The organism is Streptomyces sp. NPDC045022 (assembly GCF_056432605.1).
Genome location: NZ_JBWKIR010000002.1, coordinates 55810 through 113358 on the forward strand (window position 1 = coordinate 55810; position 57549 = coordinate 113358).

Below are 57549 nucleotides of genomic sequence, written 5' to 3' on the forward strand. Positions count from 1 at the left end.
AGCAGGACCAGGTAGAGCCGGCAGAAGAGGTCCCGGTCCCGCAGGAAGAGGAAGATCAGGCAGAGCACGCCGTAGTCCACGGGCAGCAGTGCCATGCCGCGCACGGGGTCATTTCCCGAACCCAGACGGCCGGCTCCCGCGCCACCGGATGCGACAAGCGGGTACGCCACCGGATCCATCCGAATGGCATCCCGCGTGGTCACGAGCGCGAGCCGCTCTCCGCCCGCCGCGCCGTCCGCTCCCGACGCCGCGAAGCGAGGACGCGACACACCGGGAGCCTTCAGGTTCTCGGCGGTTCTCCGAACATGTCGACCGCGTCCCGTACCTCCGACAGTGCTCGCGCCAGCGCGCTCACCGAGCCGATCGCCCCCGCGATCAATAACAGGGAGCGGCGCAGGCGCGGTATCTCCGGGATGCCGCCCGTGGCCATCGCGGCCAGGGCCGCCAGTTCGTCCTCGGCTATGGCCCGGTCGGGGAACTCCGCCGGGAGGGCGGCGAGTTCGCGGCGCAACCGGGAGACCGCGGTCCGCAGTTCCGCCACTCTCGGGTCCTCGTCGCTGCCGGCCACTGGCCTCTGCCCCAAGCTCCGCAACACAGCCCTCCCCCAGACACGCCGTCGTGCGCGGGTCAGTAAACGCCACCCCGCGCGGGAGCGCCACAGGGCGGACCGAAATTCAGCCCAACGGAACCGGCGCCGGAAACCCTGACGCTTCCGCCGCCGTCGGGTATGCAGGAGCCATGACGGACAGCCAGGATCAGCGGGGGGATGTCGCCGGGCTGCTGCTCGCCGCCGGCGGGGGCAGACGGCTCGGCGGGCGGCCCAAGGCGCTGCTGGAACACCGGGGGCGGCCCCTGGTGGAGCACGCGGTCGGGGTGCTCCGTGCGGCCGGGTGCGAGCGGATCCATGTCGTGCTGGGCGCCCGCGCCGACGAGGTGAGAGAGCGCGCCGAACTGAGCGGCTGCGTGCTCGTGGACAACCCGGACTGGGCCGAGGGGATGGGGTCGTCCCTGCGCGCGGGACTGGCGTCGCTCGCCGGTACGGACGCGCGCGCGGCCCTGGTGAGTCTCGTCGATCAGCCCGGTATCGGCCCCGCGGCGGTGGCGCGGGTGCTCGCCGCCTACGAGGGCGGGAACGCGCTGGTGTCCGCCGCCTACGACGGCACGCGCGGGCATCCGGTACTCCTCGGCGCGGCTCACTGGGCGGGCATCGCGGCGACTGCCTCCGGAGACCGCGGGGCGCGCGCCTACCTGAAGGAGCACGCGGCGGCGCTCCGGCTCGTGGAGTGCGCGGACGTGGCCGAGCCGTACGACATCGACACGGAGGCCGATCTGAGCCACCTTGAGTGAACGAGGTGGCACTGGGCGCCACCTTGCCTCGACTCAGAGAATCTCGACATCAACAAACCATTGAAGTTCCACAATGAGGAAACTAGTATCCACTGTTCAGAAGCGCCTGCCCGCACAGTCGGCGCTGATTGTCCTGTTCGTGCCACTTGGCACCCGGTGCCACCGCTGAAGGAAGTGACAGCTCATGTCCGCACCAGCGCCGTCCCCGCTGGCCATCGTCGACGCCGAGCCCCTGCCCCGGCAGGAAGAGGTCCTCACGGACGCGGCGCTCGCCTTCGTGGCGGAGCTGCACCGGCGGTTCACCCCGCGCCGTGACGAACTCCTCGCCCGCCGGGCCGAGCGCCGCGCCGAGATCGCCCGCACCTCCACGCTCGACTTCCTCCCGGAGACGGCCGCCATCCGCGCGGACGACTCCTGGAAGGTCGCCCCGGCCCCGGCCGCGCTGAACGACCGGCGCGTCGAGATCACCGGCCCCACCGACCGCAAGATGACCATCAACGCGCTCAACTCGGGCGCGAAGGTCTGGCTCGCCGACTTCGAGGATGCCTCCGCGCCCACCTGGGAGAACGTGATCCTCGGCCAGGCCAACCTGATCGACGCCTACACCCGCGCCATCGACTTCACGGACGAGCGCACCGGCAAGTCGTACGCCCTGCGTCCGGCCGAGGAGCTGGCGACCGTCGTCATGCGCCCGCGCGGCTGGCACCTGAACGAGCGGCACCTCGTCGACGCCGACGGCCGCCAAGTGCCCGGCGCCTTCGTCGACTTCGGCCTGTACTTCTTCCACAACGCCCAGCGTCTGCTCGACCTCGGCAAGGGCCCGTACTTCTACCTGCCGAAGACCGAGTCGCACCTCGAGGCCCGCCTGTGGAACGACGTGTTCGTCTTCGCGCAGGACTACGTCGGCGTCCCGCAGGGCACCGTCCGCGCCACCGTGCTGATCGAGACCATCACGGCCGCGTACGAGATGGAGGAGATCCTCTACGAACTGCGCGACCACGCATCGGGCCTGAACGCCGGCCGCTGGGACTACCTGTTCTCCATCGTGAAGAACTTCCGTGACGGCGGGGCGAAGTTCGTTCTCCCGGACCGCAACGCGGTGACGATGACCGCCCCGTTCATGCGGGCGTACACCGAACTCCTCGTCCGCACCTGCCACAAGCGCGGTGCGCACGCGATCGGCGGCATGGCGGCCTTCATCCCCTCCCGCAAGGACGCCGAGGTCAACAAGGTGGCCTTCGAGAAGGTCCGTGCCGACAAGGACCGTGAGGCGAACGACGGTTTCGACGGTTCCTGGGTCGCCCATCCCGACCTGGTGCCGATCGCCATGGAGTCCTTCGACAAGGTCCTCGGCGACAAGCCGAACCAGAAGGACCGGCTGCGCGAGGACGTGCACGTCGAGGCCGCCGATCTGGTCGCCGTCGACTCGCTGGACGCCAAGCCGACCTACAACGGCCTCGTCAACGCCGTCCAGGTCGGCATCCGTTACATCGAGGCCTGGCTGCGCGGGCTCGGCGCGGTCGCCATCTTCAACCTGATGGAGGACGCGGCCACCGCCGAGATCTCCCGCTCGCAGATCTGGCAGTGGATCAACGCCGGCGTCGAGTTCGAGAACGGCGACAAGGCCACGCCCGAGCTGGCCCGCAAGGTCGCCGCCGAGGAACTGGACAGCATCCGCAAGGAGATCGGCGAGGAGGCCTTCGCGGCCGGGCACTGGCAGGAGGCGCACGACCTGCTGCTGAGGGTGTCCCTCGACGAGGACTACGCCGACTTCCTCACCCTGCCGGCGTACGAGCAACTGGCCGGCTGACCCTCACGACGAGCGTTCCGAGTGGCCCAGGGGCTTCCCCGGGGCCACTCGGTCGCGCACCAGCCGCTTGACCGCCGTGGGCTCCGGGAATCCCTGCTCCCGGCGGTCCCACACCACCTCGTCGTTCACCCGGACGACGAAGACGCCACCGGTGCCGGGCTTGAGCGACAGCTCGGTCAGCTCGGCCTCGAACGTGGTGAGCAGCTCCTGTGCCAGCCAGGCCGCGCGGGGCAGCCAGCGGCACTGGGTGCAGTACTCGATCTGGACCCGCTGTCCATCCGTCATCCCAGGTGCACCGCCCCATCGTGTTCCGCCGCCGGCTTGCCGTGCAGGTCGGGGACCGTCTTCAGCCAGTCCGGGCGGCCCGCTCGCGTCTTGGCCGCGCGGGTGGCCTCCTCGGCCGCGAGTTCCTCGCGGCTCGGGAAGTCGGTGGGCAGCCACTCGGGCGAGAGGCGGACACGGGCCAGGAGGTAGTCCACGTACGCGTCCCGGACGTCCTCGGGGCCGGCGAACCCGGCGTCCTCGGCCAGCCAGGCGTCCGGCACCTCGGCGACGATCCCGCGCAGCAGCTCCTCCGTCACCCGGGGCGCCAGTTCCGCGTCGGCGGCCCGTACGTCGGGGCCGTAGTGGCCGAGGGCGTGGTGCCGGAAGTCGTACTTCCTGCCGGGGGTCGTGGTGTCCCAGCGGTGGTGGAAGACCAGGGCCGCGCCGTGGTCGATGAGCCACAGGCGCGGCGGTACGGTGCCCAGCGTGGGCCAGACCATCAGGTTGGAGCTGTGGACCGTGCGGTCCACGTTGACGGTCAGCGCGTCCAGCCAGACGACCCGGCCGGCCTCCAGCGGGTCCACCTCGAAGATCTTCGCGAGGTCCGGGGTGAAGTCCCGTGCGCCCGGCAGGTAGTCCATGCCGAGGTTCACGCCGGAGCTCGCGGTGTGCAGGTCCCGCACCTCCTGGTGCGGCTCCCCGGCGGCGATGGCCGGGTCGAAGCGGACCAGGACCAGCTCGGGGAAGCGCAGGCCGAGCGCGCGGGCGAGTTCACCGACGATCACCTCGGCGACCAGCGCCTTGTGCCCCTGCGCCGAACCGGTGAACTTCACGACGTAGGTGCCCAGGTCGTCGGCCTCCACGACGCCGGGGACGGACCCACCGGACCTCAGGGGCTCGATGTAGCGGGTTGCGGTAACCTCTCTTAGCATCTTCCAAGGCCCAACAGCTTGTTTGCCTTACATTCCACGGTCATCTCCCACATGCTGCAATCCGGGGCGGGGTCCCCGATCAGCCCTGGGAGTGTGGGGAGTTTCCACTGGCATGCCCGTCTCCCTGTCTCCCGGCAGTCCGTCAACCGCGGTGCGGCCCTTGCTTCCGGCCTTCGGCATGAAGTGAACATAGTAACCAAGCGTGACAGCCGGGAACGAGTGCCCGAGCCATCGTGCCGGCGTCACCACGGATTCCCCCGCCTCCAGCATGATGTCGCCGACTTCCACCAGGTCCCGGCCGACCCCTCCCGTTACCGGGGCGAACGCGACCTTCGGGCGCGGCACACTCCGAGCGGTCAGCGGGTGGCGGCTGTGAGGATCCTGGCCAGGCACACCACTCGTTCCGCCTGGACGCGGGCCGCATCGCGGGTGACGTCGCCGACCAGGACGGTGCCACCCGCATCGTGGTGGGCGGTGCCGTAGGGGTTGCCGTCGACGAACTTGCCCGGGTGGGTGAACCCGACCGTCGCCGAACTCGCCGTCGACACCGGCTCTGGCTCGGGTGGTCGCCGAGCGCAGGAGGTTCCTGGGATTCCGGCCATGTCAACCGGCCGGAGGGTGAAACGGTGGCCGTGGTCGAACGACACGCGGGAACCGATCGGTTACCGGTACGGCGGAGCTGCTGCGATGTAATCCTGTGGCGCTTTGCCGCTCACATACGGAGGTGGATATGAGCCGGACCGTAGTGATTTTTGCCGCAGGGTCCCGGGGAGACGTCCAACCGTGTCTGGCGCTGGGCCGAGGACTGAAACGTCAGGGCGATTCCGTACGGGTGATCGCCAGCCACCGGTATCACGGCCTGATCACACAGGCAGGCCTGGAATTCCACCCGCTCTCGCTGGATCCCGCCGAGATCGTCGCCTCACCCGAGGGCCAGGAACTACTGGCCGGTGGACGCAGCGCGGTCAAATTCATTCGCGGTATGCACCGGATTGTGGGGCCGCTGATCGCCCGCATGCTCTCGGAGGTGCAGGCGGGCACCAAGGGAGCCGATCTCGTCCTGACTCCCAGTCTGAGTTTTCTCGGCCTCCATTTGAGTCAGTATCTGAAGGTCCCGTATGCGGTCATCCACTTCCAGCCGAGCCAGCCCTCCGGTGCATTCCCGCATCCCTTCCTTCCCGCCGCGCGCTTCCTGGGCGCATTCGGTAACCGTCTGAGCTTCTACGCGGTCGATCTGGCCTTCTGGCTGGCATCACGTCCAGCGGTCAACACGTGGCGGCGCGAGAAGCTCGGTCTTCCTGCCATGTCCCCTCTCGGCCCTTTTCGCCACGCCCGTGGCACCCCCGTGCTGTGTGCGTTCAGCCCCGTTGTGGTGCCCCGCCCGAACGACTGGGGATCGAATGTCCACCTGACCGGTTACTGGTTCCACGAGGAGCCGTCCTGGACCCCGTCGCCAGACCTCCTCGCCTTCCTGGAGAGCGGGCCGCCGCCCGTCTACGTGGGCTTCGGCAGCATGAGCACCAGTGACGGCGGGGCGACCGGCCGCGTCGTACGGGAGGCGCTCCGGCGCGCCGGTCTGCGCGGTGTGCTGACGGGGGACCCCGCGACGAGCGTCGACGATGTCCTCGTGGTCGACGACGTCCCCCACAGCTGGCTGTTCCCGCGCATGGCGGCGGTTGTTCATCACGGCGGCGCGGGCACCACTGCCGCGGCGCTGCGGGCCGGAATGCCCTCCCTGGTCTGCCCCTTCTTCGGAGACCAGCCCTACTGGGCGGAGCGGGTACACCGTCTGGGCGCGGGCCCGAAGCCGCTGACGGCCCGGCATCTGACGGTCCCGGTCCTCGCTGATCGACTGAGGGCCGTCACCGGGAACAGCGAGTACACGGAGGCTGCTCGACGACTGGGCCGGGAGCTGAACGCCGAGGACGGTGTGGCAGAGGCCTGCCGAGTTCTGGACCGGCTTGCCCGCTCTAGCGTTCGAGTTCGTTCAACACCGTGGGCCAGATGAGGTGCAGCTCGCGTTTCCAGTAGGGCCAGGAGTGCGTACCGGGCTTGTAGATGTGCGTCGTGACGTCCACACCTGCGGCGCGCAGCGAAGCGGCGAACCGCTTCTGGCTCGGCGTGAAGATGCTTTCTGACGTCGACGCGGCGGCCGAGACGACGTCTCGGCCCGCGTCCAGAGGACCGAGATCACCGGTCCCGGCGCTCAGGTGGACCCTCATGCCGCGGTAGGCGGTCACCATGGCGGACGGGTTGTGCGACCGCCAGATGTCCGGATGTTTTGCCGGGTCACCCCAGATGCTGGTCAGCTTGTTGCCGTGGAAACTGTCGTAGAGCCAGAGGAAGTTGCGGATCGCTGGGTCGTCGAGGTCGACGATGCCGCTGAAGCTGGCCGCGTAGCGGAACATGCCCGGGTGCCGGCCCGCATAGTTGAGCGCACCCAGTCCGCCCACGGAGAGGCCGGCGACTGCCCGCGCGGTGTTCGCTCGGAACTCCCTTTGCATGAGAGGGGGCAGTTCGCGGGTGTGAAAGGTCTCCCAGCGCGGCCGGCCGACGTACCAGTCGGAATACTGACCGTCCTTGCCGCCGTCAGGCATCACGATCAGCGCTTCGGCATTCTTCGCCAGGGCCTCGATGTCCGTCTCGCGGGTCCACGAGGTGTAGTCGTCCTCCCCGCCGTGGAGCATGTAGAGCGTGGGGTAGCGACCTCTTGGCTCGTTGCTCCAGCTCCTGGGAAGGATGACACGCACAGGCACCGTGCGACGCATGGCCGGTGACCACACGGTGAGATCCAGCATCCGGGCATCAAGTCTCTTCACGGCCGTGACCCGGGCGTCGCTGCCCTGCGGGTTATGACCGGAGGCGGACGCGGCCGGCCCGGCAACGAACGGCACCGTGACGAGGATCAGTGATCCGAGGACCGAATAGCTGATCAGCTTCGCACGGCCGAGGCTCGTCTTGAAGTCATATGGCATGCGCTGAGGACCACCTTGGAAAGTTGGACGGTTTCTCCCTTTACTGCGGAGACTCAGAGACAGCGTCATATGACCTGGTGTCAGGTTCGGTAGGTAACGGCGCCGGCCATCATAAAATTGACTCGTTCGGCGGCCGTTTCTGCGGTACTTGAGGCGGGCCGTCCGCATGGGGGCGGCGCAGGGCCCATACGGCGACCGGGGCTCCCACGCCGACGAGTGCCGCCGCGATGCACAGTCCGACTTGATACCCGGCCAGCGAGGCTTCGGCGCGGGAGAACTGCCGGGATACGCACAGGCGCTGCACGAACGTCGCCACGGCGCCCACGAGCACGATGCCGAACACGCCGGACAACTCGCGTGTGGCGCTGAAGAGGCCGGCCGCGAAGCCGGAGAGGTGGCCGGGGGAGGACGCCAGCGCCCGCGTGGTCAGCGGGATGGCAAGGGAAGAGCCCGCGCCGACAGCTGCCAAGCCGGGAATCAGATCGGCCAGCCCGCCGTGCCCACCACTGCCCAGCGCAACCAGGAGCAGACCCAGGGCGACCAGGAGGAGACCCGTCGCGCAGACGCGGGCCTCCCCCCACCGCCTGGCCATGGCGGTGACGAACGGGGCTGTGAGGAAGAGCGCCGTGAACACGGGAGTGAAGGCCAGGCCCGCCTGTGCGGGGCTCAGCCGTAAACCGCTCTGCAGGAACTGGCAGGTGTAGAAATAGACACCGCTCACTCCCAGACCCCACAGAAGCTGGGTGACAAGCCCGCCACTGTAGGGGCGCTGGCGCAGGAGCTGTCCCAGAGCCGGATGGCGGCCGAGTTTACCGCGGCACAATGCGACCACGCTCACCGTCGCCGCCACCCCGCACAGGACCACGGGCGGCCTGGTGAATCCGTAAGTGGGTCCCTGAATCAGGCAGTACACGAAGCAAGTCAGAGAAATGCAGGCCAAGGCGATCTGGCGGTTCGGTAGGGGGGCCGCGGTCCCGCCACCCGGACGGTTCCGGCGGCCGGACGGTCCGGGAACGGCCATGGCTCCGACAATGAAAGCGGACACCCCCAGCGGGGCGTTCATGAGGAAAAGCCATTGCCACCCCAGGTGTTGTGTCACGACACCGGAGAGCACCGGCCCGAAAGCCAGCGCACAGGCCGCAGCGGTGGTCGTCGCGCTGAACGCGGCGGTGCGCACCCTGGGCGGCAGGTCCTGCGCCGTCAGCGCCAAGGACGCCGGCAGGACGAAGGCCGCCCCGGTGCCCTGCAGACCTCGGAAGAGGACGAGCGTCACCCCGGTGGCCGACAGCGCACAGCACACCGACGACACGGTGAACACCGCCACTCCGGTGAGCAGGGCCCAGCGCCGCCCTCTTGCGTCCGTCAACTGACCGGCCCCCAGCAGAGAGCCGGCCAGCGCCAGCGGGTACGCCGTCCCCACCCATTTCACATCGGCCTCCGTCAGGCCCAGCTGGGCACTGATCTGAGGCAGAGCGATATTCACCACGGTGTTGTCCAGAGCCGTGAGGAAAGTGCAGCAGATGACGGCCGTAATGACGCTCCACAGACGCAGCCGACTCAGCACGAAGCCAGCACCGCCCTCCCGTCCTGGTCCACGGCATTCACCGATATCCGTATGCCGTGAACCCTAAGCCCTTCCATGTCCACCAGGCGCGAGCGCGGGCGCCCGGTATCAGCGTGTCGACATTAGCGGACGACTGCCGCGTGTTTTGCTGGACATTGCCGACGGATCCGCTTCTGCACGCTGAAAAGAAGGTTCGGTGAGCCAGTGCCATCATCGGTGACGGATACACTCAGCCACCATCTCGCCCACTTCGCCGCTCTCACACCGGACGACACCGCCTTCACGTTCGTCGACTACAGCGCACACGCCGAGGGAGCGATGTCCTCGCTGACCTGGCGGCAGCTTCAGGAGCGGGTCGGCACCGTTGCGGCCGGAATGCGCCGGCTGGTCGCGGAGGGCGAGAGAGTGGCCATCGTCGCGCCGCAGAGTCTCGAATACGTCGTGGGCTTTCTCGGCGCCGCTTGTTCCGGAGCGATCGCGGTCCCTCTGTTCCCCCCTTCCCTGCCCGGCCACGAGAAGAAGCTGACCGCGGTCCTCCGGGACGCCGCACCCACGATGCTGCTCACCGTCGAAGCCCAGAGCCGGCCGCTCGCGGACTTCCTTGCGCAGCACGGTCTCCCCTCCGGTCGCCGCATCGTCACCGAGCGGGAGCTGGGCCAGGAGGCGGCGCACGCGCAAGCCGGGTTCAGCCCGCCGCAGCCCGACGACGTGGCGTACCTGCAGTACACCTCGGGCTCCACCCGCACTCCGTCCGGTGTGGAGATCACGCATGCCAACGTGTGCGCCAACGCCCGCCAGGCGCTCGAGGCCTACGACATCCGCCGAGGCCGCAACTGCACCGTCGGGTGGCTGCCGCTCTACCACGACATGGGTCTCGTGCTGGCGATCGCGCTGCCGGTCATCGGCAACATCGCCTCGGTCCTGATGGACCCGTTGGCCTTCATCCAGCAACCGGTGCGCTGGCTGCGCCTGCTCAGCCGGCACACCGGGGCCCTGACCGCCGCACCCAACTTCGCCTACGACTACTGCGCCCGGCAGGTGGACGCCGACGAGCGTGCCGGGCTGTCGCTGGGCTCGGTCGCCGCCATGGTCAACGGCAGCGAACCCATCACACCAGCCACCCTCGAACGGTTCCAGAGCGCCTTCGCCTCGGCAGGCATGCTGCGCACGATCATGCGCCCCTCCTACGGGCTGGCCGAGGCGACCGTGTTCGTGTCCGCCTCACCCACGGGCGAGGAACCGACCGTCATCGCCGTGGAACGCGAGTCGCTCGGCCAGGGCATGGCCCGCCCCGTGGACATGGGCGACCAGGCAGCGGCGGTGGAACTGGTGGCATGCGGCCGGCCGACCGGCCAGGAGGTCGCGATCGTCGACCCGGCGACGTCCCGGCGCAGAGAAGACGGTCACATCGGTGAGATCTGGCTGCGCGGCCCCAACACGGGGCGGGGCTACTTCGGCCGCCCCGAACAGAGCGAGGCCACGTTCCGCGCGGTCCTCCACGGCGAGGAGCAGGGCGGGCCCTGGCTGCGTACCGGAGACCTCGGGGTGTGGCACGACAAGCAGCTGTATGTGACCGGCCGGTTGAAGGACCTGGTGATCATCGACGGGGCCAACCACTATCCGCACGACATCGAGGAGACGGTCCAGGGCGCCCATCCGGTCATCCGCCCGCACCACATCGCCGCCTTCGCCGTGGCCACCGGCGACGGCGAACATCTCGTCGTCGTGGCCGAGCACCGCCGCGACGCGAGCCCCGGCGACATCACCCGGCAGGAGGTGACGGGCGCGGTGCGAGCGGCGGTCGCCGGCCTGCACGGCGTCGCCGTGCACGACTTCGTACTGGTGCCGCCCGGCAGCGTGCCGCACACCACCAGCGGCAAGGTCGCCCGCAGCGCGTGCCGCGAGCAGTACCTGTCCGGCGCCTGGCCCACGGACGCCAGGACCTGAAAGGCCGCCGGAAGGGCACCATCCCAGAGTGCAGGCAGGGAGAGGCAGATGGAACCAGACAGGGAATCGACCGGGCAGACCCCGGCCGGCGCTGACGAACTTCGGGCAACCCTGCGCACGCTCATCACCGAGACCTGCGGCATCCCGGAGGATCAACTCGACGACACCCGCCCCCTGGTGGAGCACGGTCTCAGCTCGCGTGCCGCCGTCGGCCTGACCGGACGTCTGGAGCGCGCACTCGGCCGGCCCCTGCCGGCCACCCTGCTGTGGGAGCAGCCGACCGTCGAACGACTCGTGCGGCACCTGAGCGCGACCCGGCAGCTCGCGCCGGAGGCCCGGCCGGAACGCCGGGAGCACGCCGCGCCCCGCGACTCGCGCGAGACCGCTGCCTCCACCACCGGCGCAGACAGCGACGGACCGGCCCCGGGTGTCTGCCCCATCGCCGTGATCGGCATCGGCTGCCGCCTTCCCGGTGGTGTCAACGGACCCGAGGAGTTCTTCAAGCGTCTCCTGTCGGGCAGCGACCTCGTCGGCCACGTACCCGGCAGACGCCGGCGGGACTTCGCCACCGCCCCCGGCGCGCCGGCCGAACGGGCCACCCGCCACGGGGCCTTCCTCGACGACATCGAGGCCTTCGACGCCGGCCACTTCGGCATCACCCCGCGCGAAGCCGACGTCATGGACCCCCAGCAACGCCTGCTGCTGGAAGTCGCCTCCGAAGCACTGGACCATGCCGGACGCCCCGCCTACAGCCTCGAAGGCAGCGACACCGGAGTGTTCGTCGGCATCAGCGCGGTGGAATACGGCCAGCTGACCACCGCGGACCCCGCACGCCTGACCCCGTGGACCAGTACCGGGGCCGCCGGCAGCATCATCGCCAACCGGCTGTCCTACGTGTTCGACCTGCACGGTCCGAGCCTGACCATCGACACGGCCTGCTCCTCGTCCCTCGTGGCGGTGCACCAGGCATGCCGGAGCCTGGGCAGCGGTGAATGCGACACCGCGCTGGCGGCGGGCGTCAACGTCCTGCTCTCACCGGTGGTCACGGCGTCGATGGGGCAGATGGGGGCGCTCGCCGCGGACGGACGCTGCAAGCCGTTCGACGCGTTGGCGAACGGTATCGTCCGGGGCGAGGGCTGTGGCGTCGTCGTACTGAAACGACTGGCCGACGCCCAGTGCGACGGCGACCGGATCCTGGCCGTCATCAAAGGCACAGCCGTCAACTCCGACGGCCGTTCGGCGGGGCTGATGGCCCCCAACCCCGCCGCTCAGGAGCGCCTGTTGCGCAGTGCGCTCGGCAACGCGCAGGTCGACGCCGCCGACATCGACTACGTCGAGGCACACGGCACCGGGACACTGCTGGGAGACCCCATGGAGGCAGCCTCCCTGGGAGCCGTCCTCGGCCGTGGCAGACCGGCCGACCAGCCACTGCTGATCGGCTCCGTGAAGAGCAACCTGGGCCACCTGGAAGGCGCCGCGGGCATCATCGGACTGATCAAGACGGTCCTGGCACTGCACCATCGGCGCATCCCGCAAAGCCTGCACTTCCACAGGCCCAACCCGCACATCGACTTCCGCGCACTGTGCCTGCGCGTCGTCACGGAGCCCACTGCCTGGCCCCGGCGAGACCACCCGCCGCGGGCCGGCGTATCGGCGTTCGGCTTCGGTGGCACCAACGCGCACGTCCTCCTCGAACACGCGCCCGCGAGCCCACCCGGCGGCCTCTCCGCAAGCGGCGACGCCCGGGCGGAACGCCCGCACGCACTGGTCGTCTCGGCCCGCTCCCCGCAGCGCATCGGCGACGTCGCGGCCGGCCTGGCCCGGCAGACGGCGCTCGAGGACGCGCCGGCGCTGAAAGACCTCGCGCACACCCTGGCCCGGCACCGCAGGGGCCCGGCGTGCGCCGCCGTCGTCGCACGCACCCACCAGGAGGCGGCCGCCCAGCTTGCCGCCCTGGCCAGGGGCGAGGAGGCCCCCGGCCTCCTGCCGCCCTGCACCGACAACCCCGCCGGCCGGTCGTCCAGCACCCGCCGCCCCGTATTCGTCTTCTCCGGCCACGGCTCGCAGTGGCCGGGCATGGGTCTGCGCCTGCTACAGGACGACCCCTTCTTCGCCGCCGCAGTGGACGAACTGGACTGCGCCTACCGGGAACAGACCGGCGTCCCGCTGCGGGACATGTTCAGCCGGCTCGACGCCGGCAGCGGCTTCGAGAGCCTCCAGCCCACGCTGTTCGGGATGCACATCGCCCTGGCCCGCACCCTGCAGGCCTACGGCGTGCACCCTGCCGCCGTCATCGGCCACTCGATGGGAGAAGTCAGCGCCGCCGTCATCGCGGGAGCCCTCGACCCGGCCGACGGCCTGCAGGTCATCCTCAGCCGGTCGGCGGGACTGGCCACCCTGGACACCGAAGGCGCCGGCGCGATGGCCGCCGTGGAGCTGGCCGACGAGGACCGCGCGGAGGTTCTGTCGCGCTTTCCCGGTGTGGAGATCGCCGTGGACTCCTCCCCGCGCCGGTGCACGGTCGCCGGACCCGCACACACCGTGCGGCAACTGGTCGACGCACTCGTCGCCGACGGCCGTTTCGCGCGGCTTCTGGACATCGGGGCAGCGGGACACACCCCCGCGGTCGACCACCTCCTGCCCCAGGTGCGGCAGACCCTGGGCGGACTGAGCCCTCGTCCGGCCGACATCGCCTGGTACAGCACCGTGCTCGACGACCCACGAGCCGACGTGGCCGCGGACGCCGCGTACTGGTGCGCCAATCTGCGCCGTCCCGTACGCCTGCACCAGGCGGTCGCCGCCGCCGCGGCCGACGGCCACGAAATCTTCCTGGAGGTCTCACCCCGCCCCATCGCCCTCATTGCCCTCGGCGAAACCCTGCAGACGGCGGCGAACGCCTCCGCGACCCTCGCCATGCCCACGCTGCGCAAGCGCGGTGACGAAGCAGTCGACCTGCGCACGGCACTGACCCGGCTGCACTTCGCCGGGGCGCCGGTGGACGAGAACCGCCTGTGGCCCCGGGGCACGCGGATCTCGCTGCCCAGCCCCGTCTGGCGCCACGAGCGCCACTGGTTCGGCCGCCGCGGCCCGGCAACCGGTGGCGGTGCGTCCCGCACCGCGTTGGGCCGTCGGATCGACGACCCACGCTCGGGCGCCGTGCTGTGGCAGACGGACCTCGGCACCGGCGAGGCGCGGGCCGCCGGACGCCACCTCCACGGCCGGCCCGTCCTGGACCTGCCCGCAGCCGCCGCGCTCATGATCACGGCGGCCCAGGACATCCACGGGCGGGACTGCGCCGACGGCCTGCGCATGGAGGAGCTCGCCGTCCACCGGTGGCTGCCGCTCGCCAGCAGTACACCCGTCACCCTCACCTGGGAGCCCATGGACTCCCACGCGGCCGTCGCCGTCAACGCCCGGTCCGCGGACGGCACCTGGCACTGCTACGCATCGGCACGGATGCACATCGGCCTCGCCCCGTTCAAGGACGAGACAGCCGACACCCCGCCCACCGTCGTGACTCACTGGAGCCCCGCCACACCGGAGGAACCACGCCCGCGCTCGTACGAGGAACTCCTCACCGCCCTCCTGTACGCGCCGGCCGAGAACGGCGCGGCCATCTCGGCGAGCGAGGCCACCTCCGACGACTCCCGCACCGAGAACGTCCCCGCCCTCGTGCGGAGCCTGCGGATCGAAAGCCTCACCGAAATCGGCACGTCCTACACGGTCCAGGCCTTTTCTCAAAGCGGTGATCACGGCCTGAGCTGGACAGTCGTGGCCGGCGCGGCACCATCGAGGATCACCGCGACAGGCCTGCAGTTCGGTCCGGCCTCGCGTTACGACGTCCCCAAACCCCTGGAAGCGTTCACCTACGAGATCGAGTGGCAGAAGTCACCCGTTCCGCTCCCCGGTCGGCTCGGCAGCGCCCTGCTCCTGGTCGACGAGTCGGCAGCCGGCCCGGACAGCACCCTTGCCACCGCCCTCGGCACGGCGCTGGAGGCGCGGAACGTGTCCGCCACCACCGAGGCCGCCGCGGCGGCCGGCGCCGGGCAGCTGGTCGACCACTGGCTGCGAAAGACCGCGCCGGAGGAGCCCAGGGCGGTCGTGCTGCTGCTCACCCGCCCGGCCGGGACCCATGACCTGACGGCTCTGCACACCGCCGCACAGATCGCCCGTCACCTCGCCTCCCGCCCCGGCGGAGTGCAGCCGCCCCGGCTGTGGCTGGTGACCGAGCGTGCCCGCTGCGCGGCGCCCGGCGAATCCGGCCGGCCGGACCTGGCCTGCCTGCGTGGCCTGGTGCGTACCCTCGCCATCGAGGAGCCCTCCCTGCGAGTCTGCCTGCTCGACATCGACACCCACCCGGAAGCCGTCGACAACCTCGTGCAGGAACTGCTCGGCAACAGCACCGAGGACGAGGTCGTCTGGAGGGCCGGAACCCGCCTCGTCGCCCGTCTGACCGCCGCCGACCTGTCGGGACAGCAGTACGAGGCACCGTTCGTCCGCGGCAACGGCGCCTACGTCGTCACCGGCGGCCTCGCCGGTCTCGGCCTCGAAACGGCCCGCCGCCTCGCCGAACAGGGGGCCGGCCGCCTCGTACTCAACGGCAGGCGGCCCCCCACCCCTGAAGCCGAGGCGGTCATCACCCGGCTCGGCGCCTGCGGAACCTCCGTCGCCGTGGTGCGAGGAGACATCGCCGACCCCGACGTCGCCGAGCGCCTGGTGCAGGCCGCGCTCAGCGAGGGACACACCTTGCGTGGAGTCGCCCACTGCGCGGGCGTGCTGCACGACCGCATGATCACCGACCTGGAGAGCACCGATCTCGACACCGTGCTGCGGCCCAAGGTCATCGGCACGCTCAACCTCGAGGCCGCCCTGGCCGACCACGACATCGACTGGTGGGTGTTCTACAGTTCGGCGGCAGCCCTGCTCGGCTCGCCCGGGCAGGCCGCACACGCGTCCGCCAACGCCTGGCTGGACGCGATGGCGCAACGCCGCAGGGCGGAAGGCAAGCCCGCCACGTCCATCGCCTGGGGCCCCTGGCGTGACGTCGGTGCCGTCGCCGACGATCGCGTTCTGGCCCTGGACTCCCTCACCGTGGAGGAGGGACTGGATGCCCTGCAGACACTCGTCGCCCACAACCGCACGCACACCGGCGTCCTCCATCTGGATGCCCCGCGCCTCCTGGAGGCCTTCCCCGGTTTTTCGGACATTCCCTTCTTCTCCCACAGCCTCCGAACCGCCGACCTGTCCCCGGAGGACTGGAAGGGCCCCGCCGACATCGGCTCCCTCGGTGCCGAAGCGGCGAACAAGGTGCTCCAGCGCCTGGCCAAACGCACCGCCGTCATCATGGGCTTCAGCGCGTCGGGCCTCGACGCGGCCGTGCCGCTGCCACAGCTCGGCCTGGACTCGCTGATGGCGGTCCGCATCCGGAACGCCGTCCAGCAGGACTTCGCCGTCGACCTGCCCCCGGACCTCATGCTGCGCGGCGCCACCCTCCGCGAGGTCGGCGACACCGTCCTGCAAGCGCTCGGACTCCGACGGGACACGGCGGACACAGCCGCACCACCGGCACGGCTCGACGCAGCGGACACAGCCGAAGCCCACACACCCCACGCGGCCGGAGCCGACGCGGCCGGCGACACCACGCCACCCAACCCGCCCTCCGTCACGCTGCCGTCCACCATCCAGCCGCGCGACGCCGCCGAACGCCTGGTGGCCGGCGCCTGGGCGGAGGTCCTGCGGCAGCCCCCCATCGACGTCCGCGCCGACTTCGTCGAGGCCGGTGGCGACCAGCGCGCGGCCGAAGAGCTCGTCGCCATCGTCCGCCGCCGCCTGGGCGGCGCCCAGCTGGACCTCACCGCCCCGGCCGTCCTGGAGCAGCGCACCGTCGCCGCCATCGCGGAGCTGATCCGCCCGGCCGTCAACCCGGCCGGCGACCGGGTGGTCAACGTCCTGCGTCCGCCCCGAACAGGCTCATCCGGGCCTGCGCTGTTCGCCTTCCATCCAGGCGGCGGTCCCACGTCCGTCTACCTGCCCCTGATCCAACTCCTGCCGTCGGACCAGGCCGTGTACGGAATGGAACGGCTGGACGCGCTGGGCACCGTGGAGGAGAAGGCCGCCCACTACATCACTCTGATCAGGGAACTCCAGCCGCAAGGCCCCTATCGGCTCCTGGGCTGGTCCTTCGGCGGCTGCCTCGCCTACGAGACGGCGCAGCAGCTGACGGACGCCGGGGAAGCCATCGACTTCCTCGGTCTCATCGACACCATCCTCCCCGCGTCCGTGCCGGACCAGAGCTCGTCTCAGGTGCTGCTCGAACGCTTCGGCCGCTTCGTCGAGTACATCGCGAAGACCTACGGCCACCGCGTGGAGCTGCCCTACGAGGAACTGGCGGTCACCCCCGAGGAGGAGCAGATCGATGTCGTCATGCGCCTGGTGGCCGAGTCCGGTCTCGACATGAGCCCGGGGATCATGGCGCACCAGCGGACGTCCTACATCGACGCCCGGGCCGGCGAGCGCTACCGGCCCCGCCCCTACCACGGCCACGCGGTGCTCTACCGTGCCCGGCAGGCCCACCAGCTCATCACCGCGCTCGACCCGCGCTATCTGAGGACGGACGCCGACCTCGGCTGGGCGTCGCTGTGTCCGAGCCTCGAAGTGGTTCCCGTCGACGGCGACCACCTTTCCCTCATCGACCCGCCCCACGTCACCACGATCGCCGACCACCTCCGGGAGTCCTTCGGAGCGTGACCGCGAAGCAGGTATCGAACAGCGGTCACGCCGCGCAACACACCGGCCGGCGTATGCGCTCCGCCGGGTGCGCCGCTCAGTGCCGCCGGGTGCCCCCGCTCGTCTGCGGCGCCGTCGTGGCCGGTCGCGCGGTTCCCCGCAGCCCTTCGGGGCGCTTGAGCAACGGGTTCGGCAGGGGCAGATAGCGAGCCGCCGCACCGTCCGCCCCGGTCCAGCGCAGGAGCAGGTTCGTCTTGCCGGGCAGCGTGGGCGCGGTGAGCAGGGAGCGGATCTCCGGCAGGTCGTGCCGGGCGAGTTCGCGGCGGGCGGCGGGCCACGGGTCGAGGCCGGGATGGTGTTCGGCGAGGGCACCGGCGATCTCGCCGAGGTGGTTGACGACCAGGCAGTACACCAGCCGCTCCCAGCCGGCGGCACGGGAGACGTCCGGCAGCAGCTTGGCGCCCTCGGCGTCCCGGAACAGCGCCTGGACGGGCGTACCGTCCGCGTCCACGGCGACGAGGGTGTTCTGCAGGTGGGCCTCCAGGACGACCCCGTGGTCGTCGAAGGCGGTCAGGGCCGGTGGGACCACGTGCCGCAGGTAGGCCTCCCACCAGGCCGCCGGATCCGCCGCTGCGGCCAGCGGGCTGCCGTCGAAGCCCTCGGCGAGGCCAGCGGCGAGCAGCGGGGTGGCGCCCGGGAGCAGATGGCCGCGCAGGCCGTCGCGGACGAGGACGGCCAGTTCCTCGAAGGCGAAGACGGCGGTGCGGTAGCCGCGATCGCTCAGCCAGGCCGCGGGCGGGCCCATCGCCGCGAACGCGTACCCGGCGGCCTGGTCGGTGCGGCGCAGCCGGTGCAGGTCGTGGCGCCACAGGCGGCGGATGTCGTTGGTGATGCGCACGTCCAGGCTGAACTTCAGGAACAGGTCGCGCCGGGGCTCGTACACCGTGCGCACCGCCGCCGTCGGCCAGGTGTCGAAGGCGGTCGTGCCGAGCCGGAGCAGGCGGCCGTCGGCGAAGGCCGGGGCCAGGTCGCGGGCGACGAGGTCGAGCTGCCAGGGATGGGCGGGCAGCAGCCGGTACCCGGGCGGGGCGGCGCCGAGGGCGTCCAGGGCGCGGGTGTCGCCCTCCTCGGCCACCTGGTCCTCGCGGACCCCGAGCAGCACGAGTGGGAAGCGGGCATGGGCCTCGGGGGCGTACGGCAGCCAGGACGCGACCGGGCCGCCGCCGCGCGCCTTGGGCGCCGGGTGGTAGGGGTGGCCGGTGAGCAGGGACTGCTCGGAGCGCAGGTACGGGTCCGCGGGCGCCGCCGCCTGCTCGCGCGCGGTGAGCAGGGCGGCGACGGCGTCCCGGCTGTCGATCATCTCGGCGGGCAGGTCTCCGCCCGGCAGCCCGGTGTGCCGGCGCAGCTCGTCGGCGACCAGTTTGACCAGTTCGGTGTGGCCGACCGGGTGCCAGGCCCCGGCCCGGCGTACCTCGGGGCCGGCGGGGCGCCGCCCGGCGCGCACGCGCAGCAGCCGGCCGCTGGGCAGCCGGTGCACACGGCGTTCCCCGCCGTCCGGGAGGGGTTCGGCCACCTCGCGCAGCAGGCAGTTGAGCAGGGGCGCGGCCGCGTACGCGTCGGCACGGCGGCCGACGGCGCCGGTCGGGAGTGTGAGGTCCACGCGATCCATTCGTTCTTCGTCCAGGGGTCCGAACGCTTCGTCCAGGGCCGGGCAGGGCATCCCGTACGTCCGTGCGGCACGTCGTCCGTCGCGCACGCCGTCCCGCACGTCGTCCATGTCGCACGCCGTCGGTCCCGCACGTCGTCCGGGTGCCGGTCGTGATCAGTATGTCTGTCGTCCGTGACAATCGTGCCCTGTGTCCTGGGCACCCGTGCGCTGTGCCCCCGTGCCCCATGCCCCGTGCCCCGCGTTTCCGAGGAGCCGACCGTGTACCGACCCCCCACCGCCGAGGCCGAGGTCGCCGAGGAGCTGGCCGCGGTCCGGCCCGCCCTGCTGCCCCGGTACGCGGCTCAGCTACCGGGCGCGCGCGCCGCCGTGCTGACCCGGCTGTGGCGAGCGCTCGCCCACGAGCCGCTGCCGTGGATCACCAGCCGGGCGCGGGGCGCGGACAGCCTCGCCCTGCGGCTGGCCAACGGGCGGACGCTGCACGGACCGCACGCGGACCCGTACGCCACGAGCGCGTACGTCACCGGGGTCCGTCTCGACCGGGAGCGGTACGACGATCCGGCGCGCCTCATGACCGACCTCGCGGTGCCGAACGCGTCCGGTTTCGCGACCGAACTGGGGCACAGCGTGGCCTCGTTGGCGCTGTCGCGGGCCGGCGCGGATCACCCGAAGGAGTGGCCGGAGCACGACTGGGAGTGGGAGCAGCGGGTGGTGGACGGGCATCCGTTCCACCCCAACTGCCGCTCTCGGCCGGGGTTCTCGGTGGCGGAGCAACTGGCGTACGGCCCGGAGCACCGGCCGGTGGTGGAGCTGGTGACTGTGCCGGTGCCGGCTGCCGAGTGCCTGGTGGCCGGTGACTGGCCGGAGGAACTCGTGGACGGTGAGCGGCTGTTGCTGCCGGTGCATCCGTGGCAGGCGGCGCACGTCCTCGAGCGGCCGTACACCCCGTGGCGTCCGGCCCATCCGCTGATGTCCCTGCGGACCCTCGCGCTGCCCGGCGGTCCGCAGGTGAAGACCGCGCTGAGCGCCCGGCTGACCTCATCGGTGCGGAACATCTCCGGGTACTCGGTGCGGGCCGCCGCGCCGCTGTCCTCGCTCGCCGAGGAGCTGGCGGCGCGCACCGACGGTCTGCTGCACATCACCCGCACGCTGGGCGCGGTGACGGCCCACTCCCCCGACCTGGCCGCACTGTTGCGGGAGTCGCCCGAGGTGTACGCGGCGGCGGGCGAACGTGTCCTCCCGGTGGCCGCCCTCGCCACCACGGCCCTGCCCGACTCCCCCGCCTGGCTGGCCGCGTTCACCCGCCTGGCGCTCACGGTGGGTCTGCGCCTGCTCGACCTCGGCGTGGCCCTGGAGGCCCACGGCCAGAACCTGCTGGTCGTCCTGTCCGGCGACGGCACGCCCCGGCGCCTGGTCTACCGTGACCTGGCCGACATCCGGATCAGCCCCGCCCGCCTGACCCGTCACGGCATCACCCGGCCCGCCCTGGCGGGCCGCCTCGTCACCGACGACGAGACCACCCTGCGCCGCAAGCTGTTCGGCTCGCTGGTGGCAGGAGCGCTGGCGGGCACGGCAGGCTCGGGGCCGGCCCTCGGCGCGGCTCTCGAGGCGGCGGAACGGGATCTGCCGCACACGCCAGACCTGGTCGCGCTGTACGAGGAGCCGCTACCCGCCAAGGCCCTGACGCTGATGCGGATGTCACCCGGGCACACCGGGGACCTCTGGACGGCCCTGCCCCATCCCTGCTCGACCCGGTTTCCGCTACGGAGCTGATTTCGCGTCATTTTGGGTGGCCGAAAACAGCGTTGGCCGCACCGTGACCGTCCGGCGGTGTACCCCTGAGGAGTCAGCCCGGACACCAGAGCCTCGAGAGCAGCAGATGACTGACGTCGACCACAGTGACAGCCTGATGTCGCCGATCCAGCCCGAACAGCTGGAACCGGGCGCCGTGATCGCACAGTCACTGGACAACCAGTGGGTCCCCGCACAGCTCACCAAGGACATGATCGAGCGCGGTCGCTCCTTGGACCAGGTCGGCCGCCAACGCGTCCGGGAGGTGCGGGCCGAGTACTTCCGCAGCCTCATCAACGCCAGCCAAGTCGTGATCAATCGCGCTTACTTCTACAACAACGACGCGATCAGCCGCGACCTCATGGAGGAGGGGGAGGCGCGGACGGCGCACCGCAAGCTCCTCGCCTCGGGAGCGATCGTGCCCTTCCTCCTGGGTGAGCGGCACCCGGCGGAGGAACCGCCCGCCCACCTCCATCTGCGCCGCGACGGGTTCACCGCCTGGCAGGAGACGCTGGCGGGCATGCCCGCAGGCGACCGGGTGCGCTGTGTGCGCATGTCGTGGGACGACTCTCCGGGCGACCAGGAGAACCGGGACCGCGCCATGATCCGGCTCTACCAGCCGTTCACCGAGAAGGTCCAGGGGCTCACCGCCAAGGACATCGACGTGCTCGCCGCCCAGGTGGGAGTGGCCCGCGAGGACGCGGACCGGTTCGGCGAACGGCTCGGCGAGGTGGTCGGTTTCAGCAACGGCCTCCGCGTGCGCAGGCAACCGGTCGTCCGCAACACCCTGTACGAGGAGTTCGTGTCCGTTCCGGGGACGAACGTGGCGGAGGGCAGGTACGACCGCGACAAGCCCTTCGCGGCGGAGATCAAGCAGCTGCTGGACCTGATCTACAACGTCAACCTGGCCGACGCCCTGGGGCGTTACCCGCTCACTCCGGTCGGCAGCCTGCGGCGGGTGGTGCTGCAGGAGGCCCGCGAGGCCAGGGCCACCACCGCCGGCGTCGTCGAGGATCCGGAGCGGCTGCTGACGTTCCTGCGGCAGCAGACCTTCGCGGCCGTACAGGACCATCTGACGCCCGATGCGGTGAGCGCCCTGAGCCTGCACGACATCTGGCGGCTGCGGCAGACCCCCGCCTGGAACGCCTACATCCAGGCGTTCGGCGCGCTGACCGCCGCTCCGGAGGCGTTCCACGACGGTGTCGGGCGGGTCTTCGACTGCTATGTGCGGCTCAACTCGGAGATCCTCGAGCTGGCGCGGGAGCGCCGGCAGGCCCGGCCGACCGCCTGGCGCCCGGTGGTCGAGGTCGTCGTCACCGTGGGCGCGGCCGTGTTCACGGCGGTGAGCGGTAACGACATCTGGGAAGTGGCCGGTTCCGTGCTGCCGCTCACGGTGAGCGGCTCGCTGACCGGTTCGGTGCAGTTGGTGCTGCGCAACCGCATGGCCGGACGGCAGGAACAGAGATTCGCCCGCGAGATAGCCACCGTACGGCTGGCGAGTGAACGAGAATGGTCACAGTTCCACGACCTGGTGCGACGGCTGCCCGGTTACCGGGACACGGTGGGCCCGGCCCCGACGGGCAGAGCCTCGGCGACCACTCAGGACAACGAAGACCTGCCCGAATACTGAACCGCCCGGAGAACCCCTTGCACAGCCTGCCGAGCGCCCGATGAATCGGTACGACGCCCTGCGCCGGGACGCCCCGGAGTGGTTCCGCGACGATCCCGAGGGGATCCGGATCCTCACGGATCCGGCGCTGATCCGCGATGCCCGGCGTCAGGCGACCACGGCTCGCTACAGCGGCCACCGCGGTGTGTTCGGGGCCCTGCGGGCACGGTTGCGGGCCGCGCTGCGGCCGGTGCCGGCGGGTGTGCTGTCGGCCGGCCGCTACCTGTGGCACCTGCGTGATCCGGTGCGCTTCCCCGACGGCCGCCTCGGTCTGTACGACCGTATCCTGCCGCCCCCGGGCTCCTCTCCCGGCGTGGTCGTCCTGCCACTGGTCGGCCCCGAGGGAAGGGTGGTGCTGATCGAGCACTACCGGCACGCCACCCGGAGCCGGCACTGGGAGGTGGTCCGGGGCTTCGGGGAGCCGGGGGCCACGCCTGCGGAGAACGTCGGCCGGGAGCTGCGGGAGGAGATCGCCGCCACGCCGACGGCGGTGATCCCCCTCGGCGAGCTGCACCCCGACACCGGTCTGCTCGCCCACAAGGTCGCCCTTTACGCGGCGCGCGTGGACGGCATCGGTGAGGTCGAGAAGGGCGAGGCGATCCGCCGGGCGATCACGGTGACGCCGGCCGAGGCGGAGGAGATGGTGGCCGACGGGCGGATCACCGACGGTTTCTCCATCGCCGCGCTGTACCGGGCCCGTCTGGTGGGCATGTTCGGGGCGGGGGCGTCGGGCTGCGGAGCGTGACCGCGGCAGCCCACCCCATGGCGGCGGCCGCCCGGCGTTTTGGAGTACGGCGCGTCTGATCAATAGGATCCGCCGATGATCAGAAGACAACGGCTGGCGGCGGGCGTCTGTGCTCTGCTCGCCGCCCTGACGGCCGGGATCGCGTTCCCCGCCGGAGCGGCCGCCGACGAGACCGGGCAGGCCGCTCCCAAGGTCGAACTGGTGCTGGACGTCAGCGGTTCCATGCGCACCCGGGACATCGACGGCGGCTCCCGGATGGCCGCGGCGAAGCAGGCGTTCAACGAGGTGCTCGACGCGACCCCGGAGGAGGTCCGGCTCGGCATCCGCACCCTGGGCGCCAACTACCGCGGCGACGACCGCAAGGAGGGCTGCAAGGACACGGAGCAGCTCTACCCGGTCGGCCCGCTGAACCGGACCGAGGCGAAGACGGCGGTGGCCACGCTGGCGCCGACCGGCTGGACGCCGATCGGGCCCGCGCTGCTGAAGGCGGCGGACGACCTGAACGGCGGTGCCGGCACCCGCCGCATCGTCCTGATCAGCGACGGCGAGGACACCTGCCAGCCGCTCGACCCGTGCGAGGTGGCGCGGGAGATAGCGGCCAAGGGCATCGGGCTGACCATCGACACCCTCGGCCTGGTGCCGGACGCCAAGACCCGCGACCAGCTCAGCTGCATCGCCGACGCGACCGGCGGCACCTACACCTCCGTGCAGCACAAGGAGGAACTGAGCGACCGGGTCGGGCAGTTGGTCGACCGGGCGGCGGATCCGGTGGTCACCCCGGTGGTGACCGAGGGCGCGGCCCAGTGCGAGAAGGCGCCGGTGCTCAAGTCCGGGCTCTACACCGACCGCGCGGCGTTCGGGCAGCAGCGCTGGTACAAGGTGGACGTCAACCCCGGCCAGGAGCTGCGCGCTTCGGTGAGCGTGGCGGACGACCGGGCCGTCGACCCCGACTACGGGGTGCTGCTGCGGGCGGTCACCCTGCACGGGCGGGAGATCGTACGCGGTGAGGCCGCGGGCACCGGCCGTACGGATGTGATCTCCACCGGGCTGCGGTATCCGAAGCAGGAGAGCGACGACGACACCGCGACCGCGGAGACGGTGTGTCTGCAGGTCACCCAGTCGTTCTCGGCGGCCGCGGGCGTGAAGACCACGCCGGGTCTGCCGCTGGAGCTGACCGTCGACGTCGTGGACGGGCCGTCGGGGCACCACGACGTGGCCTCCTTCGGGCTCGGCCGCGGCTGGTGGCTGCTGGGCGCCCTGGTACTGATCGGCTTCGTGGCGGGTCTGCTGTGGGGCTGGCTGTCACGCTGGCGGGTCGCGGTCTGGAGGACGAACTGATGCGGATCACACATATGTTGGGCGCCGCGCTGCTGGCGCTGGGGGTGGCCGCCGGACCGGCCGCCGCCGACGCCTCGCCCTCCCCGAGCGCCTCCGGTGACGGCAAGACGCCCACCCGGGCGGGCACCTCCTTCCGTACGGCCACGGAGATCGAGCAGGGGCAGCAGGCCACCGCGTCCGGTTCCACCGGCGACTACCTGTACTGGTCGTTCCCGGCGGACACCGGGCAGCGGCCCACCGTCAGGGCGACGGTGAAGCTTCCCGGCACGCACGGCTCGCAGACCTGGCAGCTCGATGTCTACGACGGACTGCGGCGCCGCCAGGCCTGCCAGTACGGCGCCCAGACCCGCACCGCCACGCAGGACACCTCGTCGGTCGAACTGGCCTGTGTGCTGCGCACGGTGCGCGGCTGGTCGGAGCCGTGGGCCGACGATCCGCTGCCGGGCACGTACTACATCCGGCTGACCGTGGTGAACCTCGGCGCCTCCGACCTCGGTCTGCCGGTGGGCGCCGAGGTCCGGGTCGACTCCAGGGACATCGGCGGCGCGGCGGCGGTGGACGGCTCGCTGGGCAAGCCGCTCGTCCCCGGAATCTCCGTCAAGTCCGGCGACGAGCAGGACGGTTCGAAGGCGGCGGTGCTGTCCAGCTTCGGCTCGGACGACGGCTGGTCCTCCGGCTGGTGGTCCGACCGCTGGGTGTGGACCGGGATCGGCGGCGTGCTGGCCGCGCTCGCCGGCATCGGCGGGTACGCGCTGACGCGGGGCTCGGGACGGCCGTCCCGGGTACCGCCGAACGTCTGAGCCGACCTGGTCGAAGGCCCGCCCTCGGCGGGCCTTCGCCTTGTCCGCCCGACCGGGCCGGACTCGGTGGGCCGGGAAGCCGGAGTGCGGGGCGGCGGCCCGATGTCACGCCTCCCGCAATCCCTTGGCGAGCGTGCCGTCGCCGGTCACGGTGACCCGTCCGGCCCGGACGGCGTCGGCCAGGGCCACCTCCCCGCGGGCCACGGACGCACAGGTCGCGGCGTCCAGCTCGAGCCGCGCGTCGGCCTCGCCGGGCGCGGGCCCGTCGCCGTACACGGGCCCCTCCTCGGCGCCGACCCGCAGATGGAAGTTCCCCTCGTCCAGAGCGACTTCGACCAGCCCCTGGCCTTCCAGGGCCCGCAGCAGGGGCAGCGCGAACCAGTGCGCGCGTACCGCGTCGGTGGGCCGCCGTTCTCCGAGTTCGCTTTCGCCCCACTCGCTCAGCGCCTGCAGCACGGGCAGCAACTCGCGCCCGCGGCCGGTCAGTTCGTACACGTACGCGGCGCCCGGCGGGGGAAGCCGGCGGCGGGTGGTGAGCCGGTCGCGTTCCATGTCCTTCAGCCGGGAGGCGAGTACGTCCGTGCTCACGCCGGGCAGGTCCGCGTGCAGGTCCGTGTAGCGGCGGGGACCGGCGAGCAGCTCCCGGACGATCAGCAGGGTCCAGCGGTCGCCGACGAGGTCGAGGGCACGGGCTGCGGAGCAGTACTGGTCGTAGCTTCGGCGAGGTGACATGCCCCGCAGTCTAGACATGTCGTTGGACTTTCCAAGCTGGAACTTGGTAAAACCAAGCAACACACGAAACCGGAGGGGCGAGCGCGCATGGAGTTCCGGCAGTCGAACAAGCTCAGCGAGGTCTGCTACGAGATCCGCGGCCCGGTGATCGAGCAGGCCAACGCGCTGGAGGAGGCGGGGCACAGTGTGCTGCGCCTGAACACCGGCAATCCCGCGGCCTTCGGTTTCGAGGCTCCGGAGGAGATTCTCCAGGACATGATCCGGATGCTGCCGCGGGCGCACGGCTACACGGACTCGCGCGGCGTCCTCTCCGCCCGCCGCGCGGTCGCCCAGCGGTACCAGAGCCTGGGTCTCGAAGTCGGCGTCGACGACGTCTACCTGGGCAACGGTGTCTCGGAGCTGGTCTCCATGGCCGTACAGGCCCTGATCGAGGACGGCGACGAGATCCTCATCCCGGCGCCGGACTTCCCCCTCTGGACCGCCGTGACCACGCTCGCCGGCGGCAAGGCGGTCCACTACCTGTGCGACGAACAGGCGGACTGGAACCCGGACCTGGCCGACATGGCATCGAAGATCACGGACCGGACGAAGGCCGTCGTCATCATCAACCCCAACAACCCGACGGGCGCGGTGTACCCGAAGGAGGTCGTCGAGGGCATCCTGGATCTCGCCCGCCGGCACGGCCTGATGGTGTTCGCCGACGAGATCTACGACCAGATCCTGTACGACGACGCCGTCCACCACTCGGCCGCCGCGCTCGCCCCCGACCTGGTGGTCCTCACCTTCTGCGGCCTGTCGAAGACCTACCGGGTGGCGGGCTTCCGCTCCGGGTGGCTGGTCGTGACGGGCCCGAAGCAGCACGCGAAGGACTACCTGGAGGGCCTGACCATGCTGGCCTCCATGCGCCTGTGCGCCAACGCGCCCGCCCAGTACGCCATCCAGGCCGCGCTCGGCGGCCGCCAGTCCGTCCGTGAACTCACCGTCCCCGGCGGTCGGTTGTACGAGCAGCGGAACGTGGCCTGGGAGAAGCTCAACGAGATCCCCGGCGTGTCCTGCGTGAAGCCCAAGGGCGCGCTGTACGCCTTCCCGCGCATCGACCCGAAGGTCCACGCGATCCACGACGACGAGAAGTTCGTCCTCGACCTGCTGCTGCGGGAGAAGATCCAGGTGGTCCAGGGCACCGGCTTCAACTGGCCCTCCCCCGACCACTTCCGCATCCTCACTCTGCCGTACGCCGACGACCTGGAGGCGGCGATCGGCCGGATCGGGCGGTTCCTCGGCGGATACCGGCAGTAGTGGCCCATTTCGCGCATATGTGCGAAGATCACCCGGCACACCCCGGGGGAACTGTCGCGAAGGACGGCCTGTACCGGCCGCCGGTGCGCGCCTGACCAGCGCCGCACCGCACCGCCGTGCCCCCGGTCAGGTTCCGTCGATCAGGGGGAGCACCATTGTTCCACTACAGAAGACGCCGGTCCGCCCACGATGGCAGACGCCGGGCGGCCGCCGCCGTCCTGTGCGCGGCGGCGGCCCTCGGGCTCGCCGCTCCGGCCGCCCGGGCCGGATCGCCCACGCCGACTCCGCCCTCCGCCGGACAGGAGGCGCGGGACGCCGCCCGGTACTGGACCGCCCAGCGCATGGCGGACGCCCAGCCGCTGGACGCGGTCCGCACCGCGCCGTCCGGACCGGTGCGCCCGGGCAGCGCGGCGGCGCGCCGGCCCCAGGGCACGATGTTCAAGGGGACCCGGCTGGTGGGGACGTTCTTCGGCTCCGACGGGCCGAGCGGCACCACCTGGCACTGCACCGGCAGCGTGCTCGACACCCCGGCGCGGAACATCGTCCTCACCGCCGCCCACTGCGCGCTGAGCATGAAGAGCGACTACCTCTTCGTCCCGAAGTTCGTGAAGGGCGCGGGCCCCGACCAGCAGCCCTACGGCGTCTTCCACATCCAGCGTGTGTTCACCGACCCGCGCTACCAGCCCGACCCGGGGTCGACGACCACCAAGAAGGCGTCGTCCGACCTGGACACCGCGTTCGCCCGGGTCTCCGCCAACCAGCACGGCACGTCCCTCCAGGACGCCGTGGGCGGCGGGCTGACCTTCACCCGGCCGTCCGGCTACACCCACCAGAAGGTCACCGTCGTCGGATATCCCGCGCACCGGCACAACAGCGCCGGACGCGCCGTGAAGTGCACGGTGCCGACGAGGCAACTGCGCGGCTACCGGCAGATGTCGATGACCTGCGGCGGCTACTACGGCGGTGTGTCCGGCAGCCCGTGGATCACCGACTACAAGGACGACGCGCGCTCCGGCCACGTCATCGGCAACCTCGGCGGCTACAACGGCGGCGGCAACGACGCGAACGTCGACTACATCAGCTACGCGCCCGCGTTCGGCGCCGACGCGGCGAAACTCCTCGGCTACGCCGTGGCCGACCAGACACCCCCCGCCGGACAGCCCCCGTACCAGGGCCTGGGAGAGAAGCTGGCGGGAGGCGCGACCCGCTGGCGGAAGGCCGCTCTCGTGGCCTCCGGCGACTACACCGGCGACCGGCACGGCGACCTGCTCGTGGTCTGGTCCGACGGCGTGGTCACCCTGCATCCCGGTGACGGCAACGGCGGTTTCGGCACGGAGAAGCGGCTGCTGAAGGCCAACTCCACCTGGACGCACGCCCGGACCCTCACCGGCGGGAACTTCACCGACGCCGATCACCCGGGCCTGCTGGTGCGCTGGTCCGACGGCGAGGCCACCCTGTACCCGGACCTCGGCGCCTCCGGCCTGGGACGGGAGATCCGGATGGCGCCCCCCGGCTCCGGCTGGAAGAACGCCGTACAGATCACGGCCGGGCAGTTCCACGGCGCCAAGGGCGCCACCGACCTGCTGGTCCGCTGGTCCGACGGGCGGGTGACCGTGCACACCGGGGTCGGCGCCGGCACCTTCGGCACCGGAAAGCAGCTCCGCGCGGCGAACGGCACCTGGACCAAGGCCGCCCTGCTGACCGGCGGCAACTTCGGCCGCACGGCCGACTGGGACCTCCTCGCGCGCTGGACCGACGGCGCGCTCGACACCTACGTGGACACCTCGAACGTGAAACTCGGCACCAAGGCCCGGGTGCACGGCCCGAACAGCCTCTGGAAGCACGCCCAGGTCATGACGGCCGGCGACTTCACCACCGACCACGTCGGCAACGACCTGATCGTCCGCTGGTCCGACGGGGAGACCACCTTGTACGCCGACACGCGCACCAAGGCGCTCGGCACCGAGCACACACTGGTCCACCCCGGCACCTGACCACACCCACGTCTTCCAGGGGGAACGATGCGAACGACGACTCGACTGGCCGGGGGCCTCGCCCTCCTCACGGCCGGCCTGGCCCTGACGGCCTGCGGCACCACCACGAGCACCGGATCGGACGCGAGGGTACCGCCGTGCCGGACCTCATCGCTGAAGTGGACGCTGACCCTGCTCGACGGCACGGACAAGGACGGCAAGCGGCCCAACGCACGGCTGGCCGCCGTCAACAAAGGCTCGGGCAACTGTGAGTTCGACGGTTACCCGGGAGTGGAGATCCACTACGGGAAGGCGGAGACCATCGACGGTGCCGGCGCGGGACACCCCGCGTCCCTCTCCGTGCCCGCGAAGGGGACCGTGACCGTGGACCTCCGCTACACGCCGCGCGGCGCGAAGGGCGCGGGTCTGTACTGCGTGAGGCAGAGCGATGCGGTGGTCCGGGCTCCGCACGACTCCGACGCCACGCTCGTCCCCGTCGTGGACGCGCACGGCAAGGCCGCGGCGATCGACGCCTGTGGGGAGACCATGGCCCTGGAGCCTCCGCGCCGGACGCCGGCCGGGTCCTGACGGCTCCGCAGCGCATCACGGCCCGCCCCCTGGCGCCTGCTCTCACCGGCGAAGTGGTGCGCCGGGTGAAGGCCGCCGCTGCTCATCCCGGAGACCGCCGCGCTGTTCGGCGGGCTGCGCACACCCGGTGGTCCCGACCTGGTCACCGGGAGAGAGGACCACTTCGCGCTCGGCCTCGAGTACATCGCCGGGCTCTACCCGTTCCCATCCGGGGTGGGCGCCGCCGTGGAGAACGGCCGACTGGCGCAGTCCGTCCTGCGGGCCTCGGCCGCCCTGTGACACCGTGCTGACAGGCGAGCGGGAAGGGCGCTGACGTGGGTGACCTCTTTCTCGTCCGGCACGGTGAGACCGAGTGGTCGCGCTCCGGACGGCACACCGGCTGGACCGACGTACCCCTGACCGAGCACGGGCGGGAGGAGGCCCGCCGGCTGGTCCCGCTGATCCGTTCGCACCGGATCGGCGCCGCCTTCGTCAGCCCGCTGCAGCGGGCCCGGGAGACCGCCCTGCTCATCGGCATCCATGACGCACGGGTGGACGCCGACCTGCGCGAATGGGACTACGGCGGGTACGAGGGCGTGACCACCGTGGAGATCCAGCGGAGCCGGCCCGGCTGGTTCCTGTTCTCGGACGGGGTCGTGCCGGGGCCCCCGGAGCACCCCGGGGAGAGTCCCGAGCAGGTCGGGGAGCGCGCGGACCGGATACTGGCGAAGGTGGACGCCGCCCTCGCCAACACAGAGGGCGTCGTCGTCCTGGTCGCCCACGGCCACTTCCTGCGCGTCCTCACCGCGCGCCGCCTGGGGCTCCCGCCGTACCACGGGGCCCTCTTCCAGCTGGCCACGGGCACCCTGTGCCGGCTCGGCACGGAACACGGGCGACCGGTCGTGGCGGGGTGGAACATCCGGCCACCGCAGTAGGGCGGCGGGGCATACGGGCGGCCGCCTGCACACCCGGCCCGTTGTCAGACCCGCACCGTACTCTGCGAATGGGCCGTCCGCCGGGCGACCCCGTGCAGCGAAGGCACCGGAGGGAGCGCGCCGTGACCCGACCGCCGACCGCCGCGCAGCGGCGCCTGATCGAGGCCGCCGATCCGGTCACCGGCCGGTTGCGCGGTACGGAGACGCAGCTCGCGGCGCTGGTGAGGCGGGGGCTCGCCTTCCGGCATCCGCGGCCGCCGCACGAGCACTTCCTGACCCCTGCCGGGCACCGGATACGCGAGGCGGTGCCGCAGCCGGCGGAGGCGCCCGCGCCGTCCACCGGGGTCTTCGCGGCCCGCGTCGGCGGTGAAGAGGAGGCCCCGCCGTCGGGGCCGGCGCGGCGGCGCGAGGTGCGCAACGCCTGGGAGGGGCTGCTGGAGCTGCGCCGGATGACCAATCCCGATGGTGCCGTGGACCGGCCGTGCGGCTGGGAGCGGACGCATCTGGTGCGGGCGGCGGCGCTGGCCCTGGAGGCGGCGGAACACCACCCGGCGGGCGGGGAAGCGGACGGGTACCGGGTACGGGCGACCCCGCAGCCGGAGGCGGTCGCGGTGTACGCGCCGGACGCGGAGACGCTGGCGGCCTGCGCGGCGACGCTGGGCCGGGCCGGGTGGCAGACGGGCGAGTACACCGAGCCCCGGACGCGGCTGCGCTATCTGCTGGCCTCGCCGCGCCGGGCGTGACCGGCGTGCCAAGATCGGTCGACCGGAGATTCGAACGCGAGAAGGGCAAGCAGTGGCCGAACCGCTTTCCGTCCGTGTGACCGTCCGCGGCTACGAGACCGACGTACAGGGACATCTCAATCAGGCGGTGTATCTCAACTACGCGGAGCACGCGCGCTGGTCGCTGCTCCAGGCGGCCGGGGTGAGCCAGGCCCGGCTCGTGGGCCGGGGTGTGGGTCCGGTGGCGCTGGAGACGACGATCCGCTACCGGCGAGAACTGCTCGCCGGTGACGAGGTCGATGTCACCTGTGAGTTCGAGTGGGGTGACGGCAAGACCTTCCGGATCCGCCAGGAGATACGCAAGACCGACGGCACCCTGGCGGCCGAGGTCACAGCGGTGGGCGGCCTACTGGACCTGAAGGAGCGCAGACTGCTCGCCGATCCCCGGGAGATGTTCAAGGAGCTGACGACGGACCTCGGTCTGTTCGGCCTGTAGGCGGCCCACGATGCCGCGGACACCTGCTCGCCGTTCTCATGGTGTGACGGGGTCCTGACGGGTCGGCACGGGGACTTGGTTGAAGCCGTAGTACAGGGCTATCAGGCCGTGTGCGGCCAGGGTCAGGGGCGCGGAGACGAAGGCCAGGCCGACCGAGAGGGGGTAGCCGAGGGAACCCAGGGCGAACCGGGCTCGGGTGGCCCGGGCCGCTTCGATGTCCACACGGGCGTCGAAGAGGTGGCCGGTGCGGGTCAGGTGCCACCACAGGGCCTGGAAGGCGAGGGCCATGGCGACCATGACCAGGCTGTACACCGCGGCCGCCGCGTGCGAGGCGGTGCCCTCGCGCAGGTACTCGGCGAGCATCGCGGTCGGCCAGGGCACCGCGGCCACGACCATGAGAAGCAGCAGGTTCAGGAACATCAGGGGCCGGTCGATCCGGGCGACGTAGCTGAAGACCTGGTGGTGGTTGACCCACATGATGCCGATGACCAGGAAGCTCACCACATAGGCGGCGTACGACGGCCACTGTGCGCCGAGCGCGTGCCACAGGCCGCCGTGCTCACCGGCCTCGGGCACCTTGATGTCCAGGATGAGCAGGGTGATGGCGATGGCGAACACCCCATCGCTGAAGGCCTCGACACGGCCGGACTCGTTCATGACACCCAGCGTGCCCCACGGCGGGCCGGTGGTACAGCGATTCCGTACCCCCGGCCCGCCCGGTCTCAGTGTGCGGCGGCGATCTCCTCCCCCGCCTCCATCGGATGGGTGACGTCCTGGGCCTCGCGGCCCTTGCCGAGGTGGTTGAAGAGCAGGTTGAGGACCACGGCCGTCACGCAGCCCGTGGAGATGCCGGAGTCCAGGACGATTTTCGCGGTCCCGGGGAAGGAGTGGTAGAACTCCGGCGTGGTGATCGGGATGATCCCGACGGCGAGCGACACGGCCACGATCAGGACGTTGTTGTCCCTGTCGAGGCCGGCCCTGACCAGGGTCTGGATGCCGCTCGCGGCGACCGAGCCGAACAGGACGATGCCGGCGCCGCCAAGGACCGGGCGGGGTACCACCGCGATGAGGGATGCGGCCATCGGGCACAGGCCCATCAGCACCAGGAAGCCGCCGCCGGTCGCGACGACGTACCGGCTGCGGATCCGCGTCATCGCCACCAGGCCGATGTTCTGGGCGAAGGCGCTGCACATGAAGCCGTTGAAGAGCGGGCTGAGCGCCGAGCCGAGGGTGTCCGCACGCAGGCCGGCCGCGATGGTCTTCTCGTCGGCGGGGCGTTCGACGATCTCGCCGAGTGCCAGCATGTCGGCGGTCGACTCGGTCATCGAGACCACCATCACCACGCACAGCGAGAGGATGGCGGCGAGCTGGAACTGCGGGGCGCCGAAGTGGAACGGCGTCGGGAAGCCCACCACGTCGGCGTCCGCGACGGGCCCGAAGTCCGTGACGTCGAACGGTATCGCGATGAGCGTGCCGACGACCAGGCCGAGCAGCACGGCTATCTGCTTGACGAAGCCGCGGGTGAAGCGGCGCAGCAGCAGGACGATGAGCAGGGTGACGCCGGCGAGGGTGAGGTAGGTCGTCGAACCGTAGTCGTGGGCCTTCGGGTCGGGGCCCTGGGCCCAGCCGAAGGCGACCGGCAGCAGGGAGACGCCGATCAGGGTGATGACGGAGCCGGTGACGACGGGCGGGAAGAAGCGGACGGCCTTGCTGAAGAAGGGGGCGGCGAGGAAGCCGAGGAGGCCGGCGACGATCACCGCGCCGAAGATGATCGGCAGGGCGTCGGACTTGTCCTCGGTGGAGGCGGCGACGGCGGTCATGGGGGCGACACCGGCAAAGGTGACGCCGTTGACGAAGGGCAGCCGGGCACCGATCTTCCAGATGCCCAGGGTTTGGAGGAAGGTGGCGAGGCCCGCGGTGAACAGGCAGGCGCCGGTGAGGAACGTCAGGTCGGTCGCGGTAAGGCCCACGGCCGCGCCGACGATCAGGGGCGGGGCAACGACTCCGGCGTACATGGCGGCCACATGCTGCAGGCCGCTGGTCGCCATTTTGAGGGCGGGGAGTTTCTCGTCAACTGGATGGGCGGCCACGGCGGGTCCTCCGGGCAGGTAACACGTCGTCGCCGACGTGGGTTTCAGGGAGGTGAAGCGTGTGGTCGTGCGGGACCGTGACGGGGGTGGCGCATGAGCGGTGAGCGAGCGGTGTGGGGGTGACCGCCTCCGGGGCGCGCGTTGGCACGCGCCCCGGAGCCGGCTTGCCGTGGATCCCGCTCGGATCCACGGCCCCGGCCGGGAGCCGTCCCTCTCGGCCGGAGTCTGTGGGGTGGATCAGCCCTGGGCGGCGATCCGGGCGAGGCGCTGGGCCTCCTCACGGGTGGAGCGGGCGATGGCGTCCTCGTCGACGGTGAGCAGGCGGCCGTTCTCGACGATCTGCTCGCCGTTGACGAAGGACGCGGTGACCGGGGCCGCGGCGCCGAACACCAGCGCGGTCACCGGGTCGGCGATGGAGGCGTGTGCGAGGGTGTCCATCTTCCACAGCACCAGGTCGGCCAGCTTGCCGGGCTCCAGTGAGCCGATCTGCTCGGCCCGGCCGAGGACTTGGGCGCCGCCGTGGGTGCCGAGCCGCAGCGCCTGGCGGGCGGTGAGGGCGGCTTCGCGGTGGGCGCCGAGGCGGTTGATCAGCAGGGCGTTGCGCAGTTCGGTGTGGAGTTCGCCGGACTCGTTGGAGGCGGTGCCGTCGACGCCGAGACCCACGGGCACGCCCGCCTTGAGCAGGTCGGGGACGCGGGCGATGCCGGCCGCGAGGCGGGCGTTGGACGAGGGGCAGTGGGCGACCCCGGTCCTGGTGCGGGCGAAGGCGGCGATGTCGGAGTCGTTCATGTGGACGCAGTGCGCCATCCACACGTCCTCACCGAGCCAGCCCGTGGACTCGAAGTAGTCGGTCGGGCCCATGCCGAACAGCTCGTGGCAGAACTTCTCCTCCTCCGCGGTCTCCGAGCCGTGGGTGTGCAGCCGTACGCCCAGCCGGCGGGCCAACTCGGCGCCCTGGCGGAGCAGTTCGGTGGAGACGGAGAACGGCGAGCAGGGGGCGACCGCCACCTGTGTCATGGCGTCGAAGGAGGCGTCGTGGTGCTTCTTGACGGTCTCCTCGGTCGCGGCGAGCGCGCCCTCCAGCGTCTCCACGGCGAAGTCCGGCGGCAGGCCGCCGTCCTTCTCGCTGCGGTCCATCGAGCCGCGGGCCAGCGTGAAGCGGACGCCCGTCTCGGCGGCGGCCCTGATGACCGAGCCGGACAGGTCGCCGGAGCCCCGCGGGAAGACGTAGTGGTGGTCCATGGCGGTGGTGACACCGCCGCGGGCCATCATGGCGAGGGACCCCTGCGCGGCCGCGTGTGTCATCTGCTCGTCGATGCGCGCCCAGGTCGGGTAGAGCGCGACGAGCCAGTTGAACAGGTTGTGGTCGGTGGCCAGGCCGCGGGTGATCCACTGGTAGAAGTGGTGGTGGGTGTTGACCAGACCGGGCGTGGCCAGATGGCCGCTCGCGTCGATCCGGCGCACCACGTGCTCCAGGCCCTCGGGGGCCTTGCCCGCACCGACCGACTCGATCCGGTTGCCGGCGAGGACCAGGTACCCGGAGGCGTACTCGGTGTCACCCGCGTCCACGGTCGCGATCGCACAGTTCTCGATGACGATGCGCTGGGCTGCCGATGATGCCATGGTGCTTCCTTGTCTTTCAGTGGCGGCGCGTGGACGGGAGGTGGCCGGGTGTCCACGGGAGGGCACGGCAGGAGCCTAGGAGGATTCGAGTGCCGGAGCGGGACCGCTGCTCCGGGTGCCGAGGTGATGGAAGAACAGGTTGAGCAGGACCGCGACGAGCGCGCCGGCGCTGATGCCGGAGCCGAGCACGGTCTGCGCCCAGGCCGGGAAGTCGGCGTAGAAGGTCGGCGCCGCGAGCGGGATGATGCCCGCGCCGAGCGCCACGGCCACCAGGACGATGTTGGAGCTGTCGTCGAGGCCCGCTTCCGACAGGGTACGGATGCCGCTGACGGCGATCGAGCCGAAGAGCACGATGCCCGCGCCGCCGAGGACCGGCATGGGAACCAGGGAGACGACCGCCCCGAGCACCGGGAAGGCGCCGAGGACCAGCAGGGTGCCGCCGGCGACGGCGACGACGTAGCGGCTGCGTACCCGGGTGAGCGAGACCACGCCGACGTTCTGGGCGAAGGCGGAGGTGGGGAAGCCGCCGAAGACCGGGCCGATCAGGGTGGCGATGCCGTCGGTGCGCAGGCCGCGCGTGATCGTCCTGGCGTTCGCGCGGCGGTCGCAGATCTCACCGAGGGCGAGCATGCCGGCGGAACTCTCGGTCATCAGCACGAGCATCACGATGCACAGCGACAGGATGGCCGCGGGCTGGAACTCGGGTGCGCCGAAGGCGAACGGCGTGGGCAGTGCGGCGACGGGCGCCGACCGCAGACCGCTGAAGTCGGCCATGCCGAACGGGATGGCGGCCAGGGTGCCGATGAGCAGCCCGAAGAGCAGGGCGACCTGTTTGACGAAGCCGCGGCCGAAGCGCTGGATCAGCAGGATGACGGCGAGGGTGAACCCGGCGAGCGCGAGATGCCGCATGGCGCCGAAGTCGGCGGCGGTCTTGTCGCCGCCCTGCGCCCAGCTCACCGGGACGGGCATCAGCGTGACACCGATCAGGGTGATGACGACGCCGGTGACCAGGGGCGGGAAGAAGCGGAGCAGTCGGCCGAAGAACGGGCCGATCGCCAGGCAGAAGACGCCGGCGACCATCACCGCGCCGTAGATGGCCGGGAGTTGGTGGCCTTTGCCGTTCGTCTCGGCGATCGCGAGGATCGGGGCGATGCCCGCGGAGGAGGCGGCGTTGACGAAGGGCAGCCGATTGCCGACGACGCCCTTGACGCCGAGGGTCTGCAGGATGGTGGCGACGCCCGCGATGAGCAGGCTCGCGGCGATGAGCCGGGTGCGGGCCGCGATGTCGAGTCCGCAGGCCTGGCCGATGATGAGCGCAGGAGTGACAACGCCCGCGTACATCGCGGCGATGTGCTGGAGAGCGGCGGGGACGAGCCGCGAGAGGTGGAGCTTCTCGTCCACCGGGTGCACGGACGTGACGGCGTCATCGGTGTGCACCGGCGGGGTGGAACAGGGGGCTGTGCCGGGCCCCTTTGCAGGCAGTGCCATGGTGTTCCCTCCGGTGTGGCGGGCCCCCGGCCCGGGCGGCGGGGCCGGGGACGCGCGTCCCGCGTCAGAGGTTGGTCATGTCGACCGGGATAAGGGCCTGACAGCCGTCCCGCAGGATGGTGGCCTCGATGAGGCCGTAGGGACGGTCGGCGGCGAAGTAGACCTCGTTGTCGTTCTTCAGTCCGAACGGCTCGAGGTCCACCAGGAAGTGGTGCTTGTTCGGCAGCGAGAAGCGCACCTCGTCGATCTCGCCGCGGTTGTTGATGATGCGCGCGCCCATCTGGTACAGCGTCTGCTGCAGCGAGAGGGAGTACGTCTCGGCGAAGGCCTGGAGCATGTGCTTCCTGACCTGCTCGTAGGACTTCTCCCAGTTGGGCATCTTCTGCTCGTCGTCGGTCCAGTTGAACCGCCAGCGGGCGGAGACCGACGTGGCCAGGATGCGGTCGTACGCCTCCTGCAGCGTCGTGTACTTGTCCTTGACGTAGCCCCAGAACTCGGAGTTGGTCGAGTTCATCACCGTCAGGTCCTTCAGGCCCGAGACGACCTCCCACTTGTCACCGTCGTAGGTGATCTGGGTGACGCGGGTCTCCTGGCCCTTCTTCGCGAACGAGTGCTTGACCTCGTCCGCGCCGATGAACTTGGAGTTGGCGTCGGAGGTCTCGATCCGCTCCCAGGCGTACTCCTCGATGCGGATCCGGGCGCGGTGGATCGGGTCCTGCGAGGTGACGAAGTGGCGGGCGAGGTGGATGCCGAACTGCTCGGCGGACTCGATGCCGTACTCCTTGGCGAACGCGAACACCGTGTTCTTGGTGGTGTCGGTCGGCAGGACGTTGGCGTTGGAGCCGGAGTAGTGGACCTCTTCCATGTCGCCGCTCAGCGCCACGGATACGTTGAGGTCCTTGATGTGATGGGTGGCGCCGTCCCGCGTGATCTTGACGACTCGGTTCTCGGCCTTGCCGTACTGGTTCTGTCCCAGGATGGTGGGCATTTAGCTAGCTCCCTCGGTAAACGGAGTAGCCGAACGGGTTGAGCAGCAGCGGCACGTGGTAATGCTCGCCCGGTACGACGGCGAACGTGATCGCCACCTCCGGGAAGAACACCCCAGGTCCGCTGTCCCGATTCGCGGGGGCGTCCTGCTGCGCATCGGCTTGCTTCTTCGCAGTTTTCTCTTCGAAGTACGTCTCGACCGCGAAGTCGAGCCGTACGTGGGTGGTCCCCTCCGGCAGGGCCGGCAGGTCCTTGCACCGGCCGTCGGCGTCGGTCGCGGAGTCGCCGAGCGTCTGCCAGTCCGCTTCTCTTCCGCTGCGGGCGGAGAGCTGGACGGCGACGCCCTCGGCGGGGCGGCCGAGCGAGGTGTCCAGGATGTGCGTGGACACGGAGGCGGTGGTGCTGGTGCTCATGGTGTCAGGCGTCCTCTTCGACGAGTCGGGCCAGTCGGATGCGGTTGATCTTGCCCAGCTCGGTGCGGACGATCTCCCGCTCCTGCTCCGGTGAGTTGCCGATCCGTTCCTTGACCGCGTCGCGCATCTGCTCGGCGGTCCTGCCGGTGGCGCAGATGAGGAACACATGGCCGAACCTGTCCTGGTAGGCCAGGTTGAGGTCGAGCATCTCGGCCTTGAGCTCCTCGGCGGCGCCGGCCATGCCACGCTGTTCGCGGGCGGAGGTCGGGTCACCGGGTGTGGGGCGCCCGATCGGCGGGTGCCCGGCCATCGCCTCTTCGAGATCCGCGGTGGTCAGCTCGGCCATGGCGGCGTCGCTGGCGGTGTAGAGGTCCTCCACGGTGGCGTAGGGGCGGGCGGCGAGCAGTCGCCGGGCCCATTCGGTGGACGCGCACGCCTCGTGGAGGGCGGCGAGGGCCGCGGGCTCCTCCAGGTCGTTGAACCGGGCCAGGCCCGGGGGCGTGGAAGTCGAAGTCACGGGAGCCTCCGTGGCCGGAAACGGCCTTCGTGCTGAACGGGCTGCCGATAGCTAACGCCCTCGGAAACATCACGTCAACACTTTGTTGAAAATTCGGGGTTACCTCCCGGGCGGCTCTCAGCCCTCTTTCTCACGGTTGAGGTAGTTGTAGACCGTGAAGCGGCTCACCCCGAGCGCGCTCGCCACAGTCTCCACGCCGTGCCGCACGGCGAAGGCGCCCCGTGCCTCCAGTATGCGTACGACCTCCTGCTTGGCCTTGCGGTCCAGCTCGGCCAGCGGCTTGCCCTGCCTGCGCTCCATGGCGGCCAGGATGTGGTCCAGCGAGTCGGCGAGCTGGGGCAGGCGTACGGCGACCACGTCGACGCCCTCCCAGGCGAGCACCACGTCCTCGGCGCCGGCCTCGTCCGGCGGGATCAGCACCGCGCCCATCGCGTCGACCAGCGGCTTGACGGCCGCGATGAAGGGCTCTTCCCCGGTACCGGTCACTTCTCGCCCTCTCCGACCACATTGACCTGCAGCGAGATCCGGGTGGCGCCGGCCTCCAGGCTCCTGCGCAGCAGAGCGTCCACGGCACCGAGCACGGCGTCGGCGGCGCCCTCCGCCGTGTTGCCGAACGGGCCGACGTCCACCGCGTCCAGTTCGGCCGCCTCGATGACCTCCCGGGCGACCAGCGCGTGCGCGGGTGCCTCGTCGAGATCGAAGGGCTCGGTCGTGAACTCCACTTTCAGTCGCACTGTGCCCCCAAGGCATCCGCTCCCGACCCGCGCGTACCGCCAGGTCCGCGACCGGGGCCGGACCGCCCCGGCCGCTTGGGGAGACCTTAACGGAACCGCGTTCGTCCCTCGCTCCCGGAAGCCACCCCGCCGCAGGCCCCCGAATTCCCCGCCCGCCGTGCGACGGACCGGCCGCCCGCCCGCGTAGAGCAGAGGACGGAATCCACTCGGGAAGGGGACGGAAAGGTGACGCGACGCGTACGCGGGGGAGCACTCCGAGGAGCCAGGGGAACTGCGATCGCGGCGGCGGCGATGGCCGTGCTGACCGCGTCCCAGGCGCCGCGGGCGGCCTCGGCGCAGGGCTCGGAGCCCGCGCGGAGGGCAGCGGCCGTCGAGGACGGCCCCAGCGTGTCCGGCGACACCCCCTACCGCACCGCCCTGCCGCCCCTGCGGACCGGTGATCCGAAGCAGCGCACGGTGCCGGAAGGGGCGGGCGGGGCCCTGCCCGCGAGCGTGTTCGCCGCGTACCGGCGCGCCGAGGAGGAGCTGGCGCGCACCGCGCCCGGGTGCCGGCTGCGCTGGCAACTGCTGGCCGCGGTCGGCCAGGTGGAGTCCGGGCAGGCGCGGGGCGGCCGGGTGAGCCCGGACGGTACGACCGTGACACCGATCCTCGGGCCCCGGCTGACCGGCGGTGCCTTCGCCGTCGTAGCGGACACCGACGGCGGCGCGTACGACGGGGACGCGGTGTACGACCGCGCGGTCGGCCCGATGCAGTTCATCCCGTCGACCTGGGCCCACTGGGGCGCGGACGGCAACGGCGACGGGCACGCGGACCCGGACAACGTCTTCGACGCGGCGCTCGCCGCCGGCCGCTACCTGTGCGCCGGTGGCCGGGACCTCTCGAACCCCGCCGACCTGGACCGGGCGATCCTCGGCTACAACCACTCGGAAGCCTATCTGCGCACGGTCAGGGCCTGGTACGCGTACTACCTGACCGGACACCGCCTGGTGCCGGACGCGCCCGCCGAGTCCCGGGACCGGCCGAAGCCGTCCCGCCCGAAGACCCCGATGCCCTCGCCGAAGCCGTCGCAGGACCGCGACCCGGGCCCGGGCCCGTCGCGCACGCCGTCGACCCCACCCGCCTCGTCCTCCCCCACCCCCACCCCGACCCGTACGGCCGGCGCCCCGAAGGAGTCGAAGACGCCGCCGGTACCCGTCCCGGGACCGACCCTCACCCTGCCCGGCGGCGGTGTGCTGCCCGACGTGGGGTCGCTGACCAGCAACAGCTCGAACACGATGCGCGTCGCCCCCTCCACAACCGCGGATACTCGGCGGTAATGTCACGCCACCCGCCGGAAGCACCGGACCGGCGGGTGAGTGCGAAGGGGCCCTCATGGCTACGGACATGCCTGCGGACACAACGACCGCCGACGAGCGTTGGCAGCGTACGTGGAGCCACCGCGAGCAGTTGCTCAAGGTGGCCCGGCGCCGCTCGATGAGCCAGGAGGACGCCGAGGACGCCGTGCACGAGGCGATGCTGCGGGCCGCGGAGCGCCCGGACCTCGATGACGAGCGGCTCGGCGCCTGGCTGACGACGGTGACGATGCGGCTGTGCGTCGACCGCTACCGGCAGGTCAACCGCGAGGCCGAGGTGGGCAGCCGCCGCGTGCTCGTCCCGCCGGGCCCGGTACCCGTCGAGGAGGCGGTGTGCGACCGGGCCGAGGCGAAGTGGCTCGCCGTGCGCAGCGGGGAGCTGCCCGCCCGGCAGGCGGAGGCGCTCCGGCTGAAGTCCGAGGATCTGGACGTCGGCCAGGTCGCCGTGCGGATGGGGCTCAGCTACCGGACCGTCGAGTCGCTGCTGGCCCGGGCCCGGCGGACGCTGCGCGCCTCGCTGGCCGGGACGCTGGGGCTCGTCCTGTTCCTGGTCGGGCGCGGGCGGCTGCGCGGGGGCGGGAAGGCCCAGGCGGTGGCGGTCACCTCTACGGCGGCGACCCTGGCAGTGGCGGGGTTCGTGCTGCCGTACGCGCTCGACGGGGGCGGTGGCACGGCCGCTCCGGCTCCGCGGCCGACGGTGTCCAGCGGGGCGCAGGTGGCCGGCAGCACCGACAGCGCCGGGCGGGCGCGCGCTCCGCAGCCGCGCAGGCCTTCGACGCCGGCGACGGCCCCGAGCCGGGCGGCGACCCGATCGCCCGCCGGCGACACCCTCGTCCCGCTGTCCGTGCCGGCCGTGCCGGAGGTCTCCTCGCCCCCGCTTCCCAAGCTGCCCGTGGAGTCCGCGGTGCCCGCTGTGCCTTCTGTGCCGTCTGTGCCTTCTGTGCCGTCTGTGCCGTCGTTGGCCTCGTCACCGTCGCTGCCCTCGTCACCGTCGCTGCCCTCGTCGCCGTCGCTCCCCTCCGTTTCCCTGCCCGTACCCACCCCGAGCGTGTCCGCCGTGAAGCTGCCGTAGCGCGCCGTAAACACGTCCGAAAAAAAATCGTGCTCGCCGCGACGGACGCCCCGCCCCTCCCCGTAGAGCAGATGTCGGAGCTGCTCCACGGGCGAAGGGTGAAACCGGATGGGTGTGGAGATCTGTGTGGAAGGGCTGACCAAGTCCTTCGGCCACCAGGTCATCTGGCAGGACGTCTCGCTGACGCTGCCCGCCGGGGAGGTCTCGGTGATGCTCGGCCCCTCGGGGACGGGCAAGTCGGTGTTCCTCAAGACGCTCGTCGGGCTGCTCAAGCCGGAGCGTGGCTCGGTGAAGGTCGCGGGCCGGGACATCACCCGCCTGCGTGAGCACGACCTGTACGAGGTGCGGAAGCTGTTCGGCGTGCTGTTCCAGGACGGCGCGCTGTTCGGCTCGATGAACCTGTACGACAACATCGCCTTCCCGCTGCGCGAGCACACCCGCAGGTCCGAGAGCGAGATCCGGCGGATCGTGCTCGAGAAGATGGACATGGTCGGGCTGATCGGCGCGGAGGGTAAGCTGCCCGGCGAGATCTCCGGCGGTATGCGCAAGCGGGCCGGGCTCGCCCGGGCCCTGGTCCTCGACCCGGAGATCATCCTGTTCGACGAGCCGGACTCGGGCCTGGACCCGGTGCGCGTGGCCTACCTCAACCAGCTCATCGTCGACCTCAACGCGCAGATCGACGCGACCTTCCTGATCGTCACGCATGACATCGCCTCGGCCCGCCAGGTACCCGACAACATCGGGCTGCTGTTCCGGCGCGAGCTGGTGATGTTCGGGCCGCGCGAGCAGCTGCTGACCAGTGACGAGCCCGTTGTGCGGCAGTTCCTGAACGGCCGGATGCAGGGGCCGATCGGCATGGCGGAGGAGAAGGACGCGGCGCAGGTGGAGCAGGAGCTGGCCCAGATCGACGAGGGCGGCTCAGACGACGCGCTGCCTCCCCGCCTGCTGCCCGGTCCCGGCATCACCCGCCCACCCCGCTGGGAGGCGATCGCCGGCCGGGAGGCCGAGCTGCACGGGACGGGGGTGGCGGGCGCATGAGCCTCTCCCCGACGGGTGCGCTGCGGCACTCCGGCAACCTCTTCGCGATGGCGCTGGACGTCGTCCGGACCCTGCCCCGGCGGCCGTTCCAGGCACGGGAGTTCATTCAGCAGGCCTGGTTCGTCGCGAGCGTCACCATCCTGCCGACGGCTCTTGTCTCGATCCCCTTCGGGGCCGTCATCGCACTCCAGATCGGCAGCCTCACGCGTCAGTTGGGCGCGCAGTCCTTCTCCGGTGCCGCGTCCGTGCTCGCCGTGCTGCGCGAGGCCTCGCCGATCGTCACCGCGCTGCTCATCGCGGGCGCGGGTGGCACGGCGATCTGCGCGGACCTCGGGGCACGCAAGATCCGGGACGAGATCGACGCGATGCAGGTGCTCGGCATCGACCCGATCCACCGGCTCGTCGTACCGCGCGTGCTGGCGTCGATGGTCGTGGCCGTCCTCCTCAACGGCCTCGTCTCGGTCGTCGGCGTCGCGGGCGGCTACTTCTTCAACGTCGTTCTCCAGAACGGCACGCCCGGCGCCTACCTGGCGTCGTTCACCACGCTGGCCCAGCTGTCCGACCTGTGGGCGGCCGAGCTCAAGGCGCTGGTGTTCGGAGCCATCGCGGCGATCGTCGCCTCGTACAAGGGGCTCACCGCGAAGGGCGGTCCGAAGGGCGTGGGCGACGCCGTCAACCAGTCCGTGGTGATCACTTTCATGTTGCTGTTCGTGACCAACTTCGTGATGACCGCGGCGTACTTCCAGATCGTCCCGCAGAAGGGGTAGCCGATGAGACCGCAAAGAGTCTTCGACCGCCCGCTGCGCTCCCTGGAGGAACTGGGCACCCAGCTGTCCTTCTACGGCCGCTCGCTGGCCTGGACGGGCCGCACCCTGCGCCGCTACAAGAAGGAGATCCTGCGGCTGCTGGCCGAGGTGAGCTTCGGCCGTGGCGCGCTCGCCGTCGTCGGCGGCACGGTCGGCGTGATCGCCTTCCTCTCCTTCTTCACCGGCACCGAGGTCGGCCTCCAGGGCTACGCGGCCCTGAACCAGCTCGGCACCTCCAACTTCGTGGCGTTCCTGTCGGCGTACTTCAACACCCGGGAGATCGCCCCGCTGGTGGCCGGACTCGCCCTGTCCGCGACCGTCGGCGCCGGGTTCACCGCGCAGCTCGGTGCGATGCGGATCAGCGAGGAGACCGACGCGCTGGAGGTGATGGGCGTCCCGTCGCTGCCGTTCCTGGTGACGACGAGGATGATCGCCGGCTTCGTCGCGGTGATCCCGCTGTACGTGATCGGGCTGCTGTCCTCGTACTTCGCCGCCCGCACCATCACCACCGGCTACTACGGGCAGTCGACAGGCACCTACGACCACTACTTCCAGCAGTACCTGCCGCCGGTGGACGTCCTGTGGTCCTTCGGCAAGGTGATCGTCTTCGCCGTCCTGATCATCCTGGTGCACTGCTACTACGGCTACCACGCGAGCGGCGGTCCGGCGGGCGTCGGCGTCGCGGTGGGCCGGGCGGTGCGCACGTCCATCGTCGCCATCAACGTCCTGGACTTCTTCCTGAGCCTCGCGATCTGGGGCGCCAACACGACCGTACGGATCGCGGGGTGAGAGAGGTGCGCATGCGCAAAGTGAGACTCAGGTTGTACGGCATCGCGTTCATCGCCGTGCTCGCGCTGCTGCTGTCGCTCGCGGTGGCCGTGTACCAGCAGGCGTTCACGTCCGTGGTACGGATCACCCTGGAGGCCGACGCCCTCGGCAACCAGCTCGACCCGCGCGCCGACGTCAAGCTGCGTGGGCTGCTGGTCGGCGAGGTGCGCGAGGTGCACGCGGACGGCACGAAGGCCACGCTCGACATCGCGCTCAAGCCCCGGTACGTCTCGTACATCCCCTCGGACGTGCACGCGCGGCTGCTGCCCAAGACGCTGTTCGGGGAGAAGTACGTCGACCTGGTGGCGCCCGCCGGGTCCGCGCGGTCCTCGGCTCGGCCCATTCGTGCGGGAGACGTCATCACCCAGGACCGTACGAAGGTCGGCATCGAGGTGCAGCAGTTGATGAACGACCTGCTGCCGCTGCTGCGTACCGTCCGGCCCGGTGAACTCAACGCCACCCTCTCGGCGTTCGCCACCGCGCTGGAGGGCCGCGGTGACCGGATCGGCGACAACCTCACCCGGGTGGAGGGCTATCTGCGCCGCCTCAACCCGCACCTGCCGTCGATCAAGGAGGACATCTCGCGCTTCGCCGACGTGGCCGAGGTCTACGGCGACGCCGCGCCCGACCTGATGCGGACCCTGCGCAACACGGTCACCACCAGCCGGACGATCGTCGAGAAAAAGGACCGACTGGCCGCCGGCCTCCGCTCGACCGCAGCCATGGCGGGCACGGCGAACGACTTCCTGTCCGAGAACGGCGACCGGCTGATCACTCTGGGCCGGGTCTCCCGCCCCACGCTGGAGCTCTTCGCCCGCTACTCCCCCGAGTACCCGTGCCTGTTCCAGGGCCTCGTCCGGCAGGAGAGGGCGTCGGAGGACGCGTTCCGGGGCGGGGAGATGCGGATCACCCTCGAAGTCGTCCGGCCGCAGGGGGCGTACCAGCCCGGTGAGGAGCCGGTCTACGGCGAGCGGTCGGGCCCGGACTGCCGTGGCCTGCCGCATCCGCGGGTGCCCGGACCGAAACCCCGTCTCAACGACGGTACGTCGGCCGGAGGTTCCGGCGGCGTACTTCCCGGAGGTGCCGACGTGTCCGCCACCGAGGCCGAGCAGCGGGCGGTCGGCTCGCTCGTGGCCCCCGTCATGGGCGTCCCCGCGGACGAGGTGCCGCCCGTCGCGACCCTGCTGTTCGGGCCGCTCGCGCGCGGAACGGCGGTGAGTGTCGCATGAGCAGGGCAGGAGCCCGGCAGACCGCCGCCCCGCTGATCAAGTTCAGCCTCTTCGCGCTGGTCACGATCGCGGCGACGGCGCTGCTCGCCGCCACCATCGTCAACATCTCCTTCACCCCGAAGGAGACCTACCACGCGGTGTTCACCGACGTGACCGGGCTGGAGACCGGCGACGACATCAGGGTGGCCGGAGTCCGGGTCGGGGAGGTCGAGGGCATCCGGATCAAGGACCGGACCCTGGCGGAGGTCACGTTCACCGTCACCGCGGACCGGCCCCTGCTCGCCGGCACCCATGCGGTCGTCCGCTACCGCAACCTGGTCGGGCAGCGGTACATCGCGCTGACCGAGGGCACCGGCGACGGCACCACCCGGTTGCGGCCCGGCGGCACCATCCCGCCGACGCGGACCCAGCCGGCGCTGGACCTCAACGCCCTGCTGAACGGCTTCAAGCCGCTGTTCGCCGCGCTCAGCCCGAGCGACGTCAACCAGCTCGCCACCGAGATCATCAAAACCCTCCAGGGCGAGGGCGGCACGGTGAACAGCCTGCTCGCCCACACGGCCTCCCTCACCACGACCCTCGCCGACCGCGACCGGCTGATCGGCTCGGTGATCGGCAACCTCAACACCGTCCTGGAGACGCTCGACAAGCGCGGCTCCCGCTTCTCCGAGCTGCTGAAGCAGCTGCGGCGGGTGATCTCGGGCCTGTCCGCCGACCGCAAGCCCATCGGTAAGTCACTGGTGGGCATCGGCGACCTGGCGGAGGCCACCTCGGGGCTGCTGAAGGACGCGCGTCCGCCGCTCAAGGACGACATCGCCGGCCTCGGCCGGCTCACCGGAACGCTGAACAAGAACGAGGAGACCGTGGAGGGCGTCCTGAAACGGCTGCCGAACAAGCTCGACAAGCTGACCGGGACGGCGTCGTACGGCTCGTGGTTCAACTTCTACCTCTGCGACTTCGACGGCCGGATCGTGCTGCCGAAGACCAAGCAGGTGATCACCCCGGAGCTGCACGTCGCACGGGCGAGGTGTGGCGGATGAGCATGCGCGTCCCGCGGCGCAGGACCCGCCGCCCCGAGCCGTTGGTCAAAGTACGGGTGCTGCCGCCGAAACTACCGAAGCTACCCCGGCTGCCGAAGCTACCCCGGCTGCCGAAGCGCAAGGCCCGCCCCGAACCACTGGTGAAGGTGCGCGTCCTGCCGCCGAAGCTGCCCAGGATCCGGCTGAAGCGCCCGCGCCTGAAGCCGTTCCGCGAGCGCAACCCCGTCGTCGTCGGCGCCGTCGGCCTCACCGTCCTCGCGCTGCTCGCGGTCGCCGCTTTCAACGCCGACAGCCTGCCGCTGATCGGCGGCGGTGAGACGTACACCGCGGCCTTCTCGGAGGCCGGCGGGATCAAGCCGGGCGACGAGGTACGGATCGCCGGGGTCAAGGTCGGCAAGGTCGAGGACGTCGACCTGGACGGCGACCATGTCAAGGTCACCTTCAAGGTGAAGGGCCACCCGGCGTTCGGTACCGACACGGGCGCGTCGATCCGGGTCAAGACGATCCTGGGAGCGAAGTACCTGGCCCTGCACCCGGAAGGGCCGGGCCAGTTGAAGCCGGGCAGCGAGATCCCGCTCCGGCGGACCGTGTCGGCGTACGACGTCGTGCAGGCGTTCAGCGACCTGACGACCACCACCGAGGAGGTCGACACGGACCGGCTCGCGAAGGCGCTGGACACGATCTCCGTCACCTTCCAGGACTCGCCCGAGGAGGTGCGGGCCTCGATCAAGGGGCTGTCGCGGATCTCCAGGACCGTCGCCTCCCGGGACAAGTCGCTGCGCGGGCTCCTCGACCACGCGAACGGAGTCACCAAGGTGCTGGCCGGCCATACGAAGGACTTCTCCGCGCTGGTGAAGGACGGCGACGAACTGTTCAAGGAGATCGGCAAGCGGCGCCAGGCGATCCACAAGCTGCTCAAGAGCTCCGCGCTGCTGGGCATCGAGCTGTCCGGCCTGGTCGACGACAACGGCAAGCAGATCGGGCCCGCCCTGAAGAACCTCAACACCTTCGTGAAGATGCTCGAACGCAACCAGACGAGCCTCGACCGCAGCGTCCGGCTCCTCGCCCCCTACGTGCGGCTGTTCACCAACACCCTCGGCAACGGCCGCTGGTTCGACTCCTACGTCCAGAACCTGGTCGCCGCCCCGGTCACGCCCCGGACGGGAGGCACCCGATGATCCGCAGACTCCTGGCCCTGTTCACCGTGCTCGCGGTCGTCACCGGCCTCGCCGTCCTCCTGTGGCCGCACCCCGCCCCCGTCCGCGTCACCGCGTACTTCCCGCGCACCGTCGGCATCTACCCCGGTTCGGACGTCCGCGTCCTCGGCGTCCGCATCGGCGAGGTCGAGAAGATCACGCCGGAGGGCGGCCGGGTACGGGTGGAGCTGGAGTACGACCAGGGCCGCAAGGTCCCCGCGGACGCGCAGGCCGCCATCGTCAACTCATCGGTGGTCAGCGACCGTTACGTGCAGCTGCTGCCGGTGTACCGCAAGGGCGCGGTGCTCCGGGACGGTGACGTCATCCCGGAGTCCCGCACGGCCGTCCCCGTCGAGCTGGACCGGATCTTCGACAGCCTCCACACCACCGCCGAGGCGCTGGGCCCCAACGGCGCCGACAAGAAGGGCTCGCTGTCCCGGCTGCTCGGCGTGAGCGCGGACAACCTCCAGGGTCAGGGCAAGAACCTCAACCGGACGGTCGAGGACCTCTCCCAGGCGGTCACCACACTGTCCGACGGGCGCGGCGACCTGTTCGGGACCGTGCGGAACCTCCAGGTGTTCACGGCCGCACTGGCCGCGGACGACAAGAGCGTCCGGTCGTTCGACACCGGTCTCGCCGACGTGGCCGGGCAGCTCGCCGGGGAGCGGAAGGATCTCGCGGCCGCGCTGAAGTACCTGGCCGCCGCGCTCGGTGACGTGTCCGGCTTCGTGAAGGGCAACAAGAAGGCGCTGACCTCGGACGTCCAGGGCCTGGCCAAGGTCACGAAGGTCCTCGTCAGCCAACGGGCCGCACTGGAGGAGCTGTTGACCGTCGCCCCCACGGGCCTGTCGAACCTGCAGAACGCCTACAACCCGGTCGCCGGCACCCTCGACACCCGCAACAACGCGCAGACGTCGCAGGACCCGGCGTCCCTGCTCTGCTCGCTCCTGAAGACGACCGGGGACGACCACGACGACTGTGCGGGGCTGAAGAAGCTCTTCGACTCCCTGCCCGAGGTGCCGTCGGCCCCGGCGGCGACGGGCACGGTCGACCGGACCCTCGGCGGAATCCTGGGGGCACGGGCATGAGTGTGCTGCGCAAGGGGCAGGTGGCCGCCTGGACGGCGGTCGGCTCGCTGCTGCTGACCGGCTGCGAGTTCAACGGCTGGTACGACGTTCCGCTGCCCGGCGGCGCCGCCTCGGACGGCCACGCCTACCACGTCACCGTCGAGTTCCGGGACGTACTGGACCTGGTGCCGCAGTCGGCGGTCAAGGTGGACAACGTCACCGTGGGCGCGGTCGAGAAGGTGGAGCTGGACGGCTGGCACGCGCGGGTGCGGCTGCGGATCGCCGACTCGGTGAAGCTGCCCGGCAACGCGGTCGCCGACCTGAGGCAGACCAGCATGCTCGGCGAGAAGTACGTGGCCCTGTCCGCGCCGGCCGGCACCGAACCCGTCGGACGGCTCCGCGACGGCGACCGCGTCCCGCTCTCCCGCAGCGGCCGCAACCCGGAGGTCGAGGAGGTGCTGTCGGCCCTGTCCGCGCTGCTCAACGGCGGTGGGGTGGCCCAGCTGAAGACGATCACCGTCGAGCTGAACAAGGCCCTCAGCGGCCGTGAGAACCGGGTCAGGTCCCTGCTGAAGCAGCTCGACACGTTCCTGGGCGGCCTGGACGACCAGCGTGCGGAGATCGTGCGCGCGCTCAAGGGCGTCGACCGGCTGGCCGGGCGGCTGAAGAAGGAGAAGAAGACGATCGCCCTGGCCGTCGACACCATGCCGCCCGCCCTGAAGGCCCTCGCCGACCAGCGCAAGGACCTGACGAAGATGCTCACCGCCCTGTCCCGGCTCGGCACGACGGGCACCAAGGTCGTCAACGCCTCGCGGGACGACACCGTCGCCAACCTCAAGAAGCTGCGGCCCATCCTCCAGGACCTGAACAAGGCGGGCGACGACCTGCCCAACTCCCTCGAGTTGCTGACCACCTACCCGTTCCCGCGCAACGCCACGGAGGCCGTCAAGGGCGACTACGTCAACCTGAGGATCACCGCCGACCTGGACCTGGCGGGCATCTACGGCAACGTCACCGACAAGCCGGGCAAGGGCAAGGCCTCCCCGACGCCCAGGACACCCGGTCTTCCGAGCGCCCCCGCTCCCCTGCCGTCCACCCCGTCCCTGCCGTCCACCCCGCCCGTGCCCTCCGTGCCCTCCGTGCCCGCCGTGCCCTCGACGCCGTCCGACGGCGGCACCCTGCTGTGTCCGCCGGTGTGCACCGCGGCCTACGGCACCGGGGACGGCTCGCGTCGCCTCCCGCCCGGGGTCGACCTCGGCCTCGCCGAGCTGCTGCTGAAGGGGATACTGCCGTGATCACACGTATGGTCAAGGCCCAGCTGCTCGCCTTCGCGACCGTCACCGCTCTCGGGGTGTCGTACGTCGGCGTCCGGTACACGGGCCTGGTGGACGACGTCCTCGACCGCGGTTACACCGTGCGCGCCGACTTCGCCGAGTCCGGGGGCGTCTTCCCCGGTGCCGAGGTCACCTACCGGGGAGTGCCGGTGGGCCGGGTGGGCGATCTGCGGCTGACCGGCTCCGGGGTCTCGGTGGCGCTGGAGATCGAGGACGGCGCCCCGAAGATCCCGGCCGACACGCTCGCGGTGGTCGCCAACCGTTCCGCGGTGGGCGAGCAGTACGTCGACCTCCAGCCACGGGGGCCGGGCGGCCCCTATCTCGTCGACGGCAGCCCGATCCCGCGCAGCCGCACCCGGACCCCGCTGCCGGTCACCGACCTGGTCCTCAGCCTCGACCGGCTGGTCACCTCGGTCGGCAAGGACGATCTGCGCACCACCGTCGACGAGTTGGGCAAGGCGTTCTCCGGCACCGGGCCGCACCTGACCCGTCTGGTGGACTCCGGCAACGCGCTGGTGGAGTCGGCGTCCGCGTCGCTCCCGGAGACGGTCTCGCTGATCGAGGACTCGCGGAAGGTGCTGAAGACCCAGGCCGACCGCGGCTCGGCCATCAAGTCGTTCTCCCGCGATCTGGCCACGCTCACCGAGCAGATGAAGTCGAGCGACGGGGATCTGCGCCGGCTGATCGGCAACACCGTGCCCGCCACCCGGGAGGTCGGCTCCCTGCTGAAGTCCACGCGACCGCACGTACCGGTCCTGCTGGCCAACCTCATCAGCGGCGGCCAGGTCACGGTCGCCCGGCTGCCCGGCGTCGAGCAGGCCCTGGTCACGCTGCCGCTCACCGTGGCGGGCAGCTACACGGTCATCCCCGGCGACGGCACCACCCACTTCGGGATGACCGTGAACGCCGACGACCCGCCCGCGTGCACCCAGGGTTACGGCACCCAGCGGCGCGACCCCGCCGACACCGGCACGCGCCCGGCGAACACCGGCGCGCGCTGCACGGCACCGCGTGGGGGCGGGACCTCGGTGCGCGGCGCGCAGAACGCCCCCGGCGCGACGACCAGCGCGCATGGCGCCGACCGGGCCGCGTTCGTGGCCCCGTACGACCCGGAGACCGGCACCGTGACCGGCCCGGACGGCAAGCCCGTCGAGATCGGCTCGACGGGCGGCGAACAGACCGTGTTCGGAAAGGAGTCGTGGCAATGGCTGCTCGTGGGACCGATGGCATGAGAGGGGGGCGCCTGAGGCCGCTGCCGGTGGGACTCGTCGCCGCGACCGTGCTGACCACCGTGCTGGCCGTCTGGCTGGGCCTGAGCCTGTCCGGCCAGCGCGGGGCGGAGCAGCGCCGTCAGGATGTCCTGGCGGCGGCCCGCCAGTCGGCGCTGAACTTCACCTCGCTCGACTACCGGCACTACGACCGGGACAGCGGCAACGTGCTGAAGGGCGCCACCGGCGACTTCAAGAAGCAGTTCGCCGCGCAGACCGAGCAGCTGACGAAGCTCGTCGCCCAGAATAGATCGGTGTCCGAGGGACAGGTCCTGGAAGCGGGCATCGTGCGGTCCGACGAGCGCTCGGCCCGCGTCCTGGTCGTGGCCGACAGCAAGGTGACCAACACCGCCGCGCCCGAGGGCCAGGCGCGCACCTACCGGCTCCAGCTCGACCTCGTGCGCGTGGCCGGCCGCTGGCTGACTTCCGACGTCGCGTTCGTGGGCTGAACGACCAGTGAGGCCCTCAGTGAGGAGAGACACCGTGGCGAACCCGACCTCCCGTACCCGGGGCACCGGCTCCCCGGCCCGTCGCACGATGACCGCTGCCGCCCGCGCGGCGGCCAAACGCGCCGGGCGGCCGGAGCGCCCGGCGAGCGGTACCCGTGCCGCTGCCGGCCCGGCCCAGCGGATCCCGTCCGGGCGCACCCTGCTCATCGAGCCCCCGGCGGACGGCTGGGACGACCCGCCGGAGCCCGAGCTGGTCGAGGAGGAGCCCGAGGAGAGCGCGCCCCCGCGCGAGGCCGGCCGGCGGGTGGTCACCGCGGTACTGGGCGTCGTGCTGGTGGCGGCCCTGGTCGTGGCAGCTGTACTCGGGTGGCGGTACCGGGAGGGGCAGCAGGCGGAGCAGGCCCGCGGCGAGGCCCTCGCGGCCGCACGGAAGGCCGCGCCGGTCGTGCTGTCGTACGACTACCGGCACCTGGACCGGGACTTCGCCCGGGCCCGGGCCCTGCTCACCGGGGCGTTCCGGGACGAGTACGGCAAGACCACGAAGACGGTGGTCGCACCGACCGCGAAGAAGTACCACGGCGTGGTGAAGGCGACCGTGGCCAGACCCGCAGACGGCGGCGCGCCGGCGGTCTCCGTCGTGTCGGCCGCACCGGACAGGGCCGTCGTCCTGCTCTTCATCGACCAGGTCACCGAGAGCACCCGGGTCTCGGGGCCGCGTCTGGACCTGAACCGGGTGCGGATGACGCTCACCCGCGCCTCCGGCGGCTGGAAGGTGAGCGGCGTCGACGCCCTCTGAGCAGGCCTGTGTCAGTGCCCTCGCGCGTACGCGCGGGGGCACTTTTTCGTGGGCTCTCTTGACAGCCGTCCCCCCTCACGGGCACTCTTCCATTACGCAGAAACCAACTTCCGCATTATGGAATTACAGGAAGGGAGCGCCGCCCCCGTGGGATTTGCAGACCAGCGCTTCAACGTCAACCTGTCGATCCTCTTCACGGAACTCCCGCTCCTGGAGCGCCCCGCGGCCGCCGCCGCGGCGGGCTTCACCGCGGTCGAGCTGTGGTGGCCCTGGGTCGACTCCCCCACCCCCGAACAGTCCCGGCTCGACGCGCTGAAGAAGGCGATCGAGGACGCGGGCGTCCAGCTCACGGGACTGAACTTCTACGCCGGACAGCTGCCGGGCCCCGACCGCGGCGCCCTGTCGATCCCCGGTGAGGAGTCGGTGAGGTTCCGCGCCAACATCGACGTGGCCGCCGGCTTCGCCGCCTCCCTCGGCTGCAAGGCCCTCAACGCCCTCTACGGCAACCGCGTCGAGGGCGTGGACCCGGCCGAGCAGGACGCGCTCGCCCTGGAGAACCTCGCCCTCGCGGCCCGCGCGGCCGACCGGGTCGGCGCGATCCTGCTGATCGAGGCCCTCAACCAGCCCGAGTCGCCGAAGTGCCCGATCGTGAGCGCGCCGCAGGCCGTCGAGATCGTGGACAAGGTCAACGCGGCCACGGGGCTCGGGAACGCGAAGTTCCTGATGGACCTGTACCACCTGTCCATGAACGGCGAGGACCTCACCTCGGTCATCGAGCGGTACGCGGCGAGGACCGGGCACGTGCAGATCGCCGACAACCCCGGCCGCGGCGCCCCCGGGACGGGTTCGCTCCCGCTGGAGGAGCTGCTCGACCAGCTGAAGAAGGCCGGCTACGACGGCTGGATCGGCCTCGAGTACAAGCCGGGCGACCGTCCGAGCGCCGAGGCCTTCGAGTGGCTCCCGCGCGAAGCGCGCTGAACCCCCGACTTTGCAGAGCAGTAAGAGAGGCACCCCCAACATGAGCAACCTCCCCAAGATCGCGTGGATCGGCCTCGGCATCATGGGCTCCCCCATGTCCGAGAACCTGGTCAAGGCGGGTTACGACGTCACCGGCTTCACCCTGGAGCAGGACAAGCTGGAGCGTCTGGCCGCCGCCGGCGGTACCGCGGCCGGCTCGATCGCCGAGGCGGTCCGGGACGCCGACGTGGTGATCACCATGGTGCCCGCCTCCCCGCACGTCGAGGCCATCGCCTACGGCCCCGACGGCATCCTGGAGAACGCCAGGCAGGGCGCCCTGCTGATCGACATGTCCTCGATCACCCCGCAGACCTCCATCGACCTGGCCGGCGCCGCCAAGGACAAGGGCGTCCGGGTGCTGGACGCCCCGGTGTCCGGCGGTGAGGCCGGCGCCGTCGAGGCCGTACTGTCGATCATGGTCGGCGGCGAGCAGGCCGACTTCGACCAGGCCAAGCCGATCCTCGAGGCCCTGGGCAAGACCATCGTGCTGTGCGGCCCGCACGGCTCCGGCCAGACCGTGAAGGCGGCCAACCAGCTGATCGTCGCCGTGAACATCCAGGCGTGCGCCGAGGCCGTGGTCTTCCTGGAGAAGTCGGGCGTGGACCTGAAGGCCGCGCTGGACGTCCTCAACGGCGGCCTCGCCGGCTCCACCGTGCTGACGCGCAAGAAGGACAACTTCCTCAACCGCGACTTCAAGCCGGGCTTCCGCATCGACCTGCACCACAAGGACATGGGCATCGTCACCGACGCCGCCCGCACGGTCGGCGCCGCCCTGCCGGTGGGCGCCGTGGTCGCCCAGCTGGTCGCGTCGCTGCGCGCCCAGGGCGACGGCGGCCTGGACCACTCGGCCCTGCTGCGCGCCGTGGAGCGCCTCTCCGGCGCCCGGGTCTGACAGCCCTCTCGAGACTTCCGGGCCGCGGCGCCGCTGACATCTGTCCTGTCGCGCCCAGGCGTCGCCGCGGCCCGGAATCAATTTCAACAAACTGTTGACGCTCAGATCGCCCCACTTCTAGGCTCCACAAAGCGGAAACAGGTTTCCGCTGACACCCGCACGGAAGGTCCATGATGTCGAAGCGCGTGCTCACGACAGAGTCCGGCGCCCCGGTCGCCGACAACCAGAACTCCGCCTCTGCCGGCGTAGGCGGCCCGCTCCTGATCCAGGACCAGCACCTCCTGGAGAAGCTCGCGCGCTTCAACCGCGAGCGCATCCCGGAGCGCGTGGTGCACGCCCGTGGCTCCGGCGCGTACGGCCACTTCGAGGTGACGGACGACGTCACCGGTTTCACCCACGCCGACTTCCTGAACGAGATCGGCAAGCGCACCGAGGTGTTCGTGCGCTTCTCGACGGTCGCCGACTCCCTCGGCGGCGCGGACGCCGTCCGCGACCCGCGCGGTTTCGCGGTGAAGTTCTACACCGAAGAGGGCAACTACGACCTCGTCGGCAACAACACCCCGGTGTTCTTCATCAAGGACCCGATCAAGTTCCCCGACTTCATCCACTCGCAGAAGCGCGACCCCTTCACGGGCCGCCAGGAGCCCGACAACGTCTGGGACTTCTGGGCGCACTCCCCCGAGGCCACGCACCAGGTGACCTGGCTGATGGGCGACCGCGGCATCCCGGCGTCGTACCGGCACATGGACGGGTTCGGCTCGCACACCTACCAGTGGTCGAACGCCGAGGGCGAGGCCTTCTTCGTCAAGTACCACTTCAAGACGAACCAGGGCGTCCGCTGCCTGTCCGCCGAGCAGGCCGCCGAGATCGCGGGCAAGGACCCCAACTCCCACCAGACGGACCTGCTCCAGGCCATCGAGCGGGGCGTGCACCCGTCCTGGACGCTGTACGTGCAGCTCATGCCGGCGGCCGAGGCGGCGGACTACCGCTTCAACCCGTTCGACCTGACGAAGGTGTGGCCGCACAAGGACTACCCGCTGCAGCGGGTCGGCCGTCTGGTCCTGGACCGCAACCCGGACAACGTCTTCGCCGAGGTCGAGCAGGCCGCGTTCTCCCCGAACAACTTCGTACCCGGCATCGGCCCGTCCCCGGACAAGATGCTCCAGGGCCGGCTGTTCGCCTACGCGGACGCCCACCGCTACCGCCTGGGCGTGAACCACACCCTGCTCGCCGTGAACGCCCCGAAGGCGGTGCCGGGCGGCGCCCGGAACTACGGCCGCGACGGCTTGATGGCGTCCAACGCCCAGGGCCGCCACGCCAAGAACTACGAGCCGAACTCCTACGACGGCCCGGTGGAGACCGGCCGCCCGCTGTCGGCTCCCCTGGCGGTCGCCGGCCACACCGGCACCCACGAAGCGCCCCTGCACACCAAGGACGACCACTTCTTCCAGGCGGGCGAGCTGTACCGCCTGATGTCCGGGGAGGAGAAGTCCCGCCTGGTCGCGAACATCGCCGGTGGCCTGTCGCAGGTCTCCCGCGACGACGTGATCGAGAAGAACCTGGCCCACTTCCACGCCGCCGACCCGGAGTACGGCAAGCGCGTGGAGGCGGCGGTCCGCGCCCTGCGCGAGGACTGAGCACCAGGAACCCGCAAGCAGCGTACGGAGTCTGACGGGAGGTCATGACTTCCGCACGCGGCCCGCGCGGTACACCGGACGGCCCGGATGAGGGGTGGCCGTCGGTGGAGGCGCGGGCAGGGCGAGGACCGCGGCGGCATGCGAGCCAGTGCGGTGGTGAAGGAACGGCGTGCCCTTCTCGACCTGAGGGAAGGGCCCCCGGCTCCGTCGCATCCGCCGCGGTCCCACCCAGCCCCCGTACGGGGGCCACCCGCCCCGTCCGGCGGCGCGAACGACCTGTCGCGCCCAGCCTCGCGCCGTCGGACGGTCACCACCAACAGCGCTCCCTGCGCCGGTCACATGCCCGGCGCAGGGAGCGTTCGGCGTTGCCGGCCGAGCGCGTC

At 71.2% G+C, this 57549-nt stretch carries 50 protein-coding genes (1 of these 50 only partly in view); 32 read left to right on the forward strand and 18 right to left on the reverse strand.

The window, feature by feature from the left end; all coding sequences use genetic code 11:
• Together AC07C1_RS03605 and AC07C1_RS03610 are read right to left on the reverse strand one after the other, a co-directional pair.
• On the reverse strand, nucleotides 1-95 hold the 5' portion of the coding sequence (locus AC07C1_RS03605) for a hypothetical protein (protein WP_478936664.1). It extends 61 nt beyond the left edge of the window; only the first 95 of its 156 coding nucleotides appear in the window; the start codon lies at nucleotides 93-95; its stop codon lies beyond the left edge, outside the window.
• 185 nt (nucleotides 96-280) lie between these two features.
• Nucleotides 281-595: a DUF5955 family protein gene (locus tag AC07C1_RS03610; protein ID WP_478936665.1), complete on the reverse strand. Its 315-nt coding sequence runs from the start codon at nucleotides 593-595 to the stop codon at nucleotides 281-283.
• Between the two features lie 143 nt (nucleotides 596-738).
• On the opposite strand from AC07C1_RS03610, the gene AC07C1_RS03615 reads away from it, so the two are divergent.
• Entirely contained in the window at nucleotides 739-1347 is a 609-nt protein-coding gene (locus AC07C1_RS03615) for a nucleotidyltransferase family protein (RefSeq protein ID WP_478936666.1), read from the forward strand.
• Between the two features lie 184 nt (nucleotides 1348-1531).
• Nucleotides 1532-3157, forward strand: coding sequence for a malate synthase A (gene aceB / locus AC07C1_RS03620; RefSeq protein WP_478936667.1), 1626 nt, complete (start codon nucleotides 1532-1534; stop codon nucleotides 3155-3157).
• A 3-nt stretch (nucleotides 3158-3160) separates the two neighbouring features.
• Here the strand turns inward: aceB and AC07C1_RS03625 are convergent, their stop codons facing one another.
• From AC07C1_RS03625 to AC07C1_RS03635, 3 genes are all read right to left on the reverse strand, one after another.
• A complete protein-coding gene (locus AC07C1_RS03625; protein WP_356943420.1) occupies nucleotides 3161-3442 on the reverse strand; it encodes an Rdx family protein in 282 nt (93 codons plus the stop codon).
• Entirely contained in the window at nucleotides 3439-4353 is a 915-nt protein-coding gene (locus tag AC07C1_RS03630) for a HipA family kinase (RefSeq protein WP_478936668.1), read from the reverse strand. The genes AC07C1_RS03625 and AC07C1_RS03630 overlap by 4 nt, the downstream gene beginning before the upstream one ends.
• A gap of 356 nt (nucleotides 4354-4709) precedes the next feature.
• Nucleotides 4710-4901, reverse strand: coding sequence for a hypothetical protein (locus tag AC07C1_RS03635; protein ID WP_478936669.1), 192 nt, complete (start codon nucleotides 4899-4901; stop codon nucleotides 4710-4712).
• 182 nt (nucleotides 4902-5083) lie between these two features.
• Between AC07C1_RS03635 and AC07C1_RS03640 the strand changes: the two genes are divergently transcribed.
• Nucleotides 5084-6361, forward strand: a complete 1278-nt coding sequence (locus tag AC07C1_RS03640; RefSeq protein WP_478936670.1) for a glycosyltransferase — start codon at nucleotides 5084-5086, stop codon at nucleotides 6359-6361.
• Here the strand turns inward: AC07C1_RS03640 and AC07C1_RS03645 are convergent.
• Both AC07C1_RS03645 and AC07C1_RS03650 read right to left on the reverse strand, forming a co-directional pair.
• Nucleotides 6324-7328 (reverse strand): alpha/beta hydrolase, encoded by a 1005-nt coding sequence (locus AC07C1_RS03645; RefSeq protein WP_478936671.1) that lies wholly within the window; start codon nucleotides 7326-7328, stop codon nucleotides 6324-6326. The genes AC07C1_RS03640 and AC07C1_RS03645 overlap by 38 nt on opposite strands.
• 109 nt (nucleotides 7329-7437) lie before the next feature.
• Entirely contained in the window at nucleotides 7438-8892 is a 1455-nt protein-coding gene (locus AC07C1_RS03650) for an MFS transporter (RefSeq protein ID WP_478936672.1), read from the reverse strand.
• Between the two features lie 216 nt (nucleotides 8893-9108).
• Here AC07C1_RS03650 and AC07C1_RS03655 point away from each other — a divergent pair, with 216 nt between their 5' ends.
• Together AC07C1_RS03655 and AC07C1_RS03660 are read left to right on the forward strand one after the other, a co-directional pair.
• A complete protein-coding gene (locus AC07C1_RS03655) occupies nucleotides 9109-10839 on the forward strand; it encodes a fatty acyl-AMP ligase (RefSeq protein WP_478936673.1) in 1731 nt (576 codons plus the stop codon).
• Nucleotides 10840-10887: 48 nt separating this feature from the next.
• Nucleotides 10888-17586 (forward strand): SDR family NAD(P)-dependent oxidoreductase, encoded by a 6699-nt coding sequence (locus AC07C1_RS03660; protein WP_478936674.1) that lies wholly within the window; start codon nucleotides 10888-10890, stop codon nucleotides 17584-17586.
• Between the two features lie 76 nt (nucleotides 17587-17662).
• On the opposite strand, the gene AC07C1_RS03665 is transcribed toward AC07C1_RS03660, so the two are convergent.
• The gene (locus tag AC07C1_RS03665) at nucleotides 17663-19234 is read right to left on the reverse strand and encodes an IucA/IucC family protein (RefSeq protein WP_478937217.1); all 1572 of its coding nucleotides are present in this window, start codon (nucleotides 19232-19234) and stop codon (nucleotides 17663-17665) included.
• Nucleotides 19235-19492: 258 nt separating this feature from the next.
• Here AC07C1_RS03665 and AC07C1_RS03670 point away from each other — a divergent pair, with 258 nt between their 5' ends.
• The 5 genes from AC07C1_RS03670 to AC07C1_RS03690 all read left to right on the forward strand — a co-directional run bounded on the left by AC07C1_RS03670 (nucleotide 19493) and on the right by AC07C1_RS03690 (nucleotide 25574).
• Nucleotides 19493-21004, forward strand: a complete 1512-nt coding sequence (locus AC07C1_RS03670) for an IucA/IucC family protein (protein WP_478936675.1) — start codon at nucleotides 19493-19495, stop codon at nucleotides 21002-21004.
• A gap of 106 nt (nucleotides 21005-21110) precedes the next feature.
• Complete coding sequence (locus AC07C1_RS03675; RefSeq protein WP_478936676.1) at nucleotides 21111-22652, forward strand: hypothetical protein; 1542 nt, start codon at nucleotides 21111-21113, stop codon at nucleotides 22650-22652.
• Between the two features lie 40 nt (nucleotides 22653-22692).
• Nucleotides 22693-23436, forward strand: coding sequence for an NUDIX hydrolase (locus tag AC07C1_RS03680; RefSeq protein WP_478936677.1), 744 nt, complete (start codon nucleotides 22693-22695; stop codon nucleotides 23434-23436).
• A 75-nt stretch (nucleotides 23437-23511) separates the two neighbouring features.
• Entirely contained in the window at nucleotides 23512-24774 is a 1263-nt protein-coding gene (locus tag AC07C1_RS03685) for a VWA domain-containing protein (RefSeq protein ID WP_478936679.1), read from the forward strand.
• Nucleotides 24774-25574, forward strand: a complete 801-nt coding sequence (locus tag AC07C1_RS03690) for a hypothetical protein (protein ID WP_478936680.1) — start codon at nucleotides 24774-24776, stop codon at nucleotides 25572-25574. The genes AC07C1_RS03685 and AC07C1_RS03690 overlap by 1 nt, the downstream gene beginning before the upstream one ends.
• 105 nt (nucleotides 25575-25679) lie before the next feature.
• On the opposite strand, the gene AC07C1_RS03695 is transcribed toward AC07C1_RS03690, so the two are convergent.
• Complete coding sequence (locus AC07C1_RS03695; RefSeq protein WP_478936681.1) at nucleotides 25680-26306, reverse strand: winged helix-turn-helix transcriptional regulator; 627 nt, start codon at nucleotides 26304-26306, stop codon at nucleotides 25680-25682.
• 87 nt (nucleotides 26307-26393) lie between these two features.
• Between AC07C1_RS03695 and AC07C1_RS03700 the strand changes: the two genes are divergently transcribed.
• The 6 genes from AC07C1_RS03700 to AC07C1_RS03725 all read left to right on the forward strand — a co-directional run bounded on the left by AC07C1_RS03700 (nucleotide 26394) and on the right by AC07C1_RS03725 (nucleotide 32295).
• Nucleotides 26394-27602 (forward strand): pyridoxal phosphate-dependent aminotransferase, encoded by a 1209-nt coding sequence (locus AC07C1_RS03700; RefSeq protein WP_478936683.1) that lies wholly within the window; start codon nucleotides 26394-26396, stop codon nucleotides 27600-27602.
• Between the two features lie 155 nt (nucleotides 27603-27757).
• Nucleotides 27758-29596: a trypsin-like serine peptidase gene (locus AC07C1_RS03705; RefSeq protein ID WP_478936685.1), complete on the forward strand. Its 1839-nt coding sequence runs from the start codon at nucleotides 27758-27760 to the stop codon at nucleotides 29594-29596.
• Nucleotides 29597-29623: 27 nt separating this feature from the next.
• Nucleotides 29624-30163, forward strand: a complete 540-nt coding sequence (locus tag AC07C1_RS03710; protein WP_478936686.1) for a DUF4232 domain-containing protein — start codon at nucleotides 29624-29626, stop codon at nucleotides 30161-30163.
• A 314-nt stretch (nucleotides 30164-30477) separates the two neighbouring features.
• On the forward strand, nucleotides 30478-31077 hold the full coding sequence (locus AC07C1_RS03715) for a histidine phosphatase family protein (protein WP_478936687.1): 600 nt from the start codon (nucleotides 30478-30480) through the stop codon (nucleotides 31075-31077).
• 122 nt (nucleotides 31078-31199) lie between these two features.
• Nucleotides 31200-31820, forward strand: a complete 621-nt coding sequence (locus AC07C1_RS03720) for a hypothetical protein (protein ID WP_478936688.1) — start codon at nucleotides 31200-31202, stop codon at nucleotides 31818-31820.
• Between the two features lie 52 nt (nucleotides 31821-31872).
• Nucleotides 31873-32295 carry an acyl-CoA thioesterase gene (locus tag AC07C1_RS03725; protein ID WP_478936689.1) on the forward strand — a complete coding sequence of 141 codons (423 nt, stop codon included), beginning with the start codon at nucleotides 31873-31875 and terminating at the stop codon, nucleotides 32293-32295.
• Nucleotides 32296-32331: 36 nt separating this feature from the next.
• Here AC07C1_RS03725 and AC07C1_RS03730 read toward each other — a convergent pair whose 3' ends face one another.
• The 9 genes from AC07C1_RS03730 to AC07C1_RS03770 form a co-directional block, all read right to left on the reverse strand.
• Nucleotides 32332-32952 (reverse strand): TMEM175 family protein, encoded by a 621-nt coding sequence (locus AC07C1_RS03730; protein WP_478936690.1) that lies wholly within the window; start codon nucleotides 32950-32952, stop codon nucleotides 32332-32334.
• A gap of 65 nt (nucleotides 32953-33017) precedes the next feature.
• Entirely contained in the window at nucleotides 33018-34385 is a 1368-nt protein-coding gene (locus tag AC07C1_RS03735; protein WP_478936691.1) for a nucleobase:cation symporter-2 family protein, read from the reverse strand.
• Between the two features lie 237 nt (nucleotides 34386-34622).
• Complete coding sequence (locus AC07C1_RS03740; protein ID WP_478936692.1) at nucleotides 34623-36008, reverse strand: 8-oxoguanine deaminase; 1386 nt, start codon at nucleotides 36006-36008, stop codon at nucleotides 34623-34625.
• Between the two features lie 75 nt (nucleotides 36009-36083).
• Nucleotides 36084-37496, reverse strand: a complete 1413-nt coding sequence (locus AC07C1_RS03745) for a nucleobase:cation symporter-2 family protein (protein WP_478936694.1) — start codon at nucleotides 37494-37496, stop codon at nucleotides 36084-36086.
• Nucleotides 37497-37560: 64 nt separating this feature from the next.
• Nucleotides 37561-38484 (reverse strand): factor-independent urate hydroxylase, encoded by a 924-nt coding sequence (gene pucL, locus AC07C1_RS03750; RefSeq protein WP_478936695.1) that lies wholly within the window; start codon nucleotides 38482-38484, stop codon nucleotides 37561-37563.
• Nucleotides 38485-38488: 4 nt separating this feature from the next.
• Nucleotides 38489-38896, reverse strand: coding sequence for a hydroxyisourate hydrolase (uraH, locus tag AC07C1_RS03755; protein ID WP_478936697.1), 408 nt, complete (start codon nucleotides 38894-38896; stop codon nucleotides 38489-38491).
• Between the two features lie 4 nt (nucleotides 38897-38900).
• Nucleotides 38901-39413: a 2-oxo-4-hydroxy-4-carboxy-5-ureidoimidazoline decarboxylase gene (gene uraD, locus AC07C1_RS03760; RefSeq protein WP_478936698.1), complete on the reverse strand. Its 513-nt coding sequence runs from the start codon at nucleotides 39411-39413 to the stop codon at nucleotides 38901-38903.
• A gap of 117 nt (nucleotides 39414-39530) precedes the next feature.
• Nucleotides 39531-39899: a helix-turn-helix domain-containing protein gene (locus tag AC07C1_RS03765; protein ID WP_478936699.1), complete on the reverse strand. Its 369-nt coding sequence runs from the start codon at nucleotides 39897-39899 to the stop codon at nucleotides 39531-39533.
• Nucleotides 39896-40147 (reverse strand): YkoF family thiamine-binding protein, encoded by a 252-nt coding sequence (locus AC07C1_RS03770; protein WP_478936700.1) that lies wholly within the window; start codon nucleotides 40145-40147, stop codon nucleotides 39896-39898. The genes AC07C1_RS03765 and AC07C1_RS03770 overlap by 4 nt, the downstream gene beginning before the upstream one ends.
• A 291-nt stretch (nucleotides 40148-40438) precedes the next feature.
• Between AC07C1_RS03770 and AC07C1_RS03775 the strand changes: the two genes are divergently transcribed.
• From AC07C1_RS03775 to AC07C1_RS03850, 16 genes are all read left to right on the forward strand, one after another.
• Complete coding sequence (locus AC07C1_RS03775) at nucleotides 40439-41464, forward strand: lytic transglycosylase domain-containing protein (protein WP_478936701.1); 1026 nt, start codon at nucleotides 40439-40441, stop codon at nucleotides 41462-41464.
• A gap of 55 nt (nucleotides 41465-41519) precedes the next feature.
• A complete protein-coding gene (locus AC07C1_RS03780) occupies nucleotides 41520-42572 on the forward strand; it encodes a sigma-70 family RNA polymerase sigma factor (RefSeq protein WP_478936703.1) in 1053 nt (350 codons plus the stop codon).
• A gap of 108 nt (nucleotides 42573-42680) precedes the next feature.
• A complete protein-coding gene (locus AC07C1_RS03785) occupies nucleotides 42681-43610 on the forward strand; it encodes an ABC transporter ATP-binding protein (RefSeq protein ID WP_478936704.1) in 930 nt (309 codons plus the stop codon).
• The gene (locus AC07C1_RS03790) at nucleotides 43607-44377 is read left to right on the forward strand and encodes an MlaE family ABC transporter permease (RefSeq protein WP_478936705.1); all 771 of its coding nucleotides are present in this window, start codon (nucleotides 43607-43609) and stop codon (nucleotides 44375-44377) included. Before AC07C1_RS03785 ends, AC07C1_RS03790 begins: the two co-directional genes overlap by 4 nt.
• A 3-nt stretch (nucleotides 44378-44380) precedes the next feature.
• Nucleotides 44381-45205 (forward strand): MlaE family ABC transporter permease, encoded by an 825-nt coding sequence (locus AC07C1_RS03795; protein ID WP_478936707.1) that lies wholly within the window; start codon nucleotides 44381-44383, stop codon nucleotides 45203-45205.
• Nucleotides 45206-45216: 11 nt separating this feature from the next.
• On the forward strand, nucleotides 45217-46473 hold the full coding sequence (locus AC07C1_RS03800; protein ID WP_478936709.1) for an MCE family protein: 1257 nt from the start codon (nucleotides 45217-45219) through the stop codon (nucleotides 46471-46473).
• Nucleotides 46470-47510, forward strand: a complete 1041-nt coding sequence (locus tag AC07C1_RS03805) for an MCE family protein (RefSeq protein WP_478936710.1) — start codon at nucleotides 46470-46472, stop codon at nucleotides 47508-47510. The genes AC07C1_RS03800 and AC07C1_RS03805 overlap by 4 nt, the downstream gene beginning before the upstream one ends.
• On the forward strand, nucleotides 47507-48688 hold the full coding sequence (locus AC07C1_RS03810; RefSeq protein WP_478936711.1) for an MCE family protein: 1182 nt from the start codon (nucleotides 47507-47509) through the stop codon (nucleotides 48686-48688). The genes AC07C1_RS03805 and AC07C1_RS03810 overlap by 4 nt, the downstream gene beginning before the upstream one ends.
• The gene (locus AC07C1_RS03815; RefSeq protein WP_478936712.1) at nucleotides 48685-49794 is read left to right on the forward strand and encodes an MCE family protein; all 1110 of its coding nucleotides are present in this window, start codon (nucleotides 48685-48687) and stop codon (nucleotides 49792-49794) included. Before AC07C1_RS03810 ends, AC07C1_RS03815 begins: the two co-directional genes overlap by 4 nt.
• A complete protein-coding gene (locus tag AC07C1_RS03820; RefSeq protein WP_478936713.1) occupies nucleotides 49791-51068 on the forward strand; it encodes an MCE family protein in 1278 nt (425 codons plus the stop codon). Before AC07C1_RS03815 ends, AC07C1_RS03820 begins: the two co-directional genes overlap by 4 nt.
• Nucleotides 51065-52339 carry an MCE family protein gene (locus AC07C1_RS03825; RefSeq protein WP_478936714.1) on the forward strand — a complete coding sequence of 425 codons (1275 nt, stop codon included), beginning with the start codon at nucleotides 51065-51067 and terminating at the stop codon, nucleotides 52337-52339. The genes AC07C1_RS03820 and AC07C1_RS03825 overlap by 4 nt, the downstream gene beginning before the upstream one ends.
• Nucleotides 52336-52824, forward strand: coding sequence for a hypothetical protein (locus tag AC07C1_RS03830; protein WP_478936715.1), 489 nt, complete (start codon nucleotides 52336-52338; stop codon nucleotides 52822-52824). Before AC07C1_RS03825 ends, AC07C1_RS03830 begins: the two co-directional genes overlap by 4 nt.
• A 34-nt stretch (nucleotides 52825-52858) precedes the next feature.
• Nucleotides 52859-53620 (forward strand): hypothetical protein, encoded by a 762-nt coding sequence (locus tag AC07C1_RS03835; RefSeq protein WP_478936716.1) that lies wholly within the window; start codon nucleotides 52859-52861, stop codon nucleotides 53618-53620.
• A gap of 147 nt (nucleotides 53621-53767) precedes the next feature.
• Complete coding sequence (locus AC07C1_RS03840; protein WP_478936717.1) at nucleotides 53768-54598, forward strand: TIM barrel protein; 831 nt, start codon at nucleotides 53768-53770, stop codon at nucleotides 54596-54598.
• A 40-nt stretch (nucleotides 54599-54638) separates the two neighbouring features.
• Nucleotides 54639-55529, forward strand: coding sequence for a 2-hydroxy-3-oxopropionate reductase (locus AC07C1_RS03845; RefSeq protein ID WP_478936718.1), 891 nt, complete (start codon nucleotides 54639-54641; stop codon nucleotides 55527-55529).
• Between the two features lie 173 nt (nucleotides 55530-55702).
• Nucleotides 55703-57166, forward strand: coding sequence for a catalase (locus tag AC07C1_RS03850; RefSeq protein WP_478937218.1), 1464 nt, complete (start codon nucleotides 55703-55705; stop codon nucleotides 57164-57166).
• Nucleotides 57167-57549 lie beyond the last annotated feature (383 nt).

What these genes read in the sequence shown, in the direction of transcription:
- AC07C1_RS03680 (WP_478936677.1), top strand. Translation starts at nt 22,693, where the DNA reads ATGAATCGGTACGACGCCCTGCGCCGGGACGCCCCGGAGTGGTTCCGC.
- aceB (WP_478936667.1), top strand. Translation starts at nt 1,532, where the DNA reads ATGTCCGCACCAGCGCCGTCCCCGCTGGCCATCGTCGACGCCGAGCCC.
- AC07C1_RS03630 (WP_478936668.1), bottom strand. Translation starts at nt 4,353, where the DNA reads ATGCTAAGAGAGGTTACCGCAACCCGCTACATCGAGCCCCTGAGGTCC.
- pucL (WP_478936695.1), bottom strand. Translation starts at nt 38,484, where the DNA reads ATGCCCACCATCCTGGGACAGAACCAGTACGGCAAGGCCGAGAACCGA.
- AC07C1_RS03850 (WP_478937218.1), top strand. Translation starts at nt 55,703, where the DNA reads ATGTCGAAGCGCGTGCTCACGACAGAGTCCGGCGCCCCGGTCGCCGAC.
- AC07C1_RS03695 (WP_478936681.1), bottom strand. Translation starts at nt 26,306, where the DNA reads ATGTCACCTCGCCGAAGCTACGACCAGTACTGCTCCGCAGCCCGTGCC.
- AC07C1_RS03660 (WP_478936674.1), top strand. Translation starts at nt 10,888, where the DNA reads ATGGAACCAGACAGGGAATCGACCGGGCAGACCCCGGCCGGCGCTGAC.
- AC07C1_RS03780 (WP_478936703.1), top strand. Translation starts at nt 41,520, where the DNA reads ATGGCTACGGACATGCCTGCGGACACAACGACCGCCGACGAGCGTTGG.
- AC07C1_RS03775 (WP_478936701.1), top strand. Translation starts at nt 40,439, where the DNA reads ATGGCCGTGCTGACCGCGTCCCAGGCGCCGCGGGCGGCCTCGGCGCAG.
- AC07C1_RS03795 (WP_478936707.1), top strand. Translation starts at nt 44,381, where the DNA reads ATGAGACCGCAAAGAGTCTTCGACCGCCCGCTGCGCTCCCTGGAGGAA.
- AC07C1_RS03815 (WP_478936712.1), top strand. Translation starts at nt 48,685, where the DNA reads ATGATCCGCAGACTCCTGGCCCTGTTCACCGTGCTCGCGGTCGTCACC.
- AC07C1_RS03830 (WP_478936715.1), top strand. Translation starts at nt 52,336, where the DNA reads ATGAGAGGGGGGCGCCTGAGGCCGCTGCCGGTGGGACTCGTCGCCGCG.
- AC07C1_RS03710 (WP_478936686.1), top strand. Translation starts at nt 29,624, where the DNA reads ATGCGAACGACGACTCGACTGGCCGGGGGCCTCGCCCTCCTCACGGCC.
- AC07C1_RS03805 (WP_478936710.1), top strand. Translation starts at nt 46,470, where the DNA reads ATGAGCAGGGCAGGAGCCCGGCAGACCGCCGCCCCGCTGATCAAGTTC.
- AC07C1_RS03675 (WP_478936676.1), top strand. Translation starts at nt 21,111, where the DNA reads ATGACTGACGTCGACCACAGTGACAGCCTGATGTCGCCGATCCAGCCC.
- AC07C1_RS03665 (WP_478937217.1), bottom strand. Translation starts at nt 19,234, where the DNA reads ATGGATCGCGTGGACCTCACACTCCCGACCGGCGCCGTCGGCCGCCGT.
- AC07C1_RS03625 (WP_356943420.1), bottom strand. Translation starts at nt 3,442, where the DNA reads ATGACGGATGGACAGCGGGTCCAGATCGAGTACTGCACCCAGTGCCGC.
- uraH (WP_478936697.1), bottom strand. Translation starts at nt 38,896, where the DNA reads ATGAGCACCAGCACCACCGCCTCCGTGTCCACGCACATCCTGGACACC.
- AC07C1_RS03645 (WP_478936671.1), bottom strand. Translation starts at nt 7,328, where the DNA reads ATGCCATATGACTTCAAGACGAGCCTCGGCCGTGCGAAGCTGATCAGC.
- AC07C1_RS03685 (WP_478936679.1), top strand. Translation starts at nt 23,512, where the DNA reads ATGATCAGAAGACAACGGCTGGCGGCGGGCGTCTGTGCTCTGCTCGCC.
- AC07C1_RS03745 (WP_478936694.1), bottom strand. Translation starts at nt 37,496, where the DNA reads ATGGCACTGCCTGCAAAGGGGCCCGGCACAGCCCCCTGTTCCACCCCG.
- AC07C1_RS03810 (WP_478936711.1), top strand. Translation starts at nt 47,507, where the DNA reads ATGAGCATGCGCGTCCCGCGGCGCAGGACCCGCCGCCCCGAGCCGTTG.
- AC07C1_RS03730 (WP_478936690.1), bottom strand. Translation starts at nt 32,952, where the DNA reads ATGAACGAGTCCGGCCGTGTCGAGGCCTTCAGCGATGGGGTGTTCGCC.
- AC07C1_RS03790 (WP_478936705.1), top strand. Translation starts at nt 43,607, where the DNA reads ATGAGCCTCTCCCCGACGGGTGCGCTGCGGCACTCCGGCAACCTCTTC.
- AC07C1_RS03740 (WP_478936692.1), bottom strand. Translation starts at nt 36,008, where the DNA reads ATGGCATCATCGGCAGCCCAGCGCATCGTCATCGAGAACTGTGCGATC.
- AC07C1_RS03640 (WP_478936670.1), top strand. Translation starts at nt 5,084, where the DNA reads ATGAGCCGGACCGTAGTGATTTTTGCCGCAGGGTCCCGGGGAGACGTC.
- AC07C1_RS03820 (WP_478936713.1), top strand. Translation starts at nt 49,791, where the DNA reads ATGAGTGTGCTGCGCAAGGGGCAGGTGGCCGCCTGGACGGCGGTCGGC.
- AC07C1_RS03800 (WP_478936709.1), top strand. Translation starts at nt 45,217, where the DNA reads ATGCGCAAAGTGAGACTCAGGTTGTACGGCATCGCGTTCATCGCCGTG.
- AC07C1_RS03845 (WP_478936718.1), top strand. Translation starts at nt 54,639, where the DNA reads ATGAGCAACCTCCCCAAGATCGCGTGGATCGGCCTCGGCATCATGGGC.
- AC07C1_RS03785 (WP_478936704.1), top strand. Translation starts at nt 42,681, where the DNA reads ATGGGTGTGGAGATCTGTGTGGAAGGGCTGACCAAGTCCTTCGGCCAC.
- AC07C1_RS03700 (WP_478936683.1), top strand. Translation starts at nt 26,394, where the DNA reads ATGGAGTTCCGGCAGTCGAACAAGCTCAGCGAGGTCTGCTACGAGATC.
- AC07C1_RS03690 (WP_478936680.1), top strand. Translation starts at nt 24,774, where the DNA reads ATGCGGATCACACATATGTTGGGCGCCGCGCTGCTGGCGCTGGGGGTG.
- AC07C1_RS03615 (WP_478936666.1), top strand. Translation starts at nt 739, where the DNA reads ATGACGGACAGCCAGGATCAGCGGGGGGATGTCGCCGGGCTGCTGCTC.